The organism is Ruminococcus sp. Marseille-P328 (genome assembly GCF_964249465.1).
GTDB classification, from domain to species: Bacteria; Bacillota; Clostridia; order Lachnospirales; family Lachnospiraceae; genus Blautia_A; species Blautia_A faecis.
On the sequence record NZ_CAXUBQ010000006.1, the window covers coordinates 57,672 to 115,342 of the forward strand.

Below are 57,671 nucleotides of genomic sequence, written 5' to 3' on the forward strand. Positions count from 1 at the left end.
AATGAGCATCGTAGACGATCACTGGAACTGATGAGAAAAAATATGGAGGAATCTGCAAATGAAAAAAAGTAAAAAACAGAAATGCGCATTTGATTTGCTGCCATTCCATGTTATTGAGGCAGCATCAACTGGTGATACTGAGGCAATCCAGGCAGTGTTGAAGCATTATGAAGGGTACATAACAGTTTTGGCTACCAGAAAAATGTTTGACGAATTTGGACAGGTGCATTACTGTGTAGATGAAACTCTGCGTCAACGCCTGGAAGCAAAACTGATTACTAAGACCTTGGGATTTGATACGAAATCATATGTAAGGAAAAGTAATCAGTAAAGGGAGTATTTAATATAGATTCCTTTTCCCCTTCAGGAATTTTTGTACCTTGAAAATTGTATATTGTTTTAAATACAGGACGTGAAGATATGTAGAGCCACTAGGTAAATCCGCCATGATATATCTGCTCTGTTAATGGAGTAAATACGAGGAAATGCTGAAATATAACATTGAAGTAAAGGTATGGAGCGAGAAGAATTTGACAAAATGTGTAGCAGCTGCACAGGGCGACGAAGCATATCTGTGATAATGATACTTCCAGAAAAAATCTGGTCATATTTAATGACGGTGCAAAACCGATGTGGGCAGAGTACTGAACTGCCACCTGTATTGTAATTTTATCTGCCGATGACAGTGTATAAAATTGTAAATTGTCATGGGCAGATAAAAATGTTTTGTCCAAAGAGAAAAGGAGGAGAGAAGAGTGGCGATTAAAATTGAAAAAGGTAAGATTCCAATTTGGGAAAAATATATGCTTACGGTGGATGAAGCAGTGCAATATTTTGGAATAGGTGAAAAGAAAATAAGGATGCTTATTTCGGAACATCTAAATTCAGAATGTTGCTTTACAGTCCAGGTGGGGTGTAAGTCATTGATTAACCGTAAGAAATTTGAGGCCTTTCTGGATCAGACTACGTCTTTGTAAAAAATATACGAACAATTTAGCACTTTAAAGTGGAAACGTTAGCCCTGGTATGATATAATACCTATATCGTGCTAGGGCTTCTTCGTAGAAAGGGGCGAAGACGTTTGGGTAAAACAAAACGTGACCAAAAACGACGAGATAAAAAAGGTCGAATTTTACGAAACGGAGAAAGTCAGAGAAAAGATGGAAGATATGCGTTTGTATATACAGATTGTTATGGAAAGCAGAAGTTTTTGTATAGTTGGAAATTAGAGCCAACAGATTCTCTGCCAACTGGATGCAGACCATGCTTAGCTCTAAGGGAAAAAGAAAAAAATATCCAAAGAGATTTACATGATGGTATAGTACCTTACGGAGGAAATTTAACAGTTTTGGATTTGGTTCAAAAATATATTGGACAAAAAAAGGGGGTTCGTCATAATACTCAGGCGAACTATGATTTTGTGATCAATATAATAAAAAAAGAAGAATTCGGAACCAGAAGAATAGATAAAATAAAATTGTCGGATGCAAAAGCATGGTTTATTAAGCTGCAAGCAGATGGAAGAGGATACAGTTCCATTCACAGTGTGCGTGGAATTGTAAGACCTGCATTTCAGATGGCAGTTGAAGATGATTTACTGCGCAAGAATCCTTTTGAATTTCAATTATGTACAGTTGTCGTAAATGACAGTGTTACAAGACAGGCAATTACAAAAGAACAGGAAGAGTTATTTCTGGAGTTTATCCGAAATGATGACCATTACTCAAAATACTATAATGGAATGTTTATTTTGTTTAAGACTGGACTTCGTATTTCTGAGTTTTGTGGATTGACAGTGAAAGATATTGATTTTCAGGAGAGAAAAATCAATGTGAATCATCAGCTTCAGAGAACCAGAGGAATGCAGTACGTCATTGAAGATACCAAAACTTCAAGTGGAACACGAATGTTACCGATGACAGATGAAGTTTATGAATGTTTTGAACAGATTGTGAAAAACCGTAAAAAAGTAAGGGTTGAGCCGATTATAGATGGATATAGTCGATTTCTATTCCTGGATAAAAAAGATATGCCTGAGGTAGCACTCCATTGGGAAAAACATTTTCAATGGGCGTTAGGAAAGTATAATCGTACTCATGAGAAACAAATGCCAAAGATCACGCCTCATGTATGCAGGCACACATATTGTTCCAATATGGCGAAAGCTGGAATGAATCCGAAAGCACTCCAATATTTAATGGGACATTCTGATATAGGGGTTACGTTAAATGTATATACGCATCTGGGATTAATTGATGCAAAAGAAGAGATGAATAGGATTGCAAAACTGGCATAGTATGATAAAATAATAGAAAAAAGAATTAAAAATAATCTGATTATAAGGTTCTTAGAAAGCCTGTTTTCCAGGCTGGTTATTACTAAGAAGTTACTAAATTTGGATAAGAAAATATACGAATTTATGCTGTGATATACAGGAAAATGACAGGATTGAAGATTATCGGAAAATGCCTGTAAACAGCGTAAATACAGCATTTCAAGGAGTTTTAAGCAATGATAAGTGTGCTATTTGTCTGCCACGGCAATATCTGCCGCAGCCCAATTTCTGAATTCGTTATGAAGGATATGGTTACGAAACGAGGCATCAAGGCTAAATTTTACATTGCGTCTGCAGCCACCAGTACGGAGGAAATCTGGAATGGAATCGGGAATCCGGTTTATCCGCCGGCAAAGCGGGAATTGGCAAAGCATGGGATTTCCTGCGAGGGGAAAAGAGCGGTACAGATCACCAAAGCAGATTATGGAAAATATGATTATATTCTGGGAATGGAAGAGAGAAACATTCGGAATATCTTGCGAATTGTAGGAAAGGATCCGGAAGGGAAAGTGAAGCTCTTACTGGATTATTCAGATAATCCCAGAGATATTGCTGATCCGTGGTATACGGGGGATTTTGAATCTACTTATAGAGATGTAGTAGAAGGCTGCGAAGGATTTCTTGCGTATCTGGAGAAAAATGAGAAGATATAGGTTGGAAGAGTATACGCAATATGATAAACGTAATGATGAAATAAAAATAGTAAAAACAAAAAAAAACAATGCAAAAATGTGCGTTTTGAACATTTTCTATTCCCTATTCTAGTGACAATTTTATTCAACAGGACTACAATAACCTCAATTTAAGAATTTCGCAATGACGTTCTAATGCAGTAAAAATATCATTAGAAAACACGTCTCATAAAATGTCAGAGGCGTGTTTTCTATATGATAAAACTTTAACAAAAATACAAAAAAACGGAAAATTGTGTTGATTTTATCCCTCAGATATGTATAATATAGGATAAGGAAAAAGGGAATCAATCCGGTTCCATTCCTTTGGTTTTGTACCATAGAGGCTGTGACCGCAAGTAATATTCTTTGATATGTATTACGGTGAGATGCGGACTGAAGCTATAAATCTGCATTCGCAGATGAATTCCATTTTAGAGAAAAGAGGTTAAGTGTAAGATGGCAAAAATCGATTTAACAAAGTATGGTATTACCGGAACTACAGAAATTGTTTACAACCCCTCTTATGAAATGTTATTTGAAGAGGAGACCAAACCAGGTCTTGAGGGCTTTGAAAAAGGACGGGTCAGCGAGCTTGGCGCTGTTAACGTTATGACAGGTATTTATACCGGACGTTCTCCTAAAGACAAATATATCGTAATGGATGAGAATTCTAAAGACACCGTATGGTGGACATCTGACGAATATAAGAATGATAACCATCCTGCATCACAGGAAGCATGGGAAGCAGTGAAAGAGATCGCTAAGAAAGAGCTCTCCGACAAGAGACTTTTCGTAGTTGATGCATTCTGCGGTGCTAACAAAGATACCCGTATGGCAATCCGTTTCATCGTTGAGGTTGCTTGGCAGGCACACTTTGTAACAAACATGTTCATCCAGCCTACAGAAGAAGAACTGAAAGACTTCGAGCCAGATTTCGTTGTTTACAACGCTTCCAAGGCTAAAGTAGAGAACTACAAAGAATTAGGTCTTAACTCTGAGACAGCTGTAATGTTCAACATTACAAGCCGTGAGCAGGTTATCGTCAATACATGGTATGGCGGAGAGATGAAGAAGGGTATGTTCTCCATGATGAACTACTATCTGCCACTTAAGGGCATCGCTTCCATGCACTGCTCTGCAAATACAGATATGAACGGTGAGAACACCGCTATCTTCTTCGGCCTTTCAGGAACAGGTAAGACTACACTTTCCACAGATCCTAAGAGACTCCTTATCGGTGATGATGAGCACGGCTGGGACGACAACGGAGTGTTCAACTTCGAGGGCGGTTGCTATGCTAAGGTTATCAACCTTGACAAGGATTCTGAGCCGGATATTTACAATGCAATCAAGAGAAATGCTCTTCTTGAGAACGTTACACTTGACGCAGAAGGAAAGATTGATTTCGCTGATAAGAGCGTTACAGAGAACACTCGTGTATCTTATCCAATCAACCACATTGAGAAAATCGTTCGCCCGATTTCTTCCGCACCGGCTGCTAAGAATGTTATCTTCCTTTCCGCAGATGCATTCGGAGTACTTCCTCCAGTATCTATCCTGACACCAGAGCAGACTCAGTACTACTTCCTGTCTGGATTCACAGCTAAACTTGCTGGTACAGAGCGTGGAATCACAGAGCCTACACCTACATTCTCAGCTTGCTTCGGACAGGCATTCCTTGAACTGCATCCGACAAAATACGCTGAAGAGCTGGTTAAGAAAATGGAGAAGAGCGGAGCAAAAGCATACTTGGTTAATACAGGATGGAATGGAACCGGAAAACGTATCTCCATCAAAGATACTCGTGGTATTATCGATGCAATCCTCAGCGGCGCTATCTTAACAGCACCGACTAAGAAGATTCCATTCTTTAACTTTGAGGTTCCTACAGAGCTTACAGGCGTTGACACAGGTATCCTTGATCCTCGTGACACATACGCTGATGCTTCTGAGTGGGAAGTTAAAGCAAAAGATCTTGCAGATCGTTTCGTTAAGAACTTCAAGAAATATGAAGGAAATGCAGCTGGTAAAGCACTTGTTGCAGCTGGTCCTCAGGCATAATCATTTAAGATTATTTATGGGTCTGCCGTATTTACGGCAGGCCCTTTGTTGTTTATACTGGCAATATTTATAAAATGTTTTCTATGAATGAAGAAAACAACCACCACAGCTTGTTGCTATTCACTGTTAACGTCCCGCGAGGCGTTTTTTTGGTGAACAAAGTTTAAAGCAAATACGAGAATTACAGCGCGAAATCATGTGAACATGATTTCTGTGCATCGCGAAGCGTGCTGCTGTGAAGGTCGTGAACAGTAATAACAGCTTTTGTTGCAAGGGAAAATTGTCGATAGAAAATCCTTTACAAACACATTCATATCTTATATACTATCCATACAGCAACTCAAATGGAAGCCTTATCTATTTCTAAATATCTGCTTCCATCTTTTATTTCAAATACGGACCGTTTGCAGTGCACAGCAAGGTCTGTATTCGTTAGGGCATTTCGCCCGTTTTTACCAAGAAAGGAATTATATATGAGCAGAGAGTATGAGGTATTTGTGGAGAGTCTGCGTCAGTCTCTGATGGAACGGCTTGGACTTAATGAGAAGCAGATTTACTTTGAAGAACGGGACGAGAATGGCATGACACCAAGCGGCGACCGGCTGTTTGTAGAGTGCAATGCGTCTTCAGTGGGAAAAGAAGTCTGCGGAATTCACACGGAAGAGCTTTTTGAGGACTATGAGAATGGTGTTTCTCTGGAACAGATTGCAAAAACAGTGGAAAGTGAAATACGTAAATTAAAAACAGCTGGATTTTTTGAGAAAACCAAAAATCTGAATAACTACGAAAAGGTAAAAAATGATCTTTTTATCCGGGCACTTAATGCAGAACGCCATAAACGGGAACTGTCGAAGGCAGTATATCGCGTAGTGGGCGATATTGCACTTGTGCTATACATGCAGGTGGGAAATTTGGATGGCCGGATCAGCAGTATGAAAATACGTACTGATAACATAAAAGAATGGGAAATGGATGAAAAGACAGTCTTTGACGCAGCTCTTCTAAACACGTATTTTATTTCGCCGCCCAGAATTTTTTATTGGGAAAAACTGGTCTACAATCCAGATTATGATGGAGAATGCTTCATGGATCTGAACCATGAATTCTATCTGACAAGGGACAGCATCGGGAGCTGTCTGAGCACTGCCAGAAGGACAAACGGCGCCGTTGCAATATTCTTGCCAGGCGTGGCCAAAAGGCTTGCAGATCTGATGGATGCAGATTTCTATATGGTGTTTACGAGCATTCATGAAGTGATGATCCACAATGCTGATCATTCCTATCCGGAGGATCTTGAAAATGTTTTGAGAGAAACTTTGCGGGAGGCAACTCCTGAAGAAGATTTTCTCACGGACAAAATATACAGATATTGTAGAGAGACCGGAGATTTTCTGATGTATAAAGGCACAGTATTTATTGATTTAAATAAGTTGAAAACTGATAGTGAAGAGAACGGATAAACAAATAGAAACAAGTGAAGTTGAGCCATTTGTCGACCTTTTTGCACAAGGGGTGTTTTCGGCAGAGATTTTTATTGCAAAAAAAGAACTGCAGTCAGACTGTAAACCAATCTGCTGCAGTTCCTGAAAACGAAATTATAAATTTCTATCCGAGAATTGCGGAGTCATTGGAGAACTCTTCCCCGCTGGCTTCCTCAAATTTATCAAGAAGCTGTTTTACTGTAAGCTTTTTCTTTTCTTCGCCTTGGATATCAAGAATGATTTTTCCATTCATCATCATGATCAGGCGGTTGCCGTGAGCAATAGCGTCCTTCATGTTATGCGTAATCATCAGTGTAGTAAGGTGATCGCGGTTGACAATCCTGTCTGTGATATCCAGCACCTTGGCAGCTGTTTTGGGGTCAAGGGCTGCGGTATGCTCATCAAGAAGGAGAAGCTTTGGCTTCTGAAGGGTTGCCATGAGAAGCGTAAGTGCCTGTCTCTGACCTCCGGAAAGAAGACCCACCTTAGAGGTAAGACGATCTTCAAGACCAAGATTCAGAATCTTCAGAAGCTCTTTGTACTCTTCTCGTTCGGCTTTTGTAATACCAGAACGAAGAAATCTTGTTTTTCCGCGGCGTTTTGCAAGGGCAAGATTTTCTTCAATACCCATGGTAGCAGCAGTTCCGGTCATGGGATCCTGAAATACACGTCCCAGATAAGCTGCTCGCTTGTACTCGGAAAGTTTGGTGACATCTGTTCCGTCAATGATGATCTGTCCCTCGTCTACTGGCCATACACCGGCAACTGCGTTCAGCATTGTGGATTTTCCGGCACCGTTGCCGCCGATGACAGTAACAAAGTCGCCTTCATTTAATTTCAGGGAAAGTCCGTTCAGAGCCACCTTTTCGTTGATGGTTCCTGGATTAAAGGTTTTATATATGTTTTTGATCTCAAGCATTGTTCTTACCTCCGCGTTTTGCTGGTTTTGCGAAATATTTTCCCTTCCAGTAAGGCACTGCCAGGAATACAGCTACTACAAGTGCAGACAGCATTTTCAGAAGGTCAGTGTCGATACCCATCCAGATAACAGTCTGGAGAACCAGATAGTAGAGAATGGAACCAAATGCTACGGCCAGAAGACGGAGCGCGAAATTGCGGAAAATACGGCTGAAAATCGCTTCGCCGATAATAACAGCAGCAAGTCCGATTACGATAGCACCACGTCCCATATTGACGTCTGCAAATCCCTGATACTGTGCAAGCAAGGCGCTGGAAAGAGCAACAAGTCCGTTGGAAATCATAAGTCCAAGTACTTTGCAAAAATCAGTGTTGATACCCTGTGCACGGGACATGTTTGGATTGCATCCGGTAGCACGGAGGGAACATCCAAGCTCTGTTCCGAAAAACCAGTAAAGAACTGCGATGATCACAACAATAAATAAAGCGACGATAAGAATTGTGTTCTGAGTGATCGGTACATTTTTTATACGGCGTAAGGAAATCAGGATCGGGTATTTATCAACGTTGATAGCCTGGTTTGCTTTTCCCATGATTTTCAGGTTAACAGAGTACAGGGAAAGCTGTGTCAGGATTCCAGCAAGGATGGCCGGGATTCCCATAAAGGTATGGAAAATACCGGTAACAAGACCAGCTGTCATACCAGCCAAAGTGGCAACTAAAAGAGATACCCATACGTTATGTCCGCTGGTCATCATCATGACGCAGACAGCACCTCCGGTACACATGGTACCGTCTACGGTCAGATCGGCGATGTCAAGGACACGGAATGTAAGATATACGCCAATAGCCATAATACCCCAGATCAGACCCTGGGCAGCGGCACCCGGAAGTGCCATGATTAAGTTTGCAATTTGCATGTCTTTATCCTCCTGCATGCGTGATTTGTTTGCTGGAGCGTGTTTGAAAAAACATTTTCGCAATTTGTACGCCCCACTGTGCGGTATATTTTGCCTGAATTCGGTTGTCGTAGCCCGTTACGACGACCTCACCCGGACAAAATCTCCCACAAATTGTGACACACATCTTGCAGAAAGTCTTTTACAAATACACTCTGGTGTTCACTGTGTGAACATCAACATTTGTTTTGTGGACAAATGTTTGAAAAAGACAGTTACTGGAATCTTTATAGTGTTTTGTATGTGGAGTAACTGGCTTTTTGTTATTTGCGTAAACAGAAATATTCATTTTGGAAGAAATGCTATTTTATGCATAATTATGCATAAAATATACTTAAAAATACATTCCTTCAGAAACGACACAAACAGCGAGAGAGGCTTCCCTTCCCGCTGTCTGTGTTGATTACTGTCAGAGTCTTTTGACAAGCTCTAAAAGCAACTGAATGTCTAAATTAACTGTCAAACAAATATGAAAATTTTTATTGTGCATTACTGCATATGTTATAAACCAGTAATTATTCTGCGTCAGCACCGATTGCAACATAGTCATCCGGAACTTCAATTCCCAGCTCAGCACAGATGTCTGCATTGTATTCTTTTGTGAAGTTTGGTGCATATTCGATTGGCATTGTAGAGATATCTTCACCATCTTTCAGAATTTTAACTGCCATTTCACCAGTTGCTTTTCCAAGATCATAGTAGCTGATGGAAAGTGTAGCAACACCGCATCCGGAGCAGATTCCTTCTTCACCTGCGATTACCGGAACCTTTGCCGGAAGGCAGATGTTGTTGATCAGCTCTGTGTTGGAAGCTGCTGTGTTATCGGTAGGAACATAGATAACGTCACTGTCTGCAACTGCATTTGTTACAACAGAAGAAATATCGTTGGAGTCAGAGAATGCGTAGTATTCGCAAGTGTATCCAAGATCTTCAAGAGCTGCCTTCACCGTATCAACCTGATACTGGGAGTTTGGTTCTGCGGAGCAGTACAGAAGTCCTACAGTCTTAGCATCCGGGAAAAGTTCATTCAGCATTGCTGCCTGCTGGTCGAGAGGAGCAAGGTCTGAGGTACCGGAAATATTGCCGCCTACAGTACCATCAAAATCTGTAAGGTCAAGAGCTACGCCATACTCTGTAACTGCAGTTCCAAGAATCGGGATATCGCTTGTTCCGGCAGCAGCTGCCTGAAGAGAAGCAGTAGCATTTGCAAGGATAAGGTCTACGTTACTGGATACGAAGTTGTTGATGATCGTACTACATGTTGCGGAATCACCCTGTGCATTCTGCTCATCAAATGTTACGTTTTCTTCGCCAAGACCTTCTTTTACTGCATCTTCAAATCCCTGTGTTGCTGCATCCAGTGCTTCGTGCTGAACTAACTGGCAGATACCAATATTGTACGTTTTCTGCTCTTCAGCGTGTACGGTTACTGTACCTGCAAGACCTGCTACCATAGCTCCGGTCAGAATTACTGACAAAACCTTTCTTTTCATATTTTATTTCCTCCTTAAAAGTGTTTTCGTGTTTTAAAGTGCTTTTTCTGCTTTAAAGTATTGCCTGCACAAAATAATACCGCTTTAAAGCGTAAAAGTCAAGTCGCTTTTGTAATTTTTTCACATATCCTAATAGAGAAATAGTATTTGAAAAGGAAATTTTGACATGCCATATTCTATTATGATTGACGCCGGGCATGGCGGCAACGATCCGGGAGCGGTATATAAAGGGCGCAGGGAGAAAGATGACAATCTTGCTCTTGCTATGGAGGTTGGAAGAATTCTGTCTGAAAACGGAGTTGATGTTTTATATACAAGAACTACAGATGATTACATTTCTCCTTTTGAGCGGGCAAGGCTGGCAAATGAGGCAAAAGTGGATTTTTTTATCTCTTTTCACAGGAACAGCAGCCCTGAGATGAATCAGTATAATGGTGTAGAAGTGCTGGTTTATGATAAAAACGGAATTAAGTATGAAATGGCACAGAATATTGTAGGTGCTCTGGGCGAATTGGGATTCCGTGAAATTGGAGTCCAGGCAAGACCGGGCCTTGTTGTGCTGCGAAAAACAAAAATGCCGGCGTTGCTTATTGAAACCGGATTTTTAAATTCTGACAAAGATAATCAGCTTTATGATGAAAAAAATGCTGAGATCGCGCAGGCTATTGCCGGGGCGATTCTTGGAACTCTGGATCAGCAGCAGGGTGAAGAACCTTTGTATTACCGTGTACAGACTGGAGCTTTTCGCAAACGGGAAAATGCGGATCGAATGCTTTACTTGCTTCAGGAAAAAGGTTATCCGGCATATATTTTGCAGGATGGAGAACTTTATAAGGTTCAGGTAGGTGCATTTTTACAGCTGGATAATGCTATCCGTATGGAACAGAAATTGCGGGAGGATGGGTACTGTACGTTGATTGTGACGAAGTGAAAAGAAAGTAGAAAAAAGCAGGAAAAAAAGTTATAATGGAAAATCATAAGTGCAGGGGAAAGTCCTCTGGCAGAAAGAAGGAACAAAAGCGTGAATTATAATGAATTTATGAAAAATGTGGAGGAGTTTGTTTTTGCCGAGAGCCAGCCGGAAAAAGCAGATATCATTTTCGTGCCGGGAAATGGTTTCCCGGATATGGCAGAAAAAGCAGCTTCTTTATATAGAGAAGGATATGCCCCCTATATTTTGCCAAGCGGAAGATACAGTATTACACTTGGCAAATTTGCAGGTGTGCAGTCAAAAAAAGAAATATATGGTGGAGATTATGAGACGGAATGGGAATTCCTGAAAAATGTACTTTTGAAAAACGGAGTTCCGGAAGAGGCTATTCTGATGGAGAATCAGGCTACCTTTACCTATGAAAATGCAATTTTTTCCAGGCAGGTGACAGACCTTCACAAAATTCATGTGAAAAAAGCGATTCTGTGCTGCAAAACTTACCATGCCAGAAGATCACTGATGTATTATCAGCTTTTATATCCGGAGACGGTAATTATGGTATGTCCGGCCTGCCCGGATGGAATTACCAGGGAGAACTGGAGAGAAACAGAAACTGGTGTGGAGGCTGTTACCGGCGAAATAGACAGGATTGTCAAGCAGTTTTGTTTAATGCTGGGAAATCGGTGAGATAAGAAAAATCCGAATGATCCGTTTTGGAAACATTCGGATTTTTACAATTGAAATCTACCGGAAATACCGGCATTTGCAGGCTTGCAGATTATGAAAAAATCAGTAGTATGACAGATTCATTTATGCGTCAGCAGCTTCTGGATTTTCTTTATGCTCTGGCAGCCAGATATGCACCAGTTCAATACGGTTCTTATCCAGTTCATCTACAACAAGATGCATGCCGTCTTCCAAAGTGACAGATTCGCCCTCGCGTGGGAGGCAGTCAAGCTGTTCAATAATATATCCGCCTACAGAATCGTAGTCCTCTGATTCAAGTTTGGTACCCAGTGCTTCGTTGACATCATCCAGTTTGGCAGAACCAAGAACTTCATACTCCCGTCCAGGCTGAATCTCACGGATCGGTTCTTCCTCATCTTCGTCATATTCATCACGGATTTCACCTACGATTTCCTCCAGAAGATCCTCAAGAGTGACAAGACCGGCAGTGGAGCCGTATTCGTCGAGAACAATTGCAAGGTTTACGGAAGCTTTTCTCATTTCCATCATAAGATCTGTGGTACGCTTATATTCATAAGTGAAATAAGGCTCACGGAGAATCTTACGGATAGAAAACGGTTCATTTTCCGGATAGAGAAGAAGATCCTTAATATTGATAATTCCAATCACATTGTCTGTGTTATCCTCATAAACAGGAAAACGGGTGTGCATATCTTCTTTGAAAATATCCATAAGTTCCTGATAAGTGGAATTCACGTCAATAAAAGTCATGTCAATTCTGGGAATCATTACATCTTTGGCAGCAGAATCACCGAAATCAAACACATTATAGATCATCTGCTTTTCTTCCCGCTCAATAACACCGTTTTCCTGCCCTGCATTTACCATAGAACGAAGCTCATGCTCTGTGATGGTGTCTTTCTTCGCATTGGGGTCAACACGAAGGAGGAAAAGAATGCCGTTAGCCAGTTTTCCCACAATGAAAATAACCGGGGTCAGTACTGTCATAAGCGCATATATAGGTCTGGCATAGGTGAGCGCCAGATCATCCGCTTTCAGTGTGGCAATGGTCTTCGGGGTGATCTCGCCAAACAGAAGTACCAGCAATGTCATAACGCCGGTAGCCACGCCGATATACATGCTTCCAAATACTTTCATGGTAAAAGTGGTAGCAAGGGAAGAGGCTGCAATGTTTACAATGTTGTTTCCGATTAAAATTGTACTGAGCATTTTTCCAGAATTGGAAATTATTTTCTCCAGGATAATGGCTCGCTTGTTTCCCTGTTCAGCCAGGGAATGGATCCGAATGCGGTTGGCAGCCGTCATGGATGTCTCCGCAGAGGAAAAGAAGGCGGACAACAGCACCAGAATCAGTATGGTGACCGCCTGTATAGGGACACTTGAATCCAAACTATATTCACTCCTTTTTTTATGTATTAAAAAGAATATACATGATTCAGGCTTAAAATGCAAGGAAAAAGTATTTGAGTTTATGGATTGCGAAAAGTAACGAAAAAAGTGGAATTGGGGGTGTCGAAAAAGAAAGAACTGTGTTATAATTCAGTTCGGTAAAAAAATAAATTATTACAAAATGTTTACAAAAGAGTAAAGATTTGATATAGTGTAGATTAAGGGCTGAATAAATAGCTACTGTGAATCACAGTGTGAAAATTCACCTGTTTATAATTTGAGATTGATTTTGGACAGTTGTACTGCCTTTGGATTATATAGATTTTATGATTGATGTGGATTTGGCTAGAGTGTGTTTGAAAAAGGCTTTCTGCAAGATGTGCGTCACAATTTGTGGGAGATTTCGCTCGAATGAGGGCGCCGTAGCGGGCTACGGCAACTGAATTCAGGTGAAATCTCCCGCAAAGTGGGGCGTGCAGATTGCGGGAATGATTTTTCAAACAGGCTCTAGGGATATGGGCAGTTACATTTAATATACATATTACGACAGAGGTGCCAGGATGAAAAAGAAGAAAAACGTTATGTACAGAAAAAGCGTATCATTACTTGCGGCAGCTGCGATGACAGCAGTACTTATGACAGGACAGGTTTATCCAGTAGCTGCATGGGGGCAGAGTACAGAGACCAGACTTGAGAAATCCAGTCTGATTCCGGAAAATATCACAATTGATCAGCCAGTTGCTCTTTCGGAAGTGGCATTGCCCAAGAGTGATTATGGAACGCTTTCCTGGGCGGATGATTCATATATACCGGATAAAAGAGTGCAGACCTGCGAAGTAGTATTTAAACCAGCAGCAGACGTGGATCTTTCTTATATTTCCGGATGGGATTCTGAGAAAAAAGTTGTGAAAGGTAAGATCACAGTTGTTGTCAGCAGCATAGAAGAGAGTTCTGAAGATCAGCCTTCTGATACTGCTGCAGATGTGGAAACAGGTGACGAGAGCAGTGAAGCATCTGTCCCGGACGACACAACTTCTGACAATAAAGATACAGATATAAAATCAGATGACGCAGCAGTTACAGGTGAGAATCAGCAGAATGATTCAGAAGCTTCAGGGAAGACAGAAGATCAGACTGAGAATGCGGGAAACAAGCAGAACAGTGAATCAGATAAGAAAGAAGAAACCATCGAGAGCACTCCTGCTTCCAATGAAGTAAAATCTGAAGAGAACACCGAAGCGGCTGGAATTACAACCCCGGCAGAAAAAACAGAAGCAACGGCTCCTGCAATGGAAGAAACTGTAGATTCTGAAGATATTCAGGAAGAAGCCCCAGAAGAGTCAAAAGCTGATACAAATTTAGATACAGCTGCAGAAGAGTCAAAAGCTGATACAGGTTCAGATACAGCCGCAGATAGCATAGAGAGTACAAATTCTGATAATGGTGAGGATGCAGCATCTGACAATGTGCAGACCGCAGATTCCTCAGATGATACTGGAAAACTGAACGAAACTTTTGGTGAGGTGATGCCTGGTGCTACCATTCTTGATGGTACAGGGGATTCTGTGAAAAATGAGAACACAGAAGAGAAAAAAGATACTGCAGATACAACGAACACCACGGATGTAAAAGACACAACAGACCCTACAGAGGATGACCAGAAAAATATATTTGATAATCCTCTTGACTTTACCACAGCGGATACAAGACCGGCAACTGCTGAGGACGATCTCACAGAAGAAGAGCAGGCTGCAAGGGCTGCTCAGAATCATAGTTGTGAGGGAATTTCTGTATCAGGCATAGATCTTCCCTGGTATGTCCAGTTCCAGGTGACCAGTGGTGAAAATTACGAATTTAAAAATGAAGATAATGCTACGATCTTCCAATCCTATGAATTTAAATTATGGGATCTGAAGAATAATACAGAGTATGAAATTCCGGATGGACAGTATGTAAGCGTAACGATTCCTGTCAAAGAAGGATATAAATATTCGATTGAGCATCTTCTTGATAATGGTGCGACAGAGACCATTATTCCCAGTGTAAACGGAAGCACCATGGTATTCAGCACACATTCTTTCAGCCCGTTTGGAATTGCAGGTTTTCGTCCAATCGTAGGAGAGGACATTGCAAATGGAGCGTATGGCGATGGAAGTACACCAACTCCTACACCTACTGTGACGATCAGTGGAACACCTACCCCGTCTCCATCTGTGACCGGAGCTGGTACGAATGGAACAAATGGATCCGGAACGGGTAAAACGGATAGCAATAGCGGAAATGAAACTGGTGGAAATACAGGTGATTCAAATGGAATCAGCAATGGAAATACAAATGGCTCTTCCAATGGGACTTCAGGAACCGGAAATGGTGGTTCTTCATCTGGTACCGGAAGCTCTGACGGCAGTGACAATTCCGGAACCAGCAATACACCAGGTGTGGCATCTGATGGAACTATAAATTCTGGCACAACAGATGGCAGTTCTTCAAATGGAACAGGTTCCAGTACAAATGCGGGACAGACTGCAGGAAACACTACAGGCAACACTGCAGGAAATACGGCTGCTACCTCAAACGGAAATAACGGTCAGAGTCAGACCTCAAATGCAGTAAAAACTGGTGACAACACCATGATCCTTCCCTTTGTGATCCTTGTGATCGCTGCAGCCGCTGTGATCATTATTGTGATTATTGTTCGCAAAAAGAAAAGATAAAGCAGACAGGATAATTAAAACGGACATTCATAATCCATGAATAACGAAGCCAGCCCTTCCATATATTACATATGGGAGGGCTGTTTTTATGAAAGTAAAAGTCATTTTAAAATCTTTACTTTTTTCCTATGCAGTTACCGGAGCGTTTCTTTTGCTTCTGGCATTCCTTTTATTCCAGTTTGACCTGGGAGAAAAGCCTGTGTCAGCAGGAATTGTAGCTGTGTATATTTTGTCCTGTTTTTCAGGAGGCTTCATGTCAGGAAAAATTCTGCGCAAAGATAAGTATTTATGGGGAATTCTGGTAGGGGCTTTTTACTATTTGCTTTTGATTACAGTATCTTTTGTAGTGCAGGGAAAATGGGAAATGAGTCTGGTACATGCAGTAACTACTTTTTTTATGTGTCTGGGTGGTGGTGCTCTTGGTGGGATGTTGTCTTAGAGCGTGTTTGAGAAATCATTCCCGCATTTTTTGAAAAGATTCGCACTCTGTCCAATAAAAAATGCTTTAAAAATAAAAAAAAATATGATATACTAGGCAAAGATTATATACATAAGGAGGCTAATACTATGCAGCATATCAAAACATTAAATACAAAGAACCTGCAGAACACTGTAAAGAAAGGCGGCTGCGGCGAGTGCCAGACATCATGTCAGTCCGCATGCAAGACATCCTGTACAGTAGGAAACCAGAGCTGCGAGAACAAATAAGTCGGGCAACTGGAAACGTATGTAAGCAGCGGTGTAAAAGCCGCTGCTTATTCATGCAATAGGAAAGAATGAAAGGATATACTAACATGAGTCTGATTCACCGTTATCAAAACAATGGCTACAACATCGTGCTGGACATCAACAGCGGATGTATCCATGTTGTGGATGAAGTGACCTACGAAGTACTTCCTTATATGGAAGAAGGTCTGGACACAGCTGCCATTGTAGGAAAACTGGGAGATCAGTTTTCAGAAGAAGATATTAAGACATCAGTGGCAGAGTGTGAGAAGCTGAAAGCCGATGGCATGCTTTTCACCAGAGATGTATATGAGAATGCTATTGATACATTTACCAAGAACCGTCAGACAGTGGTAAAAGCGCTCTGTCTGCACATCGCCCACGATTGTAACCTTGCCTGTCGCTACTGCTTTGCAGAAGAAGGAGAGTACCACGGAAGACGAGCTCTCATGTCTTTTGAGGTAGGGAAGAAGGCACTGGATTTCCTGATCGCTAATTCAGGCTCCAGACACAATCTGGAGGTGGATTTCTTTGGCGGCGAGCCGCTTATGAACTGGCAGGTTGTTAAGGACCTGGTAGCATACGGCCGTGAGCAGGAGAAAATCCACAATAAAAAATTCCGTTTTACCCTTACTACCAACGGTGTTCTGCTGAACGATGAGGTAATGGAATTCTGCAACAAAGAGATGGGAAATGTGGTCCTCAGTATTGATGGCCGTAAGGAAGTTCACGATTTTATGCGCCCATTCCGCAAGGGGGCAGGAAGCTATGATCTGATCCTTCCGAAGTTTCAGAAATTTGCAGAGTCCCGTAACCAGGACAAGTATTATGTAAGAGGAACCTTCACTCATCATAATCTTGATTTCTCCCAGGATGTTCTTCATCTTGCAGACCTTGGATTCAAGCAGATTTCTGTAGAGCCTGTAGTGGCAGATCCATCTGAGGAGTACGCACTTCGGGAGGAAGACCTGCCGAAGATCATGGAAGAATACGACCTTCTTGCGAAAGAGATGATAAAACGCGAGAAAGAAGGCAAAGGTTTTAATTTCTTCCATTTCATGATCGACCTTACCGGTGGCCCTTGTGTATACAAGAGGCTTTCAGGATGTGGAAGCGGCACAGAATATCTTGCCGTAACTCCATGGGGGGATTTCTACCCATGCCACCAGTTTGTTGGGGAAGAAGAATATCTGATGGGAAATGTGGATGAAGGGATTACGAGACCTGACATCCAGAAGGATTTCGGATGCTGCAATGTTTACACCAAGCCAGCCTGCAAGGATTGTTTTGCAAGATTCTACTGCAGTGGCGGATGCGCAGCAAACGGATATCATGCCCATAAGGATATCAGAAGCAATTATGAAATCGGATGCGAGCTCCAGAGGAAGCGTGTGGAGTGCGCCATCATGATAAAAGCTGCACTGGCAGAAGACTGATAGCACTTCGCCAGCTGCGAAGATTTCTGTCAGTCCCTGCTTTTGCGAAAAACAAAAAAGAAGGGACAGAACAATGAAAAAATCAAGAGGTATCTTAGTCCTGATCCTGACTGCCATCGTTACCGTATTCTTTTGCTATACGGCTGCTGTAGGTATTGGTCCTACAGGAACCGGTGCCATGAAGAATATCAAGACCGGACTTGATCTGGCTGGTGGTGTCAGCATTACATATCAGGCAAAGGACAGTAACCCAAGCAGTGAAGACATGAGCGATACTGTGTACAAGCTGCAGAAACGTGTTGAGCAGTACAGTACAGAAGCTCAGGTATATCAGGAAGGCTCTGACCGTATCAATGTAGAGATTCCTGGTGTAACAGATGCAAATGCTATTCTGGAAGAACTTGGCCAGCCAGGTTCCCTGTGCTTTATCACACAGCAGGATGAGGATGGAAACGCAAATTTTCAGGCAGATTCCAGCAGCGAGACCGGATACTCTCTGGCAAGAAGTCTTGACGAGATCCGTGCAGCCGGCTCTGTGGTTTTGGAAGGTACAGATGTGGCAGATGCTACAGGCGGTGCAATCCAGCAGCAGAATTCCAGCAGCAGAGAGTACGTGGTAGATCTGACTCTTACAGACGAGGGAAAAACAAAATTCGCAGAGGCAACTCAGAACAATGTTGGAAAACAGATCGCGATTATCTATGACAACGGCGTATTAAGCGCTCCAAGAGTAAATGAAGCCATCACAGGCGGTAAGGCACAGATCAGTGGTATGGAAAGTGTTGAGAGAGCACAGGAGCTTGCTTCCTATATCCGTATCGGATCCCTGAGCCTTGAACTGACAGAGCTTCGTTCCAGCGTTGTAGCTGCACAGCTCGGTGAAGAAGCAATCTCCACCAGCCTTATTGCAGGTCTGATCGGTCTGATCATCGTAATTCTGTTTATGATCATCGCTTACCGTGTACCTGGTGCAGTTGCAGGCCTTTCCCTGATTTTCTACACAGCGACAATTCTGCTTACCTTAAATGCATTTGACATTACCCTTACGCTTCCGGGTATTGCAGGTATCATCCTTGGCATTGGTATGGCAGTAGATGCGAATGTTATTATTTATGCACGTATCCGTGAGGAAATCGGTACAGGCTCTACCGTAAGATCCGCGATCAAAGCTGGTTTCTCCAAGGCTTTTTCCGCAATCTTTGACGGAAACATCACAACCCTGATCGCAGCATTCGTTCTGATGTGGCTGGGTACTGGTTCTGTTAAAGGATTTGCATATACACTGGCACTTGGTATTGTGATTTCCATGTTTACAGCTCTGGTATTTTCCAGACTTGTGATCAATGCATTATATGCAGTTGGCGTTCGCGATGAGAAATTCTATGGAAAGACTGAAGAGAAGAAAGTCATTAACTTTGTTGGAAAGAGAAGATTATGCTTCACCCTTTCCATTATCCTGATCCTTGCCGGACCAGCCACTATGCTGATCCACAAGGCTACAGGCGGAAAAGCCCTGAACTACAGCCTTGAGTTTTCAGGTGGTACTTCTACCAATGTCACCTTTAACGAAGATATGGACATTAAGACCATTGATTCTGAGGTTACACCTGTAGTGGAAGAGGTTACAGGAGATAAGAATGTACAGCCTACTAAGGTTGTTGGAACAAATCAGGTTATCATCAAGACACGTTCCCTGAATCTTGACGAACGTGAGGCACTGAATAAGGCACTTGTTGACAAGTTTGGTGTAGATGAATCCCTGATCCAGGCAGAGAGTATTTCCTCCACTGTCAGCAACGAAATGAGAAGAGATGCTGTAGTAGCCGTTTTTGTTGCCACTATTTTCATGCTTCTTTACATCTGGTTCCGTTTCAAGGATATCCGTTTTGCAGGAAGTGCGGTACTTGCACTTCTTCATGATGTGCTTGTTGTCCTTACATTCTATGCGATTTCCAGAATTTCCGTAGGAAATACTTTTATCGCTTGTATGTTGACTATTGTTGGTTATTCTATCAACGCCACGATCGTTATCTTCGACCGTATCCGTGAGAATCTTCACGGAAGCAAGCGCGTAGATGAGCTCGAAGAAGTGGTAAATAAGAGTATTACACAGACACTTACCAGAAGTATTTATACTTCCCTTACTACCTTTATCATGGTAGCTGTTCTTTATATCATGGGTGTATCTTCCATCCGTGAGTTCGCAGCTCCGCTGATGGTTGGTATTATCTGCGGTGCTTATTCTTCTGTATGCATTACCGGAGCCCTCTGGCTGGTAATGAAAAAGAAAATTGGCGGCGGACAGGCTCAGACTGTAAAAGCTACAGCTGGTGCTGCTCCGGTTAAACAGTCTGTTTCAAGTGCAAAGGCACCAAGTGCTCCAGCTGCAAATGGACAGACCCAGCCGAAGAAGAAAAATCGTAAGAGAGTTCAGGAGCGTCTTGCAGCCCAGGAGGCGGCTAAGAATGCTGAGAATGGTTCTTCTGAGGAAGACAGATAATTAAATGAACTTAAGCCAGGACGGGTGGAAACATCTGTCCTGGCTTGCTTTTTATGTAAAATTCTATTACTATTTAGTGGGTTGAAAAGTTCTTTAGGAGGGACGCATTTGGACAATGTGTATTACTCACTCGCCGGCGCAACGCTCCGATGAACTAATCGCTAACTGCGACTAATGCGTTCGGGAGAGCCCTCACGCATAAGTCTCCGTAAGCGCTGGATTTCATCTGCGCTAAAAACGCGCCTGAAATGGCTCGCTGGAGTAATACACATTGCCCAAATGCTGTGTGTCGGCTGGGACTGATTCTATTTAGGAACTTTTAACGAGGAAGAGGGGGAGTGATTGGTTTTCTGATACTTTCTTGGCAATGATGGATTAGAAAAAAACAATAAAGCTGCGAAGTACCAACCATCTAAATGAGGTATCGAAGACACATATAATAATATGTCAAGTTCTTTGTTTGCAAAACAGCCCTAAAAATGTGCAAATACTTCATAGAAATTGTAAAAGCCGCTAATTTCCGGCAAGATTTCCATAAACTTTCGTTTCCGATATAGTATATGGAAGCCAGTCACTCACCCTCCCCACCTGTTGAAAGTTCCTATGTACAAATAAGTCCTAGCCAGTACACAGCATTCGGGCAATGGTGATTGCTCCAGCGAGCCATTTCAGGCGCGGTTTTAGCGTAGGCGAAATCCACTGCTTACGGAGACTTAATCGTGAAGGCTTTCCTGAACGATTTAGTCGCAGTTAGCAGTTAGTTCGCTGGAGCGTTGCGCCGGCGAGTGAGCAATCACCATTGTCCGAGTGCGTCCGCCTTGAACAACTTTCAACACACTAAATAGCAATACAATTTACAACAGGAGACAGAGCATGGAAAAATGGGTATTAGCGGCGAAAAGAGCTGATTTTCAGGAGATTGGCCGGAAGTATGGAATAGATCCGGTGATCGCCAGGATTATTCGGAACAGGGATATTACAGAAGATGCAGAAATTAATCAGTATCTGAACGGAACCCTGGATGACATTCCATCCTGGAAAAGTCTGAAGGATATTGACAAAGCTGTGGAAATTATTTCGCAAAAAATAGATCTGGGAACCAGGATGAGAATTATAGGAGATTATGATATTGACGGTGTAACTGCAACTTATATTCTGTTAAAAGGATTTAAACGCCTGGGGGCGAATGTAGATACCTATATTCCGGACCGCATTGCAGATGGATATGGAATTCATAATCATCTTATAGAGAAAGCAAAAGAGGATGGAGTAGATACGATCGTGACCTGTGACAATGGAATTTCGGCTGCAGATCAGATTGCATTTGCAAAAAAAATGGGCATGACAGTGGTAGTGACGGATCACCACGAGGTCCCTTTTGAAGATACAGAAGAAGGGCGAAAATACAAGCTTCCTCTGGCAGATGCAATTATCAATCCAAAACAGTCTGACTGTACGTATCCAAATAAAAATATCTGTGGCGCAGTGGTTGCAATGAAACTGGTTTTTGCATTGTATGAGAAATATGGAATCCCGGAGAGTGAGAAAGAAGATTATCTGGAACCTGCGGCTATCGCTACAGTTGGAGATATTATGGACCTTCAGGGAGAAAACCGTATTCTTGTAAAAGAGGGACTTTTACGTCTGCCTCATACAAAAAATAAGGGACTGAAAGCTTTGATAAGAGCAATTGGTCTGGAAAATCAGAAAATCAGTTCCTACGATATTGGTTTTCGCCTTGGTCCGTGCATTAATGCCAGCGGAAGACTGGATACAGCCATGCGCTCCCTGTCCCTATTACAGTGTGAAGATGAAGAAGAGGCTGCAAAGCTTGCAAACGATCTGAAAGCATTGAATGACAGCCGTAAGGCACTGACGGAACAGGGTACAGAAGCTGCCTACAAGCTGATAGAGGGCAGCAATCTGAAAAATGACAGAGTAATGGTTGTATTTTTGCCGGATTGTCATGAGAGTCTTGCAGGAATCATAGCAGGAAGAATCCGTGAAAAATATCACAAGCCTGCTTTTGTTCTTACAAGAGGGGAAAAATCGGTGAAAGGCAGCGGCAGATCTACAGAAAATTATTCCATGTATGAGGAGCTTGTAAAATGTGACAGTCTGTTGCTCCAGTATGGTGGCCATCCTATGGCAGCAGGTCTTTCTATAGAAGAAGCAAATGTGGAAGCATTTCGCCGTCAGCTCAATGAAAACTGCACCTTGACAGAGGAAGATATGATCCCAAAAATCGTGATCGATGTACCAATGCCCATTTCTTACATAAACGAGAATCTGATCCGTCAGCTCTCTGTTCTGGAACCCTTTGGAAAAGGAAATGCGAAGCCTGTTTTTGCCCAGAAAAATCTCCGCGTTTTAAAAACCGGAATATATGGAAAGACTCAGAATACAGTGAAATTGCAGCTGATGGACGAATCCGGCACGGTGATGGATGGGGTTTACTGGGGCGAGGCAAAGGAGTTTGCAGAGTTTGCAAGGTCTCATGGAACTATTTCTGTAACCTATTATCCGAAGATCAACTCCTATATGGGAAGAGACTCTTTGCAAATTGTCATACAAAATTATTGCTAAAAAGGGGATAATCATGTAAAACCACGAAAAATGCAGTATTTCCAGTGAGCCTGTCGGTTTTGCGTTGATTCCCGATTTAAAAAGTGTTATACTAAAAAATATTTATGATGCTAGAGCATGTGTGAAAAAGGCTTTCTTTTTTTAAACACGCTCTGGGGTGGCTGAGGCTTTCCCCACAACATCCATTAATCTGAGGAGGCTATTATGAAAAAAATAGAAGAATATATAAGAAGTATACCTGATTTTCCAGAACCAGGCATTATTTTCAGAGATGTTACCAGTATCCTTCAGGACGCAGACGGACTGAAGCTTGCAATTGATTCCATGCAGGATTGTCTGAAGGATGTGGATGTGGATGTAATAGTGGGAACAGAATCCCGTGGATTCATTTTTGGAATGCCAATTGCTTATAATCTTCATAAGTCTTTTGTACCAGTACGTAAGAAAGGAAAACTCCCATGTGAGACCGTTTCTGCAAGCTATGATCTGGAATATGGCAAAGCTGAGATTGAGATTCACAAGGATGCCATTAAGCCAGGACAGAAGGTAGTTATCATTGATGATCTGATCGCAACAGGCGGTACAGTTGAAGCTGCAGCGAAACTGGTAGAGCAGCTTGGTGGAGTGGTAGTGAAGATCGTATTTCTGATGGAACTTGCAGGTCTTGAGGGGCGTAAGAAACTGGAGAAATATGACGTTGCTTCTGTAATCCGTTATGAAGGTAAATAAAGGATGTGTCTGTTTCGCCAGATTCCCCCGGGAAAACAGGTGGGCGGATGCTGACGCAGATAGTATTTAAACAGGCAGGTGTGAAATATGGCTGATATTGTTAACGAGCAGGGCAAGGAGCCTGAAGTATCAAAAGAGGATATGGAGAAGCTGGAGTCTGTGAAGAAAGCAGATGCAGCTGTAAAATCCATGCACGACTTTACAAGCCCTGAAGTATTATATAATGAGCTGATTGCCAGCATAAAGAAATATCATCCTTCTACGGACATAACCATGATCCAGAAGGCATACGAGACTGCAAGGGAAGCCCACAAGGATCAGAAGAGAAAGTCCGGGGAACCCTACATTATTCATCCTTTATGTGTTGCCATTATTCTGGCGGATCTGGAACTGGACAAGGAGACCATTGTAGCAGGCCTTCTTCACGATGCTGTTGAAGATACCTGGATGACCTGTGATGAGATCACCAGAGAATTTGGTCCTGAGGTTGCGCTTCTGGTAGATGGGGTAACTAAGATCGGTCAGCTGTCCTATTCCAAGGATAAAGTAGAGCTGCAGGCAGAGAGCCTTCGCAAGATGTTCCTTGCCATGGCAAAGGATATCCGTGTTATTCTGATCAAGCTTGCAGACCGTCTTCATAATATGCGTACTCTTCAGTACATGACTCCTGAGAAACAGAAGGAGAAGGCAAGAGAGACGATGGACATCTATGCGCCTATCGCACAGCGTCTTGGTATTTCCAAGATCAAAGTAGAGCTGGATGACCTTTCCCTGAAATATCTGAAACCAGATGTTTATTATGATCTGGTTGAGAAAGTAGCACTTCGTAAAAGCGTCCGTGAGGAATTCGTAGGGAATATTGTCAAGACTGTGCATCAGCATATGGTAGAAGCCGGAATTAAGGCACAGGTTGACGGTCGTGTAAAACACTTTTTCAGTATCTATAAAAAGATGGTAAATCAGAATAAGACGATTGATCAGATTTACGATCTGTTTGCAGTGCGTATCCTGGTAGATACAGTGAAGGACTGTTATGCGGCACTTGGTGTGATCCATGAGATGTATAAGCCAATTCCAGGACGTTTCAAGGACTATATTGCAATGCCCAAACCAAATATGTACCAGTCTTTGCATACCACGCTGATCGGACCGAATGGACAGCCTTTTGAAATTCAGATCAGAACCTTTGAGATGCATAAGACTGCCGAGTACGGTATTGCTGCACATTGGAAATATAAAGAGGCTTCTGACGGTAAGGCTTCCTCAGGCAATCGTGAGGAGGAGAAGCTGAACTGGCTGCGCCAGATCCTGGAATGGCAGAGAGACATGTCTGATAATAAAGAGTTCATGAGTCTTCTGAAAAATGATCTGGATCTGTTTGCAGACAGTGTATACTGCTTTACTCCGCAGGGAGATGTGAAAACCCTTCCTAACGGCTCCACCCCCATTGATTTTGCATACAGCGTGCACAGTGCTGTAGGAAACAAAATGGTAGGTGCCAGGGTAAATGGCAAACTGGTGCCCATTGAATACCGGATCCAGAATGGTGACCGTATTGAAATCATTACTTCCCAGAATTCCCAGGGACCAAGCCGTGACTGGCTGAAGGTGGTCAAGAGCACACAGGCCAGAAATAAAATCAATCAGTGGTTCAAGAAAGAACTGAAGGAAGATAATATTCTGAAGGGCAAGGAAATGCTTGCCCAATATGCCAAGAGCAAGGGCTTTAAATTCGCTAATTACACCAAGACTCAGTATCTGGACGCAGTCCTTCGTAAATATGGTTTCCGTGACTGGGATTCTGTACTTGCCGCCATCGGACATGGCGGACTGAAAGAGGGACAGGTATTTAATAAGCTTGTAGAAGCTTATGATAAAGAGAATAAAAAGAATCTCACAGATGAAGAAGTTCTGGAGGCAGCAGCCGCAGAGAATCAGGATAAGAAGCATCATATCAAGAGCAAGAGCGGCATTGTAGTACGGGGCATTCATGACGTTGCAGTACGCTTCTCCAAATGCTGTAATCCGATTCCCGGTGATGAGATTGTTGGATATGTTACAAGAGGCCGTGGTGTTACCATTCATCGAACTGACTGTGTAAATGTGATGAATATGTCTGAAATGGACAGAAGACGTCTTCTGGAAGCAGAGTGGCAGGATCCGGAGATCAAGCCGGATGAGCATTACATGGCTGAGATCAATGTATATGCTAATAATCGTACCGGTCTTCTGGTTGATATTTCCAAGATCTTTACAGAGCGTAAGATTGACATCCGAAATATTAACTGCCGAACAAACAAGCAGGAGAAGGCCACTATTTCTGTAAGCTTTAACGTCAGCTGTAAGGATGAACTGAATTCCCTTATCGAGAAGATACGTCAGCTGGAAAGTGTTTTGGATGTAGAAAGAACTACAGGCTGAGAAACAATGGAAATGTGAACTGGCTGGAGATATACAGTACGTTGAGCATTGGATGGTATGTTACCGGTCAGGACACGGACAATAACGGAATAATAACATAAATGGCATATCAGCTGCCATGAAAGGATAATCTATGGGAAAACTTGAATTACAGCAGATGGTTCTTGGCCCTGTATATACCAATTGCTACTTTTTAAAAAATAAAGAAACCGGTGAAGCGCTGATCGTTGATCCGGCAGATTCACCGAAGAGAATTTTTCAGAAGGTGGAAGATATGGGTGCAAAGCTGGTAGGAATCCTTCTGACTCATGGCCATTTTGACCACATTATGGCAGTACAGGCTGTGAAAGCTGAGTATCAGATTCCGGTTTATGCCTGCCGCCAGGAAGAAGAAATGCTTCGGGAGCCTTCTGTGAATATGACTGACCGGATGCATAAACCATGTTCTGTGCGTCCTGATGTTTTTCTGGAGGACCTGCAAGTATTTGAAGCTGCTGGATTTTCTATTCAGATGCTCCACACTCCAGGACACACGAAAGGAAGCTGTTGCTACTATCTGAAAGACGAAAGGGTTCTGTTCAGCGGGGATACATTATTCTGCGGTTCTGTTGGAAGAACGGATTTTCCAGGCGGCAGTTCCCGTGAAATCCGGGAGAGCCTTCATAAGCTGTTAAATGCCCTTCCAGATGAAACAAATGTTTATCCGGGGCATGATACATCTACAACTATCGGTTACGAAAAGAGGTACAATCCATTTGTGTAAAATAGGAATCCTGCTGCTTGACAGGGATTTCGAGCATGATATATATGAATTAATAAAAGCATTTTATCCGGAAGGAGATATCCACAGCCTCTACGAAAAAGACGAAGAGGAGTACGATATCTTCTTTACTGTGAAAAAAGAAAATGACAATTTTGTTATAAAATATGAGACGAAGGATCAAAAAGGTGTTGCCAGCGCAGAGGTGATCCGGGGGGCAGACGGGGATTCCAGTCAGGAAACTCATGAGAAACTCATGGATGCCCATGAGCTTCGTAAAGCCAACAAGGACAGTCTGAAATATGCACTGTACAATGTTCTGGTGAAGCTTACCGGCAGAAACCTTCCATGGGGGAATCTTACGGGAATCCGTCCGGCCAAGCTTGCCATGGGGATGATCGAGAGTGGTATGAAAAATACCGAGATCGCACAGGAAATGCGGGAGCGTTATCTGGTAAGCGCAAAGAAAACTGCTCTTGCCATCACCATAGCAAACAGGGAGCGGGCACTTCTTCAGGATATTGATTATGAGCATGGTTACAGCTTATATGTAGGTATTCCCTTTTGTCCAAGTATCTGTTTGTATTGTTCCTTCAGCTCCTACCCTTTGAAGCTCTGGGCAAAAAGAGTAGATGAATATCTGGATGCTTTATGTCTGGAAATTCGCGAAACGGCCAGGATGATGAAGAACTACAAGCTGGATACGATCTATATCGGCGGAGGCACACCTACCACGTTAGAGCCGTATCAGCTGAAAAGGCTTCTTGAACAGCTGGGAGAGTCCTTTGGTTTTGATGGACTTGTAGAATTTACCATTGAAGCTGGCAGACCAGACAGTATTACAAGGGAGAAGCTTGAGACAATTAAAGAATTTCCTGTGACCAGAATTTCTGTTAATCCCCAGACCATGAATCAGGATACTCTGGAAATCATTGGAAGACGTCATACTGTGGCACAGACCATAGAAGCTTTCCATCTTGCCAGAGAACTGAATTATAACAATATTAACATGGATCTCATTGTAGGACTGCCTGGAGAGGATATTTCCAAGGTGAAATACACATTGGAGAAAGTAAAAGAGCTTTCCCCGGACAGCCTTACCGTACATTCTCTGGCTGTGAAGCGTGCAGCACGCCTGAATATGTTTAAGGACAAATATCAGGAGATGACATTTGAAAATAACCAGGAGATCATGGATCTGACACAGCAGACTGCATATTCCATGGAAATGGGACCTTACTATCTGTACCGTCAGAAGAATATGAAGGGAAATTTTGAAAATGTAGGCTATGCAAAGGTTGACAAAGCCGGGATTTACAATATACTGATTATGGAAGAAAAACAACCGATCATTGCTCTTGGAGCAGGCGGTTCTTCCAAACTGGTCTTTGACCATGGCAAACGTATTGAGCGGGTGGAGAATGTGAAAGATGTCACAAGCTATATTGCCCGTATTGATGAGATGATTGAAAGAAAGCGAACAGGAATTGGAACCTGGTTGTAGGAGGGAGGGAAAATTCTTGGAAAAGCTTTCCAGTGAACAGTCAGAAACATCCGACAGAGTTCTGGAATTTGATTTATCAGCAGAGTTAAGGCATGGAATCGCAGTGAGTAATCTGGCGTACGCGTTAAGTAAGGAGCTTGGACTTCCTCATGAGCAGTGTTACGATCTTGCAATTGCAGGAATGCTTCACGACATAGGAAAGCTGAAACTGAGAAGCTATATCAACGGGCAGGAAAGTAATCCCATGGTAATTGAGGAATTGAAATATGTCCGCATGCATTCTACACTTGGCTATGAGGAACTGAAAGACCAGGGCTATTCGGATTTTGTTCTTGAGAGTATTCTTTATCATCATGAAAATTACGATGGAAGCGGTTATCCGTCCAATCTGGCAGGGAAGGAGATTCCCATTGGTGCCCGGATTCTTCGTGTATGCGATGTATTCTGTGCATTGAGTCAGGAGCGGTCTTACCGCAAGGCTTTTGATAAGCATACTGTGATGGAATTGATGATAGATGAAATAAAAAACTTTGATCTGGAAGTATTTCTTGCATTTCAAAGAGTAGTACACGCCAGCCAGGCTGGTAAATAAGGAGGACACATGGCATTAAAGAAGAAGCCGGTTACCGGCATGAAAGATATTTTACCAAAGGAGATGGAAGTCCGTAACTACGTTACAGGACTGATCCGTGAGACATATGGTTCCTTTGGATTTACTTCAATTGAGACTCCGGGAGTGGAGCACATTGAGAACCTGTGCAGCAAACAGGGCGGTGATAACGAGAAGCTGATTTTCAAAATCTTAAAAAGAGGTGAGAAGCTGAAACTTGACCAGGCAAAAGAAGAAGCTGATCTTGTGGATTCAGGTCTTCGCTATGATCTGACAGTACCTCTTTCCAGATATTATTCAAATAACTCTAATGAACTGCCTGGACCATTTAAGGCACTTCAGATGGGATATGTATGGAGAGCTGATCGTCCGCAGAGAGGACGTTTCCGTCAGTTTATGCAGTGTGACATTGACATTTTAGGTGAGCCTACTTATATGGCAGAAATCGAGCTGGTACTTGCGACTACTACACTTCTTGGCAAGCTTGACTTCCATAATTTCACTATCCGTATCAATGACCGCCGTATTCTGAAGGCTATGGCTGAGTATAGCGGATTTCCGAAGGAAAGCTTTGATACTGTATTTATCATTCTTGACAAAATGGATAAGATTGGTCTTGAGGGCGTAGCGAAAGAACTGGAAGAGGAAGGCTTTGCAAAAGAAAGCATTGATACTTATCTTGCGATGTTTAAAGAAATCAGCTCAGATATCCAGGGCGTAAGATATTGCAAGGAGAAACTGGCAGATGTTCTTGATGAACAGATCGCAGCAGATCTCGAGACGATCATTTCCACTGTGGAAGCTGTGAAGACTGCTGACTTTAAGATGGCATTTGATCCTACACTGGTTCGCGGCATGTCTTATTACACCGGTCCGATCTTCGAAATTTCCATGGATGAGTTTGGCGGCAGCGTTGGCGGCGGCGGACGTTATGATGAGATGATTGGTAAATTTACAGGAAACAATACAAGTGCATGCGGATTTTCTATTGGATTTGAGCGTATTGTTATGCTCCTTCTTGAAAGAGGATATCAGATTCCTACAGCAAAGACTAAGAAGGCATATCTTATTGAGAAAAATATGCCGTCAGACAAGCTGATTGAGATTTTCCGTCAGGCAGAAGAAGAGAGAAAGACCGGAGTTCAAGTCAATATCTCTATTATGAAGAAGAATAAGAAATTCCAGAAAGACCAGATGACAGCTGAAGGCTATACGGAATTTGTGGAATTCTTTAAACGCTGATAAAGAGATTTAACGTGTTGTTTTTGAAAAACAGCCGTCAATGATATTTTATGGATTATTTAAAGCAATACAGCTGAATGGTTCATAATCTGAGAAAGCTGGGGGAAACCCCATAGAATAAGGAGGCGCCTTAAAATGGCTGAGAGTATGCAGGGACTGCACAGAACCTGTCGATGTGCAGAAGTGACCACACAGATGGTAAGCAGCGAAGTAACACTTATGGGATGGGTTCAGAAAGCAAGAGATAAAGGAGGAATCATTTTCGTAGATTTACGTGACCGCAGTGGTATTATGCAGCTGATCTTTGAAAATGGTTCCATTGATGAGGAAGGCTTTGCCAAAGCCGGCAAGCTGAGAAGTGAGTTTGTGATCGCAGTTACCGGAACCGTTGAGAAACGTGGTGGTGCAGTAAATGAGAATCTTGCAACAGGTGAGATCGAAGTGAGAGCAAAATCTCTCCGTGTTCTTTCCGAGGCAGAAGTTCCGCCATTCCCGGTTGAGGAGAACAGCAAAACAAAAGAGGATGTACGTCTGAAATACCGTTACCTTGACTTAAGACGTCCGGATCTCCAGAGAAACCTGATCCTGAAGAGCCGTGTAATGCAGCTGACAAGATCCTTCTTTACAAACGAGGGATTCCTGGAGATTGAGACTCCTATGCTTGGAAAGAGTACTCCTGAAGGTGCAAGAGATTATCTGGTGCCATCCCGTGTACATCCTGGCTGCTTCTATGGTCTGCCGCAGTCACCGCAGCTGTACAAACAGCTTCTGATGTGTTCCGGATATGACAGATACATCCAGATTGCAAGATGCTTCCGTGATGAGGATCTTCGTGCTGACCGTCAGCCGGAGTTCACACAGATCGATATGGAGCTTTCTTTCGTAGATGTAGATGATGTAATCGATGTAAATGAGAGATATCTTTCCTACCTGTTCAAAGAGGTTCTTGGTATCGATGTGAAACTTCCAATCGAGAGAATCACATGGCAGGAAGCAATGGATCGTTTCGGTTCTGATAAACCGGATATGAGATTTGGCATGGAGCTTCATGATGTAAGCGATATTGTGAAGAACTGTGGATTCTCCGTATTTACAGGTGCTCTTGAAGCTGGTGGAAGCGTTCGTGGTATCAACGCAGAAGGCCAGGGCAGCATGCCTCGTAAGAAAATTGATAAGTTAGTAGAGTTTGCCAAGGGATATGGTGCAAAAGGTCTTGCATACATTGCAATCGCAGAAGATGGCACCAGAAAGTCTTCCTTTGCCAAGTTTATGACAGATGAGGAGATGGATGCTCTTGTAGCTGCTATGGACGGTAAAGCAGGTGACCTGCTTCTGTTTGCAGCGGATAAGAAGAAACTGGTTTATGATGTTCTTGGCGCACTTCGTCTGGAGCTTGCAAAACAGATGGATCTTCTTGACAAGAACGAATACCGCTTCGTATGGGTAACGGAGTTCCCGCTTCTTGAGTGGAGCGAGGAAGAAAACCGTTTCACAGCTATGCACCATCCATTTACAATGCCGATGGATGAGGATATCCCGCTTCTCGACACAGATCCGGGCGCTGTTCGTGCGAAGGCTTACGATATTGTACTGAATGGTAACGAGATCGGCGGCGGCAGTGTTCGTATCCATCAGGATGATATTCAGGAGAGAATGTTTAAAGAGCTTGGATTTACCCCGGAAGCTGCCCATGAGCAGTTCGGATTCCTTCTGGATGCATTCAAATACGGAGTTCCGCCTCACGCCGGACTGGCTTATGGTCTTGACCGTCTGGTTATGCTCATTGCCAAGGTTGACAGTATTCGTGACGTAATTGCATTCCCGAAGGTAAAAGATGCATCCTGTCTGATGACTCAGGCACCGCAGCGCGTAAGCGAAGCACAGCTGGACGAGCTGGGACTTGAAGTTGAGAAAGAAGCTGCTCCAGAGACTGAGGAATAAGAAAAGAAATACAACAAGAGATAACTTAGTTTATAACTTGGAATAAGCTGACTGAAAAATCCTGCCTGCAAAAATGGGTGGGATTTTTCTTATGGAAGAATGTTGTCACGCTCTGGCAGGCATGGACTTTGGGTTCGCTGTCAGCACAAATAAAAACGCCCCTGCACAAGTTTGCAGAGGCGTAAATTTTAACTATATCATCCGTTGGTTTCCTGCTTGTCTTCTACCGGGCTGGAACTTAAAGTTCCAAACAATGCCTGTCCGAACACAGTTCCTGCGTCTTCCAGTTTCCAGGAAGCACCGTCGTTGATCAGTGTGAAAGTCGTTTCCACTGTTTTAGTAGCTGTATTTTCTTCAATATATTCAAGAAGCAGACTGTAGGACTTTTCATATCGTTTTTGAGCACCGTCGATAACAGCATCCACAGAGGCAAGATAGGTATCCAGCTCCTTCTGATAATTTTCCAGAATAGCATCGCTGTCAAAGGTGGTAATATTGGCTGTAACTGTGGCTGTATAGCCGGAAACAGTGGTTTCCCCAATAGAATAATCAAAGGTGGAGTGAACCTGTTTTACCAGTGCTTCTGCCAGACTGATCTTTGCAGGATCTTCTGTGCTGATAATGGAATCTGCATTTAAATAATTGCCCAGTTCCTCTGTTGACATATTTTTCAGGGTATTCAGATAAACTAAGATTGTGTCTTCCGGTGATAAAATATCCGGGTCTGTGAGATTGTTCATAAGACCGCCGACAAGGTCGTTTTCCAGTGTATTGGTGCGCCGGATCTCCCAACTGGTTTCGCCGTCTTTATCTGAGGCGTCTAAGGAGATGGTGCAGTTACGCTCCACAGTCTGATAGTCATTACTCTTAAGCAGTTCATCCAGAAGCATGTAGCGTTCTTCAAGGGAAATAGTCTGTTCTGTGGCTTCCTCAGAAGAAGCGGACTGGGAAATTTCATGCTTCAGCTGCGCCTTGGAAAAATCCTCAGCAAGCGCATGGGCATCCAGAGTGACCAGCCTGAGATTCGCCTGTGCGGATTGTCTGTCCTTGTCTACGTTAACATCCAGAATTTTATAGTCAAAATCCTGGAAAAAGAGAGAAAAGACTTCTTCAATATCAGAAGAAATAGCGATATCTTCGGGTTCACCGGGGAAAAGCTCCTGGTAGGAGATGTATTTCTGTGTGGTAATGGAATCCAGATTCTTTAGCTGATCCAGTTCCTGCTTTACTGCGTCCTCGATTTTTTTCTCCTCTTTGCCGGTACAGCCGCACAGTGAAAAAGTGCAGAGAAGCAAAAGAAGAGGAAGCAGAAATCTGACTGACTTCATACAGGGTTCTTTCCTTTCAAATTATTACGTAAAATGTTTATAAAACTTTTTTATTATACCATTTTTTTTCATAAAAGTCAAAAATGCCTAAAATTTAGACGATATTTCTAAAAAAAAAGTGAATAAATTGTGAAAAATGCATTATCAGCTTAGAACACTTTTCTTTTGAGGCTGAATCTGTTATTATAAACAGGGTAAATGCAGATGACAGATGTGGAAATATATCTGTTATAATTGCAAAAGATATTGAAAAACCATTGAGTTATCGTATAGGAGGTAACCATGAAGAAAAAAGGTTTTGTCATCGGAGGGCTGATTATTCTTGCTGGAGCAGCTGGTGCCGGTGGCTGGTATTACTATAAAGAAAATTATGGGGATTCTGCAGCGGCTTCTGGTGAAGTTGCATATGTGACTAAGATCAGCACTCTTCTTGGAGAAGATTCCGGAGTGCTGAACCGGTTCGCAGGCGTGGTAGAACCTCAGGAGACGGTAAAGGTAAATATTGAGAACAATCGGACTGTTACCGAAGTAAAGGTGAAGGTTGGAGATGAGGTAAAGAAGGGACAGTTGCTTTTTGAATACGACCTGAGCAGTATCCAGGACAGCCTGAAGGAAGCGCAGCTGGCTCTTGACCGGTTGAAGAATGAAGCCCTCAGCCTTAATCAACAAATTTCCACTCTTGAGAAAGAGAAAAAGAAAGCCAATAAGAACAGCCAGCTTTCTTATACCATTGAGATTGAGACGAATAAGATGAATCTGAAGAAGAACGAATATGACCAGGTGAGCAAGCAGGCAGAGATTGATAAGCTGCAGGCAGCTACCACCAATACAGAAGTACGAAGCGAAATCGACGGAGTCATCCAGAAAATTGATACCAGTAAGCTGGGAAGCGATGATGGAGATACTCTGGATGACAGCATGGGAGCTGATTCCGGAAGTGATTCTTCTGATAATTCTTTTATCACTATTCTCAGTACAGGTGCTTACCGTATTAAGGGGCAGGTAAATGAGCAGAACCGTAATACGGTTGTTCCAGGCTCAGCAGTTATTGTGCGTTCCAGAGTTGATGAGAATCAGATCTGGCATGGAACTATGGGGGCTGTGGACGAGCAGAATTCTACGAACAGCAGTAGCAGTAATTCCTATTTTGGAATGTCCAGCGGTGATGATACTACAAGTTCCAGTACCTATCCTTTCTATGTGACACTGGATTCCTCAGAGGGGTTAATGCTGGGTCAGCATGTATACATAGAGATGGACGAAGGACAGGAAGACCAGAAGACAGGCATCTGGCTGGGAGACTACTATATTGTAGATGCAGATACAGAAAACCCATATGTGTGGGCTGTAGATTCCAAGGGAAGGCTGGAGAAGCGCTCCGTTGTTCTTGGACAGCATGATGATGATCTTTCAGAATATGAGATCGCAGATGGCCTTAAAGAAGATGACAGTATTGCGTTCCCATCAGACAGCCTGGCAGAGGGAATGCGGACAAAGGACGTATCTGAGATGACAGATGAGGATCTGGAGGCTGTTGATATGGAAAGTAACCTGGATGGCAGTGAGTACTCAGACGGGGATACCATGGAGCCTATGGATGGAGACTATTCCAGTGCGGACTTTGAGACAGGTGTTTCTGATGAAAGCATGGATGCAGCCATTGATGGTGATTATACAGACTTTTCAGAAGATTCCTCAGATGAAGATTTTACAGAGGATGATTCAGAAGATTTTACTGATGAGAGCATTGATGAGCCTGGACAGTATGGTTCTGGTGATACGGAGGCCGCAGGATGATACTTGAACTGAAGGGGATTTATAAAGATTACCAGCAGGGAAAAATGATTGTCCCCGTATTGAAGGACGTAAACTTTTCCATGGAAGAGGGCGAATATGTAGCCATTATGGGACCTTCCGGTTCTGGTAAATCTACATTGATGAATATAATCGGTTGTCTGGATCAGGCAACCAAGGGAACTTTTTTCCTGGATGGGCAGGACATCAGCAAATGTTCTGAGAATGAGATGTCAGATATCCGTCTGAACAAGATTGGATTTGTATTTCAGAGTTTTCATCTTCTTCCGAGGCAGTCTGCTATTTCCAATGTGGAAATGCCGCTGAACTATGCTCATGTGCCGAAGAAGGAGCGACGCGAGCGCGCTTTTGCCGCACTTGACCGGGTGGGGCTTGCAGACCGTGTGGATTTCAGACCCAATCAGCTCTCAGGGGGACAGATGCAGCGAGTTGCCATAGCCCGTGCCATTGTAAATAATCCAAGACTTCTTCTGGCTGATGAGCCTACCGGTGCACTGGACAGTAAGTCTGGCAGACAGGTTATGGAGCTTTTCCAGAAGCTGAATGATGAAGGTGTTTCTGTTCTTATGATCACTCATGATCCGGATATTGCAGCACATGCCAAGCGGGTAGTTATGATCCGTGACGGTGAGCTTCAGGAAAAGAGGTGATCCTATGGGAAAAGCGAAGAAAATTATAATAGGTGTGGTAGTCACAGCCCTTGTAGGAACCGGTATTGGCGGCGGACTGATGTATGTACGGAAAGGAAGCCAGAAGGAAGTGCTGGTGGCAAGCGTCAGTGATCTGGCAGGTGAGAGATATGATTCCGATGCTACATTGAGTGGAACTGTATATGCCAATGCAACACAGAGGATTTCCGTAGAGAAAGACATGATAATCCAGGAAGTTTATGTGAGCAAAGGGGATGAGGTAAAGCCGGGAGACAAGCTGATATCCTTTGATATGACTCTTGTGGAAATGGAACTGAATATTGCCAAGCTGAAGCTTCAGAAGCAGCAGCAGGATCTTGCTGCTGCAAAGAAAAGACTTGCCAGCCTGCAAAATGGCGGACCGATTCTTGATTCCGATTCTTCCTCCGCAGACAATCTGATTGATTCAGGAAAGGATTCTACAGAAGATGACAGCTCAGATTCTATGGGAGATGATGAACTGTCTTCCGCAGTAACTGCTTCTGATCATTATCTGGCAGCTGTTTTGCAGCCAATGCTTCTGGCTGCTGTGACAGATGGATTTGCAGACGCTCAGGCAGTTGGAAATGGGGAAATTACTTCTGCAGATACCCAGGAAACGGGAAGCGGAGATATTGGTTCTGCAGATGAAATGACAAGCGGTGACACAGGAGATATTTCTGTTGATACAGAAGCTGATTCCGGAGATGATTCTGAAGATGATTCAGAGGATAGTACCGGCGATCCGGGTACTGCTTCCGGATTTTATGATGAACCTTCCAGTGATGGTTTTAGCAGTGATATTTCAGACACGAATCAGGGAGGATTTTCAGATGGAAGCAATTCTGGTTCCGCACAGAATAATGCTACCGTTGGAAATGACGGATTTGTAGATGGAGAGGAACCTTTTTACCTGACTCTGGATTATGATACAGAACCTTATCAGGGAACAGGAACCGAAGAAGATCCTTATCTGTATCTTTGTTCCAGTGCAAAAGGCAAGGTTAATGTAACCGGGGCTTTTCTGAATAAGATGGCTGGCTATAATGCTGACGGAACCATTCTTCTTCATCCGGGCGGATACTGGTATCTGCTGGAATTCCATAAGAAGGATACCATTGCTGATTATACCAACAGAAAAGGATCCTGTACCGGATACTATCTGGTCGATGGAAATATGCTCAGCAATCCGGTTGACCGTTTTGCAGAAATGGATTTTACCCTTGACGGGGCTATGCAGTATGATAATGGAGATGACGAGCCGGATATTCCTGGTGATGGAGGCAGTGGTGGCGGAAGCTCTTCCCTGTCCCGTTCTGAGGCCATTAAGATCCAGAAGAACCGGATTGCCAGTCTGGAACTGGATGTGCAGGAGAGTGAGATCAGTATCAGTAAGCTTCAGAAGAAAGCTGCCAGACAGCTGATCACCAGTAAGCTGGATGGTATTGTAACCACTGTGGGAGATGCAGCTACAGGTACCAATTCAGAATCTGATTCCTTTATGATCGTTAAGAGCAAAGACGGCTATTACGTACAGGGAACTGTAGGGGAACTTATGCTTGACCAGGTGAAGGAAGGCACAATTTTGAACTGTAATTCTTATGGTGAGAATGGATATATGAATTTTGAGGCTGAGGTGATCCAGGTTTCTGATTATGCAGTTGATGGAGACAGCTCCTATTATTACTATGGAGACAGCAATCCAAATGTTTCTTCTTATAATTTTACTGCCAAGATCACAGATGACACCGTGCAGGTAAGTGTTGGAGACTGGGTGGATATCCAGCTGGAACAGCAGGCGCAGAGTACTGACGGCATTGTTCTTTCCAAGGCTTTTGTCCGTACGGAAGACGGCGTAAGCTATGTGTACAAGGATGACAATGGTGTGCTGAAGAAACAGATCGTTAAGGTAAAAGAGAATGTAAACGGTGGTGCTTATGTATTGGTAAGCGGCGGCTTGTCCATGGATGACAAGATTGCATTCCCTTATTCGAAATCCATTAAAGAAGGTATGAAGACAAAGGAAGGATCGCTGGATACGTTTATGGGATATGATTCCACATCATATGGCGGTCTTGGTTAAGGAGGGATTTCATGTTTGAAAATATACGTCTGGCATTCCAGGGAATCTGGTCACACAAGATGAGATCTTTCCTTACAATGCTGGGTATTATTATCGGTATTGCATCTATTATTGCCATTGTTTCCACGATTAAGGGAACGAGTGAGCAGATTAAGGATAACCTGATCGGTTCTGGAAATAACACGGTAAATGTAACTTTGTCACAGGGTGACAGTGCTTACAGTGTGGATTATTATGATGGCAGTTCTTCCGGCTCTACACCGATCCTCAGTCAGAGCCTGAAGGATGAAGTGTTAAAAACAGACCATGTGGAGAATGCAACATTTTTTTACAGCAGAACAGACTACAACAGCAGTGTTTACTATGAGAACAGCAGTTTTTCCGGTGGTAAGGTCTATGGCATTGATACCAATTATCTGAATACCTGCGGTTATCAGGTTCGTTCCGGAAGGGGATTTGTACAGGCTGACTATGATAATTTCCGCAAGGTGGCACTGGTGGACAGCTATGCTGCTGATACCATGTTTCCGGGAGCGAATCCGGTGGGAAAAATCATTGAGATCGGTTCTGAACCCTATACAGTTGTAGGAGTTGTACGCCAGTCGGCTGACAGCCTGCCCAACATGGATACACCGAGTGATTTCAACAGCTATTATGAAAATGTAATTGGAACCGTAATGATTCCAAATAAATGCTGGCCGATTTCTTACAAATTTGATGAGCCTGAGAATGCGATCGTCAAAGTAGACAGCACGGACAACATGAGTGAAACAGGTTCAGCTGTGGCGAAAATCCTGAATAAATCTATCAGCAGCACTGGCAGTGGAAGCAGCGGCTTCAAGTATAAAGCAGATGATGTTATGCAGCGGGTAAAGGATCTTCAGGATTTAAGTGAGAGCACCAACTCCCAGCTGATCTGGATCGCAAGTATTTCTCTTCTGGTTGGAGGTATTGGTGTTATGAATATCATGCTGGTATCTGTAACCGAGCGTACCAAGGAGATTGGTCTGAAGAAGGCAATTGGTGCCAGAAAGAAGGTGATTCTGGGACAGTTCCTGACGGAGGCAGCAGTACTTACCAGTGTTGGAGGTATTATCGGAGTTGTTCTTGGAATCGGACTTTCAAAAGTAGTATCCAAGGTGGCAGGCTCACCTACAGCCATCAGCGTTCCGGCGATTATAGGCTCTGTAGTATTCTCTATGCTGATCGGTATCATCTTTGGTCTGCTTCCTTCTGTTAAGGCGGCCAACCTGAATCCGATTGATGCACTTAGAAGTGAGTAATGGTTAATATTTTGCAATAAATGTTAATATTGTTATAAAAACGAACGGCTGAAAGCATAAATTAGATGATTTGTGCTAACGGCCGTTCTTTTTATGAGTCAATTCATGTGTCCAAGTATGTTTTTTTGTTATTTGGGTAAAGTGGAGTGTGCAGATTGTGGAAATGCTTTTAGGACAGGCTATAGACAATGTTATGTTTCGTCGGTTATAATTTTGCAAAATATAAGGGGAAACATGATATACTTGTTTAGAGATTACATAGAGATTCCTTTGGTAGGATTATTGCATACCACTGGAAGGAGATTTTTAATATGCAAAAATATAAAAAATGGAAACAAGTTCTGTCTGTTTCTACAGCAGTATGTCTGAGCATTGCGGGAGCGGGAAGCCTGATGGGCTGCGGCAGTACTGACAGAGGGAAGGACAAGGCAGATTCCGTGGAATCCAAAGCAATGGGACGGTATCTGGAGAATGAACTGTCTGTGCCGGAAGGATGTATGGAGATTGTGGATTTGCAGGTTATGAAAGAGGGAAGCCTGAAAATGCTTGCAAGAAACAGTGACTACGAATTGATGCTCTACCAGTCCTCTGACAAGGGCAAGATCTGGGAAGAAGGGAAGAAGGTTGCCGGTTTTTTCGGTGTGGAAGGGGAATCCATTTATAAAGCAGCGCTTGGAAGAGACGGAAGTATTCTGATTGGCGTGTATATAGAATCTGAAGATGAGAACAGCATGGGAAGTATGGAATATTATTATTGTCCCGCTGACGGTGAAGGAAAGAAGGTAGAAATCGGAGAAGCTTTGGATGAAACCATGGCCTGGAGTATAGATATTGGGGAAAATGGCAACCTGTTTTTGCAGATTTCGGGAAATGGAATCTGGGAAATCAATCCTGTTGACGGGGCTGTGGTTCATGAGTATGAGAAAGGAAAATCCACAGATTATATGTGTGTGACTGCAGAGTATCTGATTGTGATTGCAGATGGAGATGTGCATTATTATGATGTGGCTTCCGGCAAGCCGGCAGGTGGAGGCGATGCACTGACTGCGCAGCTGAAAAAGACTCCTGCAAATCTGGAATTTGGAAATTCCTCCGGTACTGCTTTGCTGTTTTTGGATGGTGATGAGAAAAACACCATATTCTATGTGGATCAGACTGGTTTATACCGCTATGCATTTGGCGGCAATGTAATTGAGCAGGTAATTGATGGAAGCCTGAATTCCATAAGCTCTTCGAATAAGGCATTTAACTGTATGGCAATGGATCAGGAAGGCGTGTTTTACATTGGGGAAATTGATTACAGCTCCGGTTTAAATTGCGGAAGGCTGGTTTCTTATAAGTATTCAGCAGATACTCCAACTGTACCGGATACAGAGCTCACCATATATTCCCTGGAAGAGAATTCCGGTATTCGACAGGCTGTTGTTATGTTTCAGAAGAAATATCCGGATATTTATCTCACACTGGAAACCGGAATGTCTGGAAACGATGGTGTAACACGTACAGATGCGTTAAAAACACTGAATACGGAAATTATGGCAGGAAAAGGACCGGATATTTTGATTCTGGACGGAATTTCTTCCGAAACCTATGCAGAACAGGGAATGCTGGAGGATTTAAGTGGAATTCTGAAAGAGGCAGGATTACTGGACAACATAGAAAGTGCTTATACAAAAGAGGATGGAAGTATCTATGAGATGCCAGTGAAATTTGGAATTCCTATGATAGAGGGAAACAAGGAGGATGTGCAGGCAGTGACAGATCTGGCTTCTCTTGCTGATGTGCTCACGAAGCACAAGGATGAATATGGACTGACTTCGGAAAACATCTATAAGCTGCCCTTACTTTATTCCATGTATCCACAGGCACTTCTGGAAAAACTGGCAGATAACAATTCCGCAGCATGGATGAAGGCGGATGGAACTCTGGACGAAGAAAAGATCAAGGAATTTCTGGAACAGTCCGAAAGAATTTATCAGGCTGGAAAGGATGCTATGGATGAATTAAAGGCTGCTTATCCACAGGCTTTTGATGACAGTGAACAGCCAGTATATGAAAGAGCTGGCAGTATTTCGGGAGAAACTGCCGTGCTGCTTTCCCGAAACTGTGAATTTGCTTTAGGTGATATTTTTTCGCCTTTGGATTTTGCATTTGTAAATTCTATGGCAGAGATAGATACTTCCTTGTCCTATGCACTTTGGAATGGGCAGATGGCAAATTGTTTCATTCCGGTCAGCCGAATCGGAATCAGCTCCAGAGCTTCCCAGAAAGCTGCTGCTGAGAAATTCGTGGAATATTTATTTTCTGAGGAAGGACAGATGCTTTCCAGAGAAGATGGGTTCCCTGTAGTGGAAGCTGTTTACAATGGAGAGGACTACTGGAATCAGGGAGAGGCTGGAAACGTGTTAGTTACTGGCGGCAGCAGTAACAGCGAGAACGGTCAGGAATTGGTATACAGTATAAAAGTTCCGTCCGCTGATAAGGTGAATGAATTAAAACAGCTTGGAAAAATGCTTACAACTCCGGTTTTGGATAATACAATCATTACCAGTGCTGTCTGTGAAAACGGAGTGCGTTACCTGAATGGGGAAATCAGCCTTGATGAGGCGGTAAATGCAGTCATGCAGCAGGTGAACCTGTATCTGGCAGAATAGAAGGAGTAAGAGATGTTTAAAAAGCTTCACAGGCAAATGACCATATTTGCATCACTGATCACAAGCGGAATACTGATCCTGATGGCAGTTTCCTGTCTTGTGATCTCCGAGAGGGGACTTACCCATAATACTTACGAAAGATTTTTAAATAATGGAAATTCCTGTGTGGCTTATCTGGAAAATCAGACTGTGCTTTCTCACAAGTGGATACTGGAAGCAAAGCAGGAATACAAGGTGGAATTTCGCATTCGGAATAACGGAAAAAAGCTGTATTTTGATAAACTGGATACAGAAAGCCAAGATCAGGATAAAAAGGGAGATGATCTGAGCTCTGTAGAAAATATGCTGACAGAGGCTGCCAGAATTTCCCGGGAAGAGCAGGGGCTTGATGTGGACTATATGGGAAGCCTCTCTCTTTCCAAAACGGTTTATTTTGAAACTTCAGATTTTTATGCCTGTACAGCCTTGATTCCTAAGGGAAGCGGCGTGTTAAGCCTGGTGCTGATATATCCTCTTGATGGGTTGAAAACACAGATCTTTCATCAAAGAGTCTGGTTTGGAGGTATGGTGTTGCTTGCAGTTCTGGCTTTGGTTACATTTTCCTGGTTTTTTACAGGAAAAATGCTTCGCCCTCTGGAAGAGAATCAAAGGAAACAAACCCAGTTTATTGCTTCGGCATCCCATGAACTGAGATCTCCGCTGGCTGTGATATTGTCAAGTGTACAGGCAATGGAATCTGACTGGGAAAATGCCGGCAGATTTTTGAAAACCATAAAAAGTGAGGGAGACAGGATGTCCCGGCTTATCGGGGATATGATTTCTCTTGCAAATGCGGACAATAAATCCTGGAGTATTATGAAGACAGATTGTGAGCTTGATACCTTGCTTCTGGATACATATGAGAAATACCAGCCTATTCTGCATGGGAAAAAGATTTCCCTGAAAGTAGTTCTGCCAGAGGAGCCTCTTTCTATCTGTAAGTGTGACAGTGCCAGAATCAGTCAGGTACTGGGAATACTTTTGGATAACGGGGCAAGCTATGTGTCGGTCGGTGGCAGGATGGAAATGGGAGTAAAAGAAAATGAAAAATATTTTCAGCTTTATGTACAGGATAATGGTCCGGGAATTTCGGATGAGAATAAGGAGGCTGTATTCCGAAGATTTTACAGGGCTGATCCGGCCAGAAAGGAGAAACAGCATTTTGGACTTGGACTTTGCATTGCCAGGGAAATTGTGACGTTACATAAAGGGAGTATCCGTATTCTGGATACTCCGGGTGGCGGAAGTACATTTGTGATAAGATTACCGAAATAAAATGAGATTTCTGTTTACTGGCAGACCTCCAACTGATAACCTATCCCGCGTATGGTTTTGAGAACCAGTGTGCTTTCCACAGATTTCAGGCGGCGACGGAGAAAATGTATGTAGTTGTCAAGATTTCCTTCTTCTACGTCGGATTCCATGCCCCATACGCGGGAGAGAAGAAGGTTTCTGGGAAGAACCTGACCGGGATTTCGGAGAAATACTTCCAGAAGGGCACTTTCGCGGCCGGAAAGAGTGCATTCTTTTGCACCCTTGGTAAGGCGCCCGCATTCAGGATCAAAAGCAATATCTCCCAGCTTCAGAAGATTTAAGTCACCCCATTTTCCGGGACGGCGCATAATGCTGTGGATTCTTGCAAGAAGCTCTTCAAAGGCGAAGGGCTTTACCATGTAATCATCTGCTCCGCAGTTCAATCCGTTGACTTTGTCCTGTAATTCGCCAAGTGCCGTAAGGAAAATAACAGGGGTTGAGATGTTGGACTGTCTGGCTTCTTTCAAAACCTGGGTTCCATCCATGGAAGGAAGCATGCGGTCCAGAAGTACCAGATCATACATATTTTCCTGCATATAGTAAAGACCTTCCGCACCATCCAGACATATATCTACCGTGAAATTTTCTTTTTCAAGTGCAAGCTTTGTAAGCTGCGCCAGATCTTTGTCATCTTCTATTATTAAGATTCTCATAAGAAACTCCTCTTCTTATAATCTGTTATCCATTATATACGCAAATCTCTAAAATTTCTCTAATTAATTTTAAAGCCTGTTTGAAAACCGGACAAAATCTCCCACAAATTGTGGCGCACATCTTGCAGAAAGCCTTTTTCAAACACGCTTTAGAGAAAGAATAGAGATTTCTTTGCTATTTTTATAATGCTGAATGAAAGATAGAAAAGAGGAAATTTTTTGAAAAGAAAACATGCCCTGAAAGGGATTTTATTTATTCTCCCTAGCTTTGCAGGAGTCTGTGTATTCTGGCTGCTTCCTTATGTGGATGTGATCCGCAGATCTTTTTTGGGAGCTGTAAATGGAGTGTTTACTGGATTTATGAATTATCAGATGATATTTTCCAATCAGGCATTTCTTCTTGCCGGGAAAAATACCTTGCGGTTTTTCGGAATCTGTATTCCGTTACTGGTGGTTTTGTCACTGGCAGCTGCTGTCCTGCTAAATGGACTTGGGAAAAATCAGAAGCAGCTGATGAAAACCGCATTTCTGCTTCCAATGGCCATTCCAGTTGCTTCTGTGGCAATTTTATGGAAAGTACTCTTTAATGGACAGGGGCTTTTGAACCATTTTCTGGAAATGTTGTCGTTGAAAAGTATAGACTGGTTGAATACAAAGGCTACCTTCTGGGTGCTGGTGATCAGTTATATTTGGCGAAATTTAGGGTATGACATTGTACTGTGGCTGGCAGGCCTTTCCACAATTCCGGAATCTCTTTATGAGGCAGCAAAGGTGGATGGAGCAGGTGCCTGGAAATGCTTTACCAGGATTACCTGTCCCAATCTTTTACCCTCTCTTTTTACCATTGTAGTTCTGTCGCTGCTGAACGGCTTTAAAGTATTCCGGGAGGCTTATCTGGTCGCAGGAGATTATCCACAGGAGAACATGTATCTTCTGCAGCATCTGTTCAATAACTGGTACAGAGACCTGGCCATGGATAAGATGGCGGCTGCGGCAGTGGTTACTGGAATTGCGATCATGGTTCTGGTACTTTTACTGCAAAAAGCATGGGAAAGAGAGGATTAAGAAGTGAAAAAGATAACTTGTTTTTTTCTTGTACTTTTAGCTTTGGTCTTTATATTTCCTGTTTTATTTCTGGTAGTTGGTTCTCTTATGGGAAAAAATGAGCTTACAGATCTGCTGTTTCCAGTGCTGCAGGAGGGGGCGAAAGGATATGCTTCCTGGAAGCTGTTTCCGGAATATCCGACTCTGAAACATTATGTGGAAGTATTGCTGGATTCACCGGAATTTTTCGTAATGTTCTGGAACTCGGTGAAGATTACGGTTGGTGCCCTCGCTGGCGGGCTTCTGGTTGGAATGCCTGCTGCATGGGGATTTGCCAAATTTGATTTTCCAGGGAAAAATATATTGTTTACTTTGTATATTGCACTGATGATGATGCCGTTTCAGGTTATGCTTCTTGGCAATTATCTGGTGTTGGATAAAATTGGGCTTCTTGACTCGCTTTTGGGGATTATTTTCCCGGCGGTTTTTTCTACATTCCCCATATTTATTATGTACCGCTTTTTCAAAGGGATTCCTCTGGCGTTTCTGGAAGCGGCAAGACTTGACGGTGCAGGTGAGCTTAAACTGTTTTTTATAGTTGCCATCCCCTTGGGCTCACCTGGCGTCATTTCTGCCATTGTTCTGGGCTTTCTGGAATACTGGAATCTGATCGAACAGCCGATGGCATTTTTGAAAACAAAAGAATTGTGGCCGTTGTCTTTGTACCTGCCTAATATTGAGTTGGAGCAGGCAGGGTTTGCATTTGCGGCTTCTGTGGTGGCGCTGGCCCCGGCAGTTCTGGTATTTTTGTCCGGACAGGACTACCTGGAGCAGGGAATTGTCTCTACGGCGGTAAAAGAATAAAAAGAGAAACAACTGGAAAGTGACGATAAAAAACGACAGTTTGATAAAATATATTGTCAATGGAATTTAAAAGAAATAGTTAGAATGCAGAGTGTTTTACAAATATGTTCAGGAACAGAATGGGAGTTTGACATGAAGAAAAAATTAATTCAGGCAACTTGCCTGTTTTTTGTAATGATGCTGATTTTTACCATATTGTCAAGAGTTTCGGATTCTGTAAATGTGATACAGATCCAGACTAAGAACCCGGCAAATCAGATGATCACTCATGAGGTGAAAGGCTCTGGAAAAGTGGAGGGTAGTCAGGAAGTGGCGGTGTTTGTACTGGAAAATCTGCAGGTGGAGCAGGTGATGGTACATGCAGGGCAGACTGTGAAAAAAGGGGATATTTTATTGAAGCTATCCCAGAACATCATTCAGGCGGCTTTGAAGAATCTGGATGATAAAGTAAAAACTCTGGAAGGGCAGGCAAAGGATCTGAAAAGCCAGAAAAAGGTGAACAGCCAGAAGAGTGCAGCGGAACAGGCATGGGCTGGAAATTCTTATGATCTGGCTGTGCAAAGCGGAAATGTTTCCGTGGATAATGCAAGGGCGGAAGTTCAGATAGCCCAACAGCGGCTTGACGAATTTTACAGGGAAAAGGAAGCAAAGACTTCCGGGGATGATTTAAGTGGCTTCACAGATGGAGAGGAAGGGTTTAATGATGGTGAGATCACTGTAACACAGGAGGATGATTCCGCCACAGAAACTGCCCTTCAGGATGATCTGCGAGCCAGACAGGAAGCATTAAATGAAGTGATCGCGGGAAGAAACCAGACTCTGGCAAGTGCTGGAAAAGCGGTGTCCGATGCCAGTACGCCGGAGGCTTCAGACAGTACCTTGGAGAACGTACAAAGAGAATTGGAAAATGCCAGAGCAGATATGGAAAAGGTTACAGTGCTTCAAAGTACAGAGGGAGTGATTTCGTCTCCTTCTGACGGTGTGATCAAAAGTCTGTCCGTGCAAACCGGAGACCTTACAGGACAGACTGCAGCAGTAGTTTTATATTCAGCCGATGGTGCTCTTCGAATGACTGGTACCATCTCAAAAGATGATATAAAATATGTATCTGCCGGCGCAGATGTGAAAATCACAGATAATAACAATAATGATATTTCTGGAGCAACAGTGGAAAATATAACAGAAAATAAGGAGGATAATGATATTCGTGACCTGTCCATCATAATGCCGGCGGACAGTCTGTCCATCGGTCAGAGCGGAGATTTTTCCATATCAAAAGATGCTGGGCCTTATTCCTGCTGCGTTCCGCTTTCAGCGCTGTACCAGGAGAATGGGAAGGTCTATGTGTATGTTACAGACACAGAAAATACAGTGCTTGGAACGGTAATGGTTGCAAGAAAAGTGGAAGTTACTGTGCAGGATAAAAACCAGACAACTGCTGCATTGGGTGAGGGAAGCCTTTCTACGGATCAGGCTGTGATCGTCCAGGCAGACAGGGAACTGAAGGATGGAAGCAGGGTGAGGATTTCTGAAAATTAGCATGGAAAGTAAAAAGAAGAATTATTTTTTTAAATATATGAGAATAATTATGACAGCATTGCTGGCCTCCTTTTTATTTTATTCTGGAATGAAAGATTATGTGAAGGTGGGAAAAACAGATACAGCGGTGGTTGAACTGTATGGAGATTATCCTGCAGTAAACCTGGCGAAGCAGATCTGGGAAAATTATCAAAGTAGTGATGAGATTACAGATTTCTGTTTTGTGTGGAATGGAGGAGTTCAGGTGGTTACGAATCCAGAGGATTTCAGACAGACAAATGCCCGGGTGACAGGCATTGTGGGAATGGCTGCTTTGTATGACCGACAGGCTGCTTTATTAGAAGAGAATGATGAAACCGGATGCGTGATCGATAAAGACACAGCCCTGGAGCTTTTCGGCAGTGAAAATTGTGCGGGAAGTCAGTTGACTGTGGGAGAGCAGATTTACGAAGTGCGAGGTGTGGTATCCTGGAATCAGCATACGATGCTTATCCGTCCGTCACGAAAAAATCAGATTTGTACTCAGGTTCTGATCAGAGGGAAAAAAGGTCAGAATCTGGAGGGTGCTGCATCTGATTTTCTCGTGGGAAACGGACTATCCGGAATATTAGTGGATGACAGCTGGCTGGAAGTGATTTTGCCCTGGTTTCCAGTGACTTTTCTTGTAATGCTTATAAGAACTGTTTCCAGGTGGCTGTATGAGATGGAGCGCGGAACCTGGGAAAATGGAATTCAAAGAAGTAGAGAAAAGAAAATTGATTTTAGAAAATGTAGCTGCTTTGTTATTAGAATTTTACTGTGGGGAATCGGCCTCTTTTTTTGCGTAAGGCTCTTATCCCATATTCCCCAGAGCTGGCTGCCGGACAAATGGTCAGATTTCTCTTTCTTGCCTGCGAAGCTCCGGAAAACAATGGAAGCTTTCCGCTGGTACATCATGTTCCCGAAAACTATGGCGCAGGCGGAGCGGCTGATGAGCGGAATTGGCTGTATTATAAAATGTGGGGCAGCAGCACTGCTTATAGGGGCGGTGTAGGCTGTCTTTTTTCTTTTTTGCCAAAAGAATTTTATAGATGAAGAAATATTTTGGTACATTTTTTTCGAGACTTTTCTTTAAAGTGTTTGCCAGACTGGAGCGCAGGTATTATAATAGACTTTAAGACCCTGAATAGGGAAAGAAGATTTACAGTCGCTGTTTACTGGGAAAAAAGAACCAGCTGCCAGAAGAAAAGGCAGGACGGCGGCGAGTTTGTTACTGTTCATTGGTAAGGTTCGCGAAGCCTGTTGCTGTGAACGAAGTGAACAGGAACATGAGTTTTTATGAGATAAGGAGAGATTGAATGAGTAAGATTGCCATTGTAACGGACAGTAACAGCGGCATTACACAGGAGGAAGGACGCAGACTTGGAGTGTCTGTTATTCCTATGCCTTTTTTTATTAATGAGAAAATGTACCTGGAGGGAATTACCCTGAGCCAGGATGAATTTTATCAGTGGCTGAAGTCGGATGCTTCTATTTCCACTTCCCAGCCAAGCCCGGGAGAGACTATGGGATTATGGGACAACCTTCTGAAAGAGTATGATGAGATTGTACAGATCCCCATGTCAAGTGGTCTCAGCGCTACCTGTGCTACTGCAATGGGACTTGCCCAGGAGTATGAGGGCAGAGTGCACGTGGTAGATAATCAGAGAATTTCCGTAACCCAGCGTCAATCTGTGGTGGACGCGATTGCCCTTCGGGATGCAGGTAAAAGCGGAGCTGAAATTAAGAAGATCCTGGAAGAAGAGAAATTTAATTCCAGTATTTATATTACCTTGGAAACCCTGAAATATCTGAAAAAGGGCGGCAGGATCACACCTGCTGCAGCTGCAATAGGTACCGTTTTGAATCTGAAGCCGGTGCTGCAGCTCCAGGGTGAGAAGCTGGATGCTTTTGCCAAGGTAAGAGGCAAGAAGCAGGCCAGACGTACTATGCTGAAGGCTATGAAGGCAGATTTTGAGGGACGCTTTGCACCGTTTGTCCAGAATGGAGAAATGTGTCTTCAGGCTGCTTACACAGGTAATCCGGAAGAGGCAGAAGAGTGGAAGCAGGAGATGCAGGAAACCTTTCCTGGTATGGAAATCCATATGGATCCGCTGTCACTTAGTGTGGCATGCCATATTGGATATGGTTCTCTTGCAATCGCATGTTCTAAGAAAGTGACTGCATAGAAGCTAAGAAATGGCTATAGTTTATAAACATTAGTTTTGAATGTCACCTATAGATAGTAATTGAAAAGAATTGATTTTTTTAGAAAAGATTCCGAAATAGAATATATATTTTCGGAACGAATTCAGAAGAAAACAGAAGTATTCTCTCTGAGAAGAAAATTTAGGAGGATTTATGAAAAAACTTACAGACTACATGGCAGAAGAGCTTTCTGCAGCATTTGAAAAAGCAGGATACGATTCATCCTACGGTAAAGTAGGCGTTTCCAACCGTCCTGACCTTTGCGAATACCAGTGCAATGGTGCCATGGCGGGAGCTAAGGCTTATAAGAAAGCACCATTTATGATCGCAGATGACGTAGTGGGCAATCTGGCAGATTCCAAAGTATTTTCCATGAAAGAAATGGTAAAGCCCGGATTTATCAACCTGAAAGTCAGCGAAGAGTTTCTTGCAGATTATCTGAAAGAGATGGAGAAGGATGAGAAGCTTGGTGCAGACACAGCCAAAGAGCCGAAGACCATCGTAATCGATTACGGCGGACCGAATGTTGCCAAACCTCTTCATGTAGGTCATCTCCGTTCTGCAATTATTGGTGAAAGTATTAAGAGAATCGGTCGTTTCGTAGGCCATAAGGTGATCGGTGATGTTCATCTTGGTGACTGGGGACTTCAGATGGGGCTGATCATTACAGAGCTGAAGCACAGACAGCCGGAGCTTGTATATTTTGATGACAGCTATACAGGTGAATATCCTGCAGAGGCACCTTTTACTATCAGTGAGCTTGAGGAGATTTATCCATGTGCAAGCGGCAAATCCAAGGAGGATGAGGCATACCGTCAGGAAGCACTGGAGGCAACTCATCTTCTTCAGCAGGGTAAGCCGGGGTACATGGCTCTCTGGAACCACATTATGAGTGTTTCTGTTACAGACCTTAAGAGAAACTATGCGAATCTGAACGTATCCTTTGATCTGTGGAAAAAAGAGTCTGATGCGCAGCCTTACATTCCGGACATGGTAGAGATGATGAAGGAAAAAGGCTTTGCATATGAGGATCAGGGAGCGCTTGTTGTAGACGTTAAAGAGGAGACCGATACCAAGGAAATCCCGCCATGTATGCTTCTGAAATCAGATGGAGCATCTCTTTATACTACTACAGACCTTGCCACAATTGTAGAGCGTATGAAGCTGTTCCAGCCAGATGAGATCCTTTACGTTGTTGACAAACGTCAGGAGCTTCATTTTATTCAGGTCTTCCGCTGCGCAAGAAAGACCGGTCTTGTGAAAGAAGACACAAGGCTTTCCTTCCTTGGCTTCGGTACTATGAATGGAAAAGATGGTAAACCGTTCAAAACAAGAGAGGGCGGTGTTATGCGCCTTGAGAATCTGATTGCCGATATTGATGAGGAAATGTTCACAAAGATCGTAGAGAACAGAAGTGTCCGTGATAAAGATGCAAGAGATACTGCTAAGATTGTAGGTCTGGCAGCAATTAAATATGGCGATCTTTCCAATCAGGCTACCAAGGATTATATTTTTGATGTAGACCGCTTCACCTCTTTCGAGGGAAATACAGGTCCGTACATCCTTTATACAATCGTTCGTATCAAATCCATCCTGAACCGTTATGTGGAAGCAGGCGGAAACCTTGAAGCTGGTGAGATCCTTCCGGCATCTAACGGCAGTGAGAAAAACCTGATGCTTCAGCTCAGTGGATTTGGAAGCATGATCGAGAGTGCATTTGAGGAAAAAGCTCCGCATAAAATCTGTGCATATATTTATGAGGTTTCTAATGCATTCAACAGCTTTTATCATGAGACCAAGATCCTCAGCGAAGAGAATCAGGCGCAGAAGGAATCCTATATCCGTCTTCTGCAGCTGACCAAGAGAGTGCTTGAGACAAGTATTGATCTGCTTGGATTCGAGGCACCGGATAAGATGTAATAAAATAATAAGCAGATTATGAGGGCATGGTCTGTGGTATGGAGCTGCGGCACTTTCTGGAAAAGCTGGAAGTGAGCGGCTCCTTTTTTGTATCGTTATGCTTTAGAGCGTGTTTGAAAAAGGCTTTCTGCAAGATGTGCGTCACAATTTGTGGGACGTGCAGATTGCGGGAATGATTTTTCAAACACGCTCTAAGGCAGAAAGGAAATGTCAGATGAAAGCGAAACATCATACAAATTTTCAGCCGGACAGGGTGTTTTCCTATTTCCTGAAAGAATGGAAAGTGCTTCTGGCAGTGGCTATATCCGGTTTGATTTATAATATCGGCCTTCTGGCAGGTCCCTGGTTTGAGGGAAAATGACCGGCTGCCTGGTGGATATCCTGAAAGGGGCTGACCAGTTTTCAGATATGCTGGTTCTGGTGCCGGGCTATGTGACCGCCATTGCAATTGTCCAGACTGCCAGGTATATTAAGCGGTTTTATGTGCGGCGTTTTGCCAACAATGTAAATCGCAGAATGAAAGAAATCCTGTACGCCAGTCTGGTGCGGAAAAGTCGTGCAAGCCTTCGGGAAGAGGGCGAGGGAAGCATTATGACCAAGGCAATCCTGGATGTGGATGACTGCGTGGAGGGAATGCGTAAATTCACTACGGAGATTTTTGATACAGGAGTTGCCCTGGCTGCTTATGCAGGAATGCTTTTGTGGTATGATTTCAGGCTTGCCTTGCTTTGCATGATTTTCCCGCCGGTTTCTTATATGACGGCGAAAAAAATGAAAAAAATGATCCAGATAACCGGAACTGCATACAAAGAGCAGTCTGGACATTTAAGTACAGCGACTCTGGATCGGGCGGAAAATGCTGTTACATACCGTGTTTTTGGATGTGAAGAGGAGCGCCGCAAGGCATATGAAGAAAATCTTACCGCTTATGAAAAGTCAGCAGTAAAAGCGAATATCTGGAATTCCATCATGCCGCCTTTGTACCGGATCATTTCCATGACCGGGGTACTGTTTATCCTGTATTTTGGACAGAAAAATGTTCTGGGAACAGGCTGGAGCACATGGACGATTGCATCTTTTACTACTTTCCTGGCATGCTTTGTGAAGCTGTCAGTGAAATCTTCCAGTGCAGCGAAGCTGTTTAATGCAGTGCACAAGGCGCAGATTTCCTGGAAGCGTATTAAGCCGCTTTTGACAAAGCAGGAAGAAATTCCAAAGAGTGAGAAAAATGTGTCTGGAATTCTGGAAAATGGGAAAGTGGAAAAGATCGAAAATGTGTCTGCTAAACATGCAGAAGAAACATTGTCGCAGAAGGAACTATCTCAGCTAGAGATAGCCCAGTCAGAAATTCGTTACAGGAACGTAAAACAATTGCAGGTCCGTCATCTGAATTTTGCTTATCCGGATGGGAAACAGATTCTGAAGGATATTTCCTTCAAGGCTGAAAAAGGGCAGATAATCGGAATTACCGGACCAGTGGCCTGCGGAAAGTCTACTTTGGGAAAAGTATTTTTGTGCGAGTATCCATATGAAGGTCAGATTCTTGTGGATGGCAAAGAGCTTCAGAATATGCCCCAATCCTGGCAGACGAATATCATAGGCTATCTTGGTCATGATCCGGAGCTGTTTAACGACAGCGTGGAAAACAATGTGCTTATGGGTGAACAGAAAAAGACAGAGGATTTCCTGAAAATGGTTTGCATGGCAGAAGAAGTAAATGAGATGGATGATGGTTTACAGACTCTGGTAGGAAATGGTGGCGTACGTCTTTCGGGCGGACAGGGAAAACGTTTGGCTCTTGCAAGAACTCTTTGCCACAAAAAGCCAGTTCTGGTTCTGGATGATCCTTTTTCGGCTTTGGATAAGAGCACCGAGAGACAGATTTTTGCCAATTTGAAAGCACAGGCGAAAGAGAATATTGTGCTGCTGATTTCCCACCGTCTGTATCTGTTTCCGCAGATGAATCAGATCATCTGGATGGAAGATGGAAAAACAGTGGTGGGTACGCATGAAGAATTACTTGTGAAGGTACCGGAGTATAAGAAATTATTTACTGAGGAAGGAGGTGCAGAGAGTGAAGACAGACAGAAATAAGAACAACGTGAAATCAGAAGAAAATATGATTTTGGAAAAGAGCAGAAGGTCAGATGCAAATGTTTTTCCGGTAGAAAACAAGGGAAAAGGGAAAATTGCAAAAGCGAAAAAAAGACAGGTAAAAGGTGTGATCTGGAAAACAGTTCTGCAGCAGAAATGGCTGTCTATGGGTATTGTCTTTGCTGTAGCAGGCGCAGTGGTAACGGCTCTTATCCCGCCGCTGATCCTGGCAAAAATCGTAGATACAGTCACAGCGGGAAAAGCCGTGACATTCTGGGTGATTTTCCTTTATTTTGCAATGCTTGCACTTACCGGATTCATGGAATCTGCCAGGGAAGGTCTGCTTACCGTATTTGGGCAGAAAATCACACATGCACTTAGAAGCAGCCTTATGGAAAAATTCATATGCCTTACTTCTGACAAACTGACAGGGCTGGAACCTGGAACTCTGGCTTCACGCTTTGTTGGTGATGTAGATACTGTGGAAAATCTTTTTACCTCAGGGATCATCAGTATGTTTGCTGACGCCTGCAAGATTATCAGTATTCTGGTGGTGATCTGGTTTGAAAATAAGGGTCTCGCTGTGGTGCTTCTTGTAATACTGCCATTTCTTTTCTGGTTTACCAGACATGTGCAGAAAAACATGCTGGCAGCCCAGATCGAAAACCGTAAGGCTGTGGGAAGAGCCTCTGGACATGTGCCGGAAACCCTTCATAATATCCGTACCATCCATTGCCTTGGCAGGGAAAAATATATGGAAGAGCGTTACGACACTTACATCGGTGAAAGTTACCAGGCAATGGAGAGAACCAATTTTTATGATGCAGTATATTCACCGGTGATCTTGATTTTAAATGCAGTCGTGGTTGCAGCTGTGATGCTGCTTTCAGCATCTGGAAATAAGATGGTGCTCACGTTTTTTGGAATGTCTGCGGGAACTGCAGTGGCTGTGATCAACTATATTTCACAGATTTTTTCGCCGGTGGAAAGTCTTGGAATGGAGATTCAGACCATCCAGTCCGCGGTAGCTGGAATCCATAGGATTAATGAATTCTTTGGGCTGGAGGAGAAAGAAAATGGCGCACAGGAGAATGGAGATACCGAGAAAACCTGGAATAATCCGGCAACAAAAATAGAAGAAAACAGAAATGAAAAGATTAGCCGAAAGGAAGCGATGGCTGATATGGAAGAAAGGCACAGACTGGGAGCTTCTGGCAGTAATAGTTTTCCGTTTGTAGAATTCCGGAATGTAACCTTCGGCTATGATGAGCATGTGGTGCTGGAACATCTGAATTTCAAGGTGATGGATACCGATCAGGTGACTCTACTCGGACGAACTGGTGCAGGAAAGAGTACGATATTGAAGCTGCTTCTTGGACTTTATGAGCCGGATCAGGGACAGGTACTGCTCCACGGCATTCCAGCAACGGCTGTGAGGGCTGGAGAACGACGGAAACTCTTTGGATACGTAGAGCAGACTTTTCACATGGTGCCGGGAACCGTACGCGACCAGATTACATTATATGATGACCGGATCTCTGAGCGTCAGGTAAAGGCTGTTGCAGAGCTTACAGGTTTAAAAGAGGCAATTGAGAGTCTGGAAAATGGTTACGATACTTATTGCACCCCGGAGATTTTTTCCCAGGGACAGTGGCAGCTGCTATCCATTGCCAGGGCAGCAGTGGCAGAGCCCAAACTGCTTCTTCTGGATGAGATTACTGCAAACCTGGATGCGGAGACAGAGAAGGCTGTTCTGGCCGCATTGAAACGTGTGGCAAAGGATCGTACCGTTATTTCCATTTCACACAGAACGTCCGCAGAACTGGGAAGGACGATTCAGATTTAATCTGAGATTGTGAAAAGCACTTATAAAATTTTTATAAAGTGCTTTTCACAGTGGACTTTAAATGTTATAATTCTGATTACATTCTTAAATGTCTGATTCGAAGCTTTTTCAATCGCGCTTCGGAATAGCGGATATTTCATAATCACTAATTTTTTATCTTATTTATATTTATCATTTGCCGGAGATCGCCGACAGTATTCACTTAATTTATGCAGACAACGAGCTAGAGCCTGTTTGAAAAATCATTCCCGCAATCTGCACGCCCCACTTTGCGGGAGATTTCACCCGAATTCAGTTGCCGTAGCCCACTACGGCGCCCTCATCCGGGCGAAATCTCCCACAAATTGTGACGCACATCTTGCAGAAAGCCTTTTTCAAACACGCTCTAAAGCCTGTGCTTGCGTCAGACCTTGAAGCGTGTTTTGTCTCATTTTTGTTATTGAAAATAGTTACATGTTTTTATGAAAAAGAGGTGATTATCATCAATCTTACAGGTATGATCTTGAAAATGCGTTACTGTATCCTGGAGCAGGTAGGCGCAGGTGGGGAGGGGCATTTGTACCTTGCCAGGGATATGGAGCTTGGAAATTACTGGGCAGTAAAAGAACTTCCCCTTGAGAAAAAGCGTGAAGCCAGACTGCTGCGGCTTCTGGAACATCCATCCATTCCACGGATGGTAGATTATGTGGAAAATGGGGATCATTGTTATCTGATCATGGAATATATTCGTGGAAAGTCCCTTGGACAGATGTTAAAGGAGGGACATGTTTTTGCAGTGGATGAGCTTCTTTCCCACGGAGACACTGTGCTTGCAGTTCTGGAATATCTTCATGGGCAAAAGCCGCCGGTATATTATGGGGACTTGAAACCGGATAATCTTATGCTTTCAGATTCGGGCAAATTGTATCTGGTGGATTTTGGGAGCGCGGTGTTTGGATTTGGAGAAAATCAGCGGATCTGTATGGGAACAGAAGGCTTTGCAGCTCCAGAACAATATGTGGGAAAAGTAAACAGCTCCAGTGATCTTTATGCTTTGGGAAAAACATTACAGGCGCTGGCAGGAAAAAACTGGTTATCTGTTTTGTGGAAAGTTCCTGGGTTTGCTTTGTTTCTCTATAAATGTACCCGGCCTCAGGGGAAAAGACGATTTGAAAATGCGGCACAGGCAAGAAAAATGCTTTCTGGTATAGGAAAAAGAAAAGGGCTTGCCAGAAAAAATGCAGCGGTGGTGATTGGAACTACGGGGATTTTGCTGGCTGCAGGTGTATTTCTTGCAGGATCAGAGCAGCAGGCAGCTTTCGAAAGTGCATTGGCAGAAGTAACGAAAGGATATTACGAGATAGAGGAAAATGAGTCTTCTTCGTTGCCAAAGGAATCTGCAGCAGAAGCGGATAAAAAAAGTACAGACAAAGAAGCAGATAAATTTCTTCTTAAAAAATGCGAGCATGCAGAAAGTGCTTTGCAAAAACTGCAAAAAGAATATACGAAAGATGAAGAGCAGAGAAAATTGCTTTTATTATTGGCGGTAAATGCGGAACTTCAGAAAGAGTGGGAACGGGCCGCCGTGTATTATGAGCAGCTGCTTTTGTATGCGCCGGAATTTGCAGAAGGGTATGGGAAATATGGACTGTTCCTTTTGCGAAGAGGTCAGAAGAATTCCAGCAGGAGACTTTATGTTTTATACAGAAGCAGTAAGGCAGATGGGACGGATTGTAAGAGCGTTGAAATCTGGGAAAAACAGATGGAAAGTGAAACAGGTGAGGGAAAATGAAAAGATGGAGAAGCATAAGGAGAAAAATTGCGAAAAATTCAAATCAAAGAGGTATATATTCGCACAGCATCTGGAATAACTTTCGGAAACCTGGAATTTATCTGATGGTGACAGTGATTTTACTTATTACCAAAGTTGGTATACTTTACACTTATGGTGGGGAATTTGGAGGATTTGATATCGATATTGGTGCTGATGAAGGTATATTTGATAATTGGGAGGAGGCTGAAGAAAATCAGGAAACTACGGAGCCAGAGAAGAAAGAAAATGGGAGCAGTAATGGTAATGAGAGTAATAACAACAGCAATAATGACAGCGCGAATGGCGGTACTAGCAGTAATGACATAGAAAATGACGGTAATAATAACAGTCATAATAGCGGCAGCAGTAACGATAACAACAGCGGGAATAA

Annotated in this window: 48 protein-coding genes and 4 pseudogenes (2 of these 52 cut by a window edge); 42 read left to right on the plus strand and 10 right to left on the minus strand. The window is 43.2% G+C overall.

Translation table 11 applies throughout. From position 1 onward, the window contains the following. The 7 genes from ACESTK_RS05930 to ACESTK_RS05960 form a co-directional block, all read left to right on the plus strand. Positions 1–72: the final stretch of an RNA polymerase sigma factor gene (locus ACESTK_RS05930; RefSeq protein WP_005426505.1), read on the plus strand. The gene continues 366 nt to the left of window position 1, outside the view; 72 of the gene's 438 nt are visible here — the last part of the coding sequence; its start codon lies off the left edge, out of view; it ends in the stop codon at positions 70–72. After that, positions 59–331: a helix-turn-helix domain-containing protein gene (locus tag ACESTK_RS05935; RefSeq protein WP_015541278.1), complete on the plus strand. Its 273-nt coding sequence runs from the start codon at positions 59–61 to the stop codon at positions 329–331. The genes ACESTK_RS05930 and ACESTK_RS05935 overlap by 14 nt, the downstream gene beginning before the upstream one ends. A 424-nt stretch (positions 332–755) precedes the next feature. After that, entirely contained in the window at positions 756–977 is a 222-nt protein-coding gene (locus tag ACESTK_RS05940; protein WP_021650362.1) for an excisionase, read from the plus strand. Between the two features lie 104 nt (positions 978–1,081). Continuing rightward, positions 1,082–2,296 (plus strand): site-specific integrase, encoded by a 1,215-nt coding sequence (locus tag ACESTK_RS05945; RefSeq protein WP_119235261.1) that lies wholly within the window; start codon positions 1,082–1,084, stop codon positions 2,294–2,296. Between the two features lie 215 nt (positions 2,297–2,511). Next, positions 2,512–2,988 (plus strand): low molecular weight protein-tyrosine-phosphatase, encoded by a 477-nt coding sequence (locus ACESTK_RS05950; RefSeq protein WP_173719208.1) that lies wholly within the window; start codon positions 2,512–2,514, stop codon positions 2,986–2,988. A gap of 477 nt (positions 2,989–3,465) precedes the next feature. Continuing rightward, a complete protein-coding gene (gene pckA, locus ACESTK_RS05955) occupies positions 3,466–5,070 on the plus strand; it encodes a phosphoenolpyruvate carboxykinase (ATP) (protein WP_148461930.1) in 1,605 nt (534 codons plus the stop codon). 473 nt (positions 5,071–5,543) lie between these two features. Further along, a complete protein-coding gene (locus ACESTK_RS05960) occupies positions 5,544–6,530 on the plus strand; it encodes a DUF5688 family protein (protein ID WP_373119141.1) in 987 nt (328 codons plus the stop codon). 145 nt (positions 6,531–6,675) lie between these two features. On the opposite strand, the gene ACESTK_RS05965 is transcribed toward ACESTK_RS05960, so the two are convergent. The 3 genes and pseudogenes from ACESTK_RS05965 to ACESTK_RS05975 all read right to left on the minus strand — a co-directional run. Next, complete coding sequence (locus tag ACESTK_RS05965) at positions 6,676–7,470, minus strand: ABC transporter ATP-binding protein (protein ID WP_118578495.1); 795 nt, start codon at positions 7,468–7,470, stop codon at positions 6,676–6,678. Beyond that, a complete protein-coding gene (locus tag ACESTK_RS05970) occupies positions 7,463–8,389 on the minus strand; it encodes an ABC transporter permease (protein WP_118578496.1) in 927 nt (308 codons plus the stop codon). Before ACESTK_RS05970 ends, ACESTK_RS05965 begins: the two co-directional genes overlap by 8 nt. A 4-nt stretch (positions 8,390–8,393) precedes the next feature. Continuing rightward, a pseudogene (locus ACESTK_RS05975) lies at positions 8,394–8,558 on the minus strand (DUF6783 domain-containing protein); the annotation flags it as partial. Here ACESTK_RS05975 and ACESTK_RS05980 point away from each other — a divergent pair. Then, positions 8,484–8,831, plus strand: coding sequence for a DUF6783 domain-containing protein (locus ACESTK_RS05980; RefSeq protein ID WP_306467812.1), 348 nt, complete (start codon positions 8,484–8,486; stop codon positions 8,829–8,831). The pseudogene ACESTK_RS05975 and the gene ACESTK_RS05980 sit on opposite strands and share 75 nt — an antisense overlap. A gap of 112 nt (positions 8,832–8,943) precedes the next feature. Here ACESTK_RS05980 and ACESTK_RS05985 read toward each other — a convergent pair whose 3' ends face one another. Next, a complete protein-coding gene (locus ACESTK_RS05985; protein ID WP_173715881.1) occupies positions 8,944–9,921 on the minus strand; it encodes an ABC transporter substrate-binding protein in 978 nt (325 codons plus the stop codon). A 166-nt stretch (positions 9,922–10,087) separates the two neighbouring features. Between ACESTK_RS05985 and ACESTK_RS05990 the strand changes: the two genes are divergently transcribed. Both ACESTK_RS05990 and ACESTK_RS05995 read left to right on the plus strand, forming a co-directional pair. Next, positions 10,088–10,852 (plus strand): N-acetylmuramoyl-L-alanine amidase, encoded by a 765-nt coding sequence (locus ACESTK_RS05990; RefSeq protein ID WP_270432536.1) that lies wholly within the window; start codon positions 10,088–10,090, stop codon positions 10,850–10,852. Between the two features lie 90 nt (positions 10,853–10,942). Continuing rightward, the gene (locus ACESTK_RS05995; RefSeq protein ID WP_330382702.1) at positions 10,943–11,539 is read left to right on the plus strand and encodes a YdcF family protein; all 597 of its coding nucleotides are present in this window, start codon (positions 10,943–10,945) and stop codon (positions 11,537–11,539) included. 123 nt (positions 11,540–11,662) lie between these two features. Here ACESTK_RS05995 and ACESTK_RS06000 read toward each other — a convergent pair whose 3' ends face one another. Next, positions 11,663–12,949: an HlyC/CorC family transporter gene (locus ACESTK_RS06000; RefSeq protein WP_173718300.1), complete on the minus strand. Its 1,287-nt coding sequence runs from the start codon at positions 12,947–12,949 to the stop codon at positions 11,663–11,665. A 218-nt stretch (positions 12,950–13,167) separates the two neighbouring features. After that, a pseudogene (locus tag ACESTK_RS06005) lies at positions 13,168–13,389 on the minus strand (DUF6783 domain-containing protein); the annotation flags it as partial. Between ACESTK_RS06005 and ACESTK_RS06010 the strand changes: the two are divergent. The 14 genes and pseudogenes from ACESTK_RS06010 (at position 13,306) to aspS (ending at position 32,118) form a co-directional block, all read left to right on the plus strand. Then, positions 13,306–13,482, plus strand: a pseudogene (locus tag ACESTK_RS06010) (DUF6783 domain-containing protein). The pseudogenes ACESTK_RS06005 and ACESTK_RS06010 sit on opposite strands and share 84 nt — an antisense overlap. Before the next feature lie 27 nt (positions 13,483–13,509). Continuing rightward, entirely contained in the window at positions 13,510–15,663 is a 2,154-nt protein-coding gene (locus ACESTK_RS06015; protein ID WP_373119145.1) for a hypothetical protein, read from the plus strand. 88 nt (positions 15,664–15,751) lie between these two features. Continuing rightward, positions 15,752–16,102: a TIGR04086 family membrane protein gene (locus tag ACESTK_RS06020; protein ID WP_118584282.1), complete on the plus strand. Its 351-nt coding sequence runs from the start codon at positions 15,752–15,754 to the stop codon at positions 16,100–16,102. 128 nt (positions 16,103–16,230) lie between these two features. Beyond that, positions 16,231–16,371, plus strand: coding sequence for a six-cysteine ranthipeptide SCIFF (gene scfA, locus ACESTK_RS06025; protein WP_021926839.1), 141 nt, complete (start codon positions 16,231–16,233; stop codon positions 16,369–16,371). A 92-nt stretch (positions 16,372–16,463) separates the two neighbouring features. Next, the gene (scfB, locus tag ACESTK_RS06030) at positions 16,464–17,825 is read left to right on the plus strand and encodes a thioether cross-link-forming SCIFF peptide maturase (RefSeq protein WP_118584284.1); all 1,362 of its coding nucleotides are present in this window, start codon (positions 16,464–16,466) and stop codon (positions 17,823–17,825) included. A gap of 73 nt (positions 17,826–17,898) precedes the next feature. Next, complete coding sequence (secD, locus tag ACESTK_RS06035; RefSeq protein WP_187566047.1) at positions 17,899–20,325, plus strand: protein translocase subunit SecD; 2,427 nt, start codon at positions 17,899–17,901, stop codon at positions 20,323–20,325. A gap of 873 nt (positions 20,326–21,198) precedes the next feature. Continuing rightward, entirely contained in the window at positions 21,199–22,911 is a 1,713-nt protein-coding gene (gene recJ, locus ACESTK_RS06040) for a single-stranded-DNA-specific exonuclease RecJ (RefSeq protein ID WP_118579387.1), read from the plus strand. A 204-nt stretch (positions 22,912–23,115) separates the two neighbouring features. Next, a complete protein-coding gene (locus tag ACESTK_RS06045; protein ID WP_118579390.1) occupies positions 23,116–23,640 on the plus strand; it encodes an adenine phosphoribosyltransferase in 525 nt (174 codons plus the stop codon). A 141-nt stretch (positions 23,641–23,781) separates the two neighbouring features. Continuing rightward, positions 23,782–26,061 (plus strand): bifunctional (p)ppGpp synthetase/guanosine-3',5'-bis(diphosphate) 3'-pyrophosphohydrolase, encoded by a 2,280-nt coding sequence (locus tag ACESTK_RS06050; protein ID WP_334285875.1) that lies wholly within the window; start codon positions 23,782–23,784, stop codon positions 26,059–26,061. A gap of 133 nt (positions 26,062–26,194) precedes the next feature. Continuing rightward, positions 26,195–26,824 carry an MBL fold metallo-hydrolase gene (locus tag ACESTK_RS06055; RefSeq protein ID WP_373119149.1) on the plus strand — a complete coding sequence of 210 codons (630 nt, stop codon included), beginning with the start codon at positions 26,195–26,197 and terminating at the stop codon, positions 26,822–26,824. Then, a complete protein-coding gene (hemZ, locus tag ACESTK_RS06060) occupies positions 26,817–28,325 on the plus strand; it encodes a coproporphyrinogen dehydrogenase HemZ (RefSeq protein ID WP_330608485.1) in 1,509 nt (502 codons plus the stop codon). The genes ACESTK_RS06055 and hemZ overlap by 8 nt, the downstream gene beginning before the upstream one ends. 16 nt (positions 28,326–28,341) lie before the next feature. After that, positions 28,342–28,917, plus strand: coding sequence for an HD-GYP domain-containing protein (locus ACESTK_RS06065; RefSeq protein ID WP_118579396.1), 576 nt, complete (start codon positions 28,342–28,344; stop codon positions 28,915–28,917). Between the two features lie 9 nt (positions 28,918–28,926). Continuing rightward, positions 28,927–30,177, plus strand: coding sequence for a histidine--tRNA ligase (hisS, locus tag ACESTK_RS06070; RefSeq protein ID WP_118579399.1), 1,251 nt, complete (start codon positions 28,927–28,929; stop codon positions 30,175–30,177). A gap of 135 nt (positions 30,178–30,312) precedes the next feature. After that, positions 30,313–32,118 (plus strand): aspartate--tRNA ligase, encoded by a 1,806-nt coding sequence (aspS, locus tag ACESTK_RS06075; protein ID WP_173770072.1) that lies wholly within the window; start codon positions 30,313–30,315, stop codon positions 32,116–32,118. 197 nt (positions 32,119–32,315) lie between these two features. On the opposite strand, the gene ACESTK_RS06080 is transcribed toward aspS, so the two are convergent. Further along, entirely contained in the window at positions 32,316–33,446 is a 1,131-nt protein-coding gene (locus tag ACESTK_RS06080; protein WP_187566049.1) for a hypothetical protein, read from the minus strand. Positions 33,447–33,728: 282 nt separating this feature from the next. On the opposite strand from ACESTK_RS06080, the gene ACESTK_RS06085 reads away from it, so the two are divergent. From ACESTK_RS06085 to ACESTK_RS06110, 6 genes are all read left to right on the plus strand, one after another. Then, the gene (locus ACESTK_RS06085) at positions 33,729–35,243 is read left to right on the plus strand and encodes an efflux RND transporter periplasmic adaptor subunit (RefSeq protein ID WP_187566050.1); all 1,515 of its coding nucleotides are present in this window, start codon (positions 33,729–33,731) and stop codon (positions 35,241–35,243) included. After that, positions 35,240–35,911, plus strand: a complete 672-nt coding sequence (locus ACESTK_RS06090) for an ABC transporter ATP-binding protein (RefSeq protein ID WP_148461915.1) — start codon at positions 35,240–35,242, stop codon at positions 35,909–35,911. The genes ACESTK_RS06085 and ACESTK_RS06090 overlap by 4 nt, the downstream gene beginning before the upstream one ends. Positions 35,912–35,915: 4 nt before the next feature. Continuing rightward, positions 35,916–38,012 carry an efflux RND transporter periplasmic adaptor subunit gene (locus ACESTK_RS06095; protein WP_187566051.1) on the plus strand — a complete coding sequence of 699 codons (2,097 nt, stop codon included), beginning with the start codon at positions 35,916–35,918 and terminating at the stop codon, positions 38,010–38,012. Positions 38,013–38,023: 11 nt separating this feature from the next. Continuing rightward, positions 38,024–39,295: an ABC transporter permease gene (locus ACESTK_RS06100; protein WP_118579414.1), complete on the plus strand. Its 1,272-nt coding sequence runs from the start codon at positions 38,024–38,026 to the stop codon at positions 39,293–39,295. A gap of 311 nt (positions 39,296–39,606) precedes the next feature. Next, positions 39,607–41,949 carry an extracellular solute-binding protein gene (locus tag ACESTK_RS06105; protein ID WP_373119152.1) on the plus strand — a complete coding sequence of 781 codons (2,343 nt, stop codon included), beginning with the start codon at positions 39,607–39,609 and terminating at the stop codon, positions 41,947–41,949. 12 nt (positions 41,950–41,961) lie between these two features. Then, on the plus strand, positions 41,962–43,263 hold the full coding sequence (locus ACESTK_RS06110; protein WP_373119153.1) for a sensor histidine kinase: 1,302 nt from the start codon (positions 41,962–41,964) through the stop codon (positions 43,261–43,263). Positions 43,264–43,277: 14 nt separating this feature from the next. Here the strand turns inward: ACESTK_RS06110 and ACESTK_RS06115 are convergent, their stop codons facing one another. Continuing rightward, a complete protein-coding gene (locus ACESTK_RS06115) occupies positions 43,278–43,955 on the minus strand; it encodes a response regulator transcription factor (protein ID WP_118579423.1) in 678 nt (225 codons plus the stop codon). Between the two features lie 25 nt (positions 43,956–43,980). Continuing rightward, positions 43,981–44,097: a DUF6783 domain-containing protein gene (locus tag ACESTK_RS06120; protein ID WP_368357298.1), complete on the minus strand. Its 117-nt coding sequence runs from the start codon at positions 44,095–44,097 to the stop codon at positions 43,981–43,983. A gap of 77 nt (positions 44,098–44,174) precedes the next feature. On the opposite strand from ACESTK_RS06120, the gene ACESTK_RS06125 reads away from it, so the two are divergent. The 6 genes from ACESTK_RS06125 to argS all read left to right on the plus strand — a co-directional run bounded on the left by ACESTK_RS06125 (position 44,175) and on the right by argS (position 51,548). Beyond that, a complete protein-coding gene (locus ACESTK_RS06125) occupies positions 44,175–45,020 on the plus strand; it encodes a carbohydrate ABC transporter permease (RefSeq protein ID WP_173718311.1) in 846 nt (281 codons plus the stop codon). Between the two features lie 3 nt (positions 45,021–45,023). Then, the gene (locus ACESTK_RS06130) at positions 45,024–45,863 is read left to right on the plus strand and encodes a carbohydrate ABC transporter permease (protein ID WP_226854858.1); all 840 of its coding nucleotides are present in this window, start codon (positions 45,024–45,026) and stop codon (positions 45,861–45,863) included. 132 nt (positions 45,864–45,995) lie between these two features. Further along, a complete protein-coding gene (locus tag ACESTK_RS06135) occupies positions 45,996–47,402 on the plus strand; it encodes an HlyD family secretion protein (protein WP_373119155.1) in 1,407 nt (468 codons plus the stop codon). Between the two features lie 49 nt (positions 47,403–47,451). Beyond that, positions 47,452–48,435, plus strand: coding sequence for an ABC transporter permease (locus ACESTK_RS06140; protein WP_373119157.1), 984 nt, complete (start codon positions 47,452–47,454; stop codon positions 48,433–48,435). Between the two features lie 304 nt (positions 48,436–48,739). Beyond that, on the plus strand, positions 48,740–49,609 hold the full coding sequence (locus ACESTK_RS06145) for a DegV family protein (RefSeq protein ID WP_173771893.1): 870 nt from the start codon (positions 48,740–48,742) through the stop codon (positions 49,607–49,609). Between the two features lie 172 nt (positions 49,610–49,781). After that, positions 49,782–51,548 (plus strand): arginine--tRNA ligase, encoded by a 1,767-nt coding sequence (gene argS / locus ACESTK_RS06150; protein WP_118579438.1) that lies wholly within the window; start codon positions 49,782–49,784, stop codon positions 51,546–51,548. A gap of 95 nt (positions 51,549–51,643) precedes the next feature. Here the strand turns inward: argS and ACESTK_RS06155 are convergent. Next, positions 51,644–51,703 (minus strand): annotated as a pseudogene (locus tag ACESTK_RS06155) (DUF6783 domain-containing protein); the annotation flags it as partial. Positions 51,704–51,762: 59 nt separating this feature from the next. On the opposite strand from ACESTK_RS06155, the gene ACESTK_RS06160 reads away from it, so the two are divergent. The 6 genes from ACESTK_RS06160 to ACESTK_RS06185 form a co-directional block, all read left to right on the plus strand. Further along, positions 51,763–51,909, plus strand: coding sequence for a hypothetical protein (locus tag ACESTK_RS06160; protein ID WP_373119194.1), 147 nt, complete (start codon positions 51,763–51,765; stop codon positions 51,907–51,909). Next, on the plus strand, positions 51,906–53,642 hold the full coding sequence (locus ACESTK_RS06165; protein ID WP_373119160.1) for an ABC transporter ATP-binding protein: 1,737 nt from the start codon (positions 51,906–51,908) through the stop codon (positions 53,640–53,642). The genes ACESTK_RS06160 and ACESTK_RS06165 overlap by 4 nt, the downstream gene beginning before the upstream one ends. Further along, on the plus strand, positions 53,623–55,488 hold the full coding sequence (locus tag ACESTK_RS06170; RefSeq protein ID WP_330382705.1) for an ABC transporter ATP-binding protein: 1,866 nt from the start codon (positions 53,623–53,625) through the stop codon (positions 55,486–55,488). The genes ACESTK_RS06165 and ACESTK_RS06170 overlap by 20 nt, the downstream gene beginning before the upstream one ends. 234 nt (positions 55,489–55,722) lie before the next feature. Next, positions 55,723–55,902 carry a DUF6783 domain-containing protein gene (locus tag ACESTK_RS06175; protein ID WP_118579441.1) on the plus strand — a complete coding sequence of 60 codons (180 nt, stop codon included), beginning with the start codon at positions 55,723–55,725 and terminating at the stop codon, positions 55,900–55,902. A 58-nt stretch (positions 55,903–55,960) separates the two neighbouring features. Next, positions 55,961–57,259 (plus strand): protein kinase, encoded by a 1,299-nt coding sequence (locus ACESTK_RS06180; protein ID WP_373119163.1) that lies wholly within the window; start codon positions 55,961–55,963, stop codon positions 57,257–57,259. Beyond that, positions 57,256–57,671, plus strand: the start of a protein-coding gene (locus tag ACESTK_RS06185; RefSeq protein ID WP_204454288.1) for a hypothetical protein. 877 nt of this gene lie beyond the right edge of the window; 416 of the gene's 1,293 nt are visible here — the first part of the coding sequence; it begins with the start codon at positions 57,256–57,258; its stop codon lies off the right edge, out of view. Before ACESTK_RS06180 ends, ACESTK_RS06185 begins: the two co-directional genes overlap by 4 nt.

Bases quoted from the DNA above. Each gene is read 5' to 3' on its own strand.
- ACESTK_RS05935 (WP_015541278.1), top strand. From the start codon at position 59: ATGAAAAAAAGTAAAAAACAGAAATGCGCATTTGATTTGCTGCCATTC.
- ACESTK_RS05950 (WP_173719208.1), top strand. From the start codon at position 2,512: ATGATAAGTGTGCTATTTGTCTGCCACGGCAATATCTGCCGCAGCCCA.
- pckA (WP_148461930.1), top strand. From the start codon at position 3,466: ATGGCAAAAATCGATTTAACAAAGTATGGTATTACCGGAACTACAGAA.
- ACESTK_RS05960 (WP_373119141.1), top strand. From the start codon at position 5,544: ATGAGCAGAGAGTATGAGGTATTTGTGGAGAGTCTGCGTCAGTCTCTG.
- ACESTK_RS05965 (WP_118578495.1), bottom strand. From the start codon at position 7,470: ATGCTTGAGATCAAAAACATATATAAAACCTTTAATCCAGGAACCATC.
- ACESTK_RS05970 (WP_118578496.1), bottom strand. From the start codon at position 8,389: ATGCAAATTGCAAACTTAATCATGGCACTTCCGGGTGCCGCTGCCCAG.
- ACESTK_RS05985 (WP_173715881.1), bottom strand. From the start codon at position 9,921: ATGAAAAGAAAGGTTTTGTCAGTAATTCTGACCGGAGCTATGGTAGCA.
- ACESTK_RS05990 (WP_270432536.1), top strand. From the start codon at position 10,088: ATGCCATATTCTATTATGATTGACGCCGGGCATGGCGGCAACGATCCG.
- ACESTK_RS06015 (WP_373119145.1), top strand. From the start codon at position 13,510: ATGAAAAAGAAGAAAAACGTTATGTACAGAAAAAGCGTATCATTACTT.
- ACESTK_RS06020 (WP_118584282.1), top strand. From the start codon at position 15,752: ATGAAAGTAAAAGTCATTTTAAAATCTTTACTTTTTTCCTATGCAGTT.
- scfA (WP_021926839.1), top strand. From the start codon at position 16,231: ATGCAGCATATCAAAACATTAAATACAAAGAACCTGCAGAACACTGTA.
- secD (WP_187566047.1), top strand. From the start codon at position 17,899: ATGAAAAAATCAAGAGGTATCTTAGTCCTGATCCTGACTGCCATCGTT.
- recJ (WP_118579387.1), top strand. From the start codon at position 21,199: ATGGAAAAATGGGTATTAGCGGCGAAAAGAGCTGATTTTCAGGAGATT.
- ACESTK_RS06045 (WP_118579390.1), top strand. From the start codon at position 23,116: ATGAAAAAAATAGAAGAATATATAAGAAGTATACCTGATTTTCCAGAA.
- ACESTK_RS06050 (WP_334285875.1), top strand. From the start codon at position 23,782: ATGGAGAAGCTGGAGTCTGTGAAGAAAGCAGATGCAGCTGTAAAATCC.
- ACESTK_RS06055 (WP_373119149.1), top strand. From the start codon at position 26,195: ATGGGAAAACTTGAATTACAGCAGATGGTTCTTGGCCCTGTATATACC.
- hisS (WP_118579399.1), top strand. From the start codon at position 28,927: ATGGCATTAAAGAAGAAGCCGGTTACCGGCATGAAAGATATTTTACCA.
- aspS (WP_173770072.1), top strand. From the start codon at position 30,313: ATGGCTGAGAGTATGCAGGGACTGCACAGAACCTGTCGATGTGCAGAA.
- ACESTK_RS06080 (WP_187566049.1), bottom strand. From the start codon at position 33,446: ATGAAGTCAGTCAGATTTCTGCTTCCTCTTCTTTTGCTTCTCTGCACT.
- ACESTK_RS06085 (WP_187566050.1), top strand. From the start codon at position 33,729: ATGAAGAAAAAAGGTTTTGTCATCGGAGGGCTGATTATTCTTGCTGGA.
- ACESTK_RS06090 (WP_148461915.1), top strand. From the start codon at position 35,240: ATGATACTTGAACTGAAGGGGATTTATAAAGATTACCAGCAGGGAAAA.
- ACESTK_RS06095 (WP_187566051.1), top strand. From the start codon at position 35,916: ATGGGAAAAGCGAAGAAAATTATAATAGGTGTGGTAGTCACAGCCCTT.
- ACESTK_RS06100 (WP_118579414.1), top strand. From the start codon at position 38,024: ATGTTTGAAAATATACGTCTGGCATTCCAGGGAATCTGGTCACACAAG.
- ACESTK_RS06105 (WP_373119152.1), top strand. From the start codon at position 39,607: ATGCAAAAATATAAAAAATGGAAACAAGTTCTGTCTGTTTCTACAGCA.
- ACESTK_RS06110 (WP_373119153.1), top strand. From the start codon at position 41,962: ATGTTTAAAAAGCTTCACAGGCAAATGACCATATTTGCATCACTGATC.
- ACESTK_RS06115 (WP_118579423.1), bottom strand. From the start codon at position 43,955: ATGAGAATCTTAATAATAGAAGATGACAAAGATCTGGCGCAGCTTACA.
- ACESTK_RS06135 (WP_373119155.1), top strand. From the start codon at position 45,996: ATGAAGAAAAAATTAATTCAGGCAACTTGCCTGTTTTTTGTAATGATG.
- ACESTK_RS06140 (WP_373119157.1), top strand. From the start codon at position 47,452: ATGACAGCATTGCTGGCCTCCTTTTTATTTTATTCTGGAATGAAAGAT.
- ACESTK_RS06145 (WP_173771893.1), top strand. From the start codon at position 48,740: ATGAGTAAGATTGCCATTGTAACGGACAGTAACAGCGGCATTACACAG.
- argS (WP_118579438.1), top strand. From the start codon at position 49,782: ATGAAAAAACTTACAGACTACATGGCAGAAGAGCTTTCTGCAGCATTT.
- ACESTK_RS06160 (WP_373119194.1), top strand. From the start codon at position 51,763: ATGAAAGCGAAACATCATACAAATTTTCAGCCGGACAGGGTGTTTTCC.
- ACESTK_RS06165 (WP_373119160.1), top strand. From the start codon at position 51,906: ATGACCGGCTGCCTGGTGGATATCCTGAAAGGGGCTGACCAGTTTTCA.